The 56,243-nt window shown below is 66.9% G+C and carries 49 protein-coding genes and 2 pseudogenes (2 of these 51 only partly in view); 20 read left to right on the top strand and 31 right to left on the bottom strand.

The genetic code is table 11. The annotated features are described in order from the left end of the window. Positions 1-220 carry the end of a class I SAM-dependent methyltransferase gene (locus XnspCFBP7698_RS15295; protein ID WP_039413952.1) on the top strand. The gene continues 635 nt to the left of window position 1, outside the view, so the window shows 220 of its 855 coding nt (coding positions 636-855); its start codon lies off the left edge, out of view; its stop codon occupies positions 218-220. 316 nt (positions 221-536) lie between these two features. After that, on the top strand, positions 537-1,109 hold the full coding sequence (locus tag XnspCFBP7698_RS15290) for a pseudouridine synthase (RefSeq protein ID WP_104580189.1): 573 nt from the start codon (positions 537-539) through the stop codon (positions 1,107-1,109). Positions 1,110-1,343: 234 nt separating this feature from the next. On the opposite strand, the gene XnspCFBP7698_RS15285 is transcribed toward XnspCFBP7698_RS15290, so the two are convergent. Together XnspCFBP7698_RS15285 and hrpB are read right to left on the bottom strand one after the other, a co-directional pair. Next, complete coding sequence (locus tag XnspCFBP7698_RS15285; protein WP_039413958.1) at positions 1,344-1,775, bottom strand: hypothetical protein; 432 nt, start codon at positions 1,773-1,775, stop codon at positions 1,344-1,346. Positions 1,776-2,099: 324 nt separating this feature from the next. Then, complete coding sequence (gene hrpB / locus XnspCFBP7698_RS15280) at positions 2,100-4,601, bottom strand: ATP-dependent helicase HrpB (protein WP_123137565.1); 2,502 nt, start codon at positions 4,599-4,601, stop codon at positions 2,100-2,102. 181 nt (positions 4,602-4,782) lie between these two features. Between hrpB and XnspCFBP7698_RS15275 the strand changes: the two genes are divergently transcribed. Then, positions 4,783-6,897: a methyl-accepting chemotaxis protein gene (locus XnspCFBP7698_RS15275; RefSeq protein WP_184368826.1), complete on the top strand. Its 2,115-nt coding sequence runs from the start codon at positions 4,783-4,785 to the stop codon at positions 6,895-6,897. A 399-nt stretch (positions 6,898-7,296) separates the two neighbouring features. Here XnspCFBP7698_RS15275 and XnspCFBP7698_RS15270 read toward each other — a convergent pair whose 3' ends face one another. The 9 genes from XnspCFBP7698_RS15270 to XnspCFBP7698_RS15230 form a co-directional block, all read right to left on the bottom strand. Continuing rightward, positions 7,297-7,770 (bottom strand): DUF1456 family protein, encoded by a 474-nt coding sequence (locus XnspCFBP7698_RS15270; RefSeq protein ID WP_104580187.1) that lies wholly within the window; start codon positions 7,768-7,770, stop codon positions 7,297-7,299. Between the two features lie 326 nt (positions 7,771-8,096). Beyond that, on the bottom strand, positions 8,097-8,456 hold the full coding sequence (uraH, locus tag XnspCFBP7698_RS15265; RefSeq protein WP_104580186.1) for a hydroxyisourate hydrolase: 360 nt from the start codon (positions 8,454-8,456) through the stop codon (positions 8,097-8,099). Further along, positions 8,426-9,847: an FAD-dependent urate hydroxylase HpyO gene (gene hpyO / locus XnspCFBP7698_RS15260; protein ID WP_104580185.1), complete on the bottom strand. Its 1,422-nt coding sequence runs from the start codon at positions 9,845-9,847 to the stop codon at positions 8,426-8,428. Before hpyO ends, uraH begins: the two co-directional genes overlap by 31 nt. Continuing rightward, on the bottom strand, positions 9,844-10,335 hold the full coding sequence (gene uraD, locus XnspCFBP7698_RS15255) for a 2-oxo-4-hydroxy-4-carboxy-5-ureidoimidazoline decarboxylase (protein ID WP_104580184.1): 492 nt from the start codon (positions 10,333-10,335) through the stop codon (positions 9,844-9,846). Before uraD ends, hpyO begins: the two co-directional genes overlap by 4 nt. After that, the gene (gene hpxZ, locus XnspCFBP7698_RS15250; protein ID WP_047694469.1) at positions 10,332-10,727 is read right to left on the bottom strand and encodes an oxalurate catabolism protein HpxZ; all 396 of its coding nucleotides are present in this window, start codon (positions 10,725-10,727) and stop codon (positions 10,332-10,334) included. Before hpxZ ends, uraD begins: the two co-directional genes overlap by 4 nt. Next, on the bottom strand, positions 10,724-11,614 hold the full coding sequence (puuE, locus tag XnspCFBP7698_RS15245; RefSeq protein ID WP_104580183.1) for an allantoinase PuuE: 891 nt from the start codon (positions 11,612-11,614) through the stop codon (positions 10,724-10,726). Before puuE ends, hpxZ begins: the two co-directional genes overlap by 4 nt. Next, entirely contained in the window at positions 11,611-12,867 is a 1,257-nt protein-coding gene (locus XnspCFBP7698_RS15240) for an alanine--glyoxylate aminotransferase family protein (RefSeq protein ID WP_047694471.1), read from the bottom strand. Before XnspCFBP7698_RS15240 ends, puuE begins: the two co-directional genes overlap by 4 nt. Next, positions 12,857-14,143, bottom strand: coding sequence for an allantoate amidohydrolase (locus tag XnspCFBP7698_RS15235; protein WP_104580182.1), 1,287 nt, complete (start codon positions 14,141-14,143; stop codon positions 12,857-12,859). The genes XnspCFBP7698_RS15240 and XnspCFBP7698_RS15235 overlap by 11 nt, the downstream gene beginning before the upstream one ends. Positions 14,144-14,761: 618 nt before the next feature. Beyond that, positions 14,762-16,795, bottom strand: a complete 2,034-nt coding sequence (locus XnspCFBP7698_RS15230) for a TonB-dependent receptor (RefSeq protein WP_104580181.1) — start codon at positions 16,793-16,795, stop codon at positions 14,762-14,764. Between the two features lie 681 nt (positions 16,796-17,476). On the opposite strand from XnspCFBP7698_RS15230, the gene XnspCFBP7698_RS21575 reads away from it, so the two are divergent. Next, positions 17,477-17,629 (top strand): hypothetical protein, encoded by a 153-nt coding sequence (locus XnspCFBP7698_RS21575; protein WP_158591104.1) that lies wholly within the window; start codon positions 17,477-17,479, stop codon positions 17,627-17,629. Positions 17,630-17,683: 54 nt separating this feature from the next. Continuing rightward, positions 17,684-17,963, top strand: a pseudogene (locus tag XnspCFBP7698_RS21895) (MFS transporter); the annotation flags it as partial. Positions 17,964-18,119: 156 nt separating this feature from the next. Here the strand turns inward: XnspCFBP7698_RS21895 and XnspCFBP7698_RS15215 are convergent. After that, positions 18,120-18,968, bottom strand: a complete 849-nt coding sequence (locus XnspCFBP7698_RS15215; RefSeq protein WP_233548990.1) for an oxidoreductase — start codon at positions 18,966-18,968, stop codon at positions 18,120-18,122. A gap of 88 nt (positions 18,969-19,056) precedes the next feature. On the opposite strand from XnspCFBP7698_RS15215, the gene XnspCFBP7698_RS21385 reads away from it, so the two are divergent. Continuing rightward, a complete protein-coding gene (locus XnspCFBP7698_RS21385; protein ID WP_146093147.1) occupies positions 19,057-19,398 on the top strand; it encodes a hypothetical protein in 342 nt (113 codons plus the stop codon). Positions 19,399-19,785: 387 nt separating this feature from the next. Here the strand turns inward: XnspCFBP7698_RS21385 and XnspCFBP7698_RS15205 are convergent, their stop codons facing one another. Then, the gene (locus XnspCFBP7698_RS15205; RefSeq protein ID WP_123137578.1) at positions 19,786-20,682 is read right to left on the bottom strand and encodes a LysR family transcriptional regulator; all 897 of its coding nucleotides are present in this window, start codon (positions 20,680-20,682) and stop codon (positions 19,786-19,788) included. A gap of 383 nt (positions 20,683-21,065) precedes the next feature. Between XnspCFBP7698_RS15205 and XnspCFBP7698_RS15195 the strand changes: the two genes are divergently transcribed. Continuing rightward, positions 21,066-21,953 (top strand): alpha/beta hydrolase, encoded by an 888-nt coding sequence (locus tag XnspCFBP7698_RS15195; protein WP_123137577.1) that lies wholly within the window; start codon positions 21,066-21,068, stop codon positions 21,951-21,953. Positions 21,954-22,161: 208 nt separating this feature from the next. On the opposite strand, the gene XnspCFBP7698_RS15190 is transcribed toward XnspCFBP7698_RS15195, so the two are convergent. The 11 genes from XnspCFBP7698_RS15190 to XnspCFBP7698_RS15145 form a co-directional block, all read right to left on the bottom strand. Continuing rightward, positions 22,162-23,751 carry a hypothetical protein gene (locus XnspCFBP7698_RS15190; protein WP_147423600.1) on the bottom strand — a complete coding sequence of 530 codons (1,590 nt, stop codon included), beginning with the start codon at positions 23,749-23,751 and terminating at the stop codon, positions 22,162-22,164. A 367-nt stretch (positions 23,752-24,118) separates the two neighbouring features. After that, entirely contained in the window at positions 24,119-24,577 is a 459-nt protein-coding gene (gene gvpU / locus XnspCFBP7698_RS15185) for a gas vesicle accessory protein GvpU (RefSeq protein WP_039411978.1), read from the bottom strand. Positions 24,578-24,894: 317 nt separating this feature from the next. Beyond that, positions 24,895-25,260, bottom strand: coding sequence for a hypothetical protein (locus tag XnspCFBP7698_RS21380; RefSeq protein WP_147423599.1), 366 nt, complete (start codon positions 25,258-25,260; stop codon positions 24,895-24,897). A gap of 43 nt (positions 25,261-25,303) precedes the next feature. Next, positions 25,304-25,723, bottom strand: a complete 420-nt coding sequence (locus tag XnspCFBP7698_RS15180) for a hypothetical protein (protein WP_123137562.1) — start codon at positions 25,721-25,723, stop codon at positions 25,304-25,306. Between the two features lie 277 nt (positions 25,724-26,000). Then, entirely contained in the window at positions 26,001-27,581 is a 1,581-nt protein-coding gene (ggt, locus tag XnspCFBP7698_RS15175) for a gamma-glutamyltransferase (protein ID WP_123137561.1), read from the bottom strand. After that, complete coding sequence (locus XnspCFBP7698_RS15170; RefSeq protein ID WP_123137560.1) at positions 27,581-29,041, bottom strand: AtzE family amidohydrolase; 1,461 nt, start codon at positions 29,039-29,041, stop codon at positions 27,581-27,583. The genes ggt and XnspCFBP7698_RS15170 overlap by 1 nt, the downstream gene beginning before the upstream one ends. A gap of 210 nt (positions 29,042-29,251) precedes the next feature. After that, positions 29,252-30,409 carry a nucleoside hydrolase gene (locus XnspCFBP7698_RS15165; protein ID WP_123137559.1) on the bottom strand — a complete coding sequence of 386 codons (1,158 nt, stop codon included), beginning with the start codon at positions 30,407-30,409 and terminating at the stop codon, positions 29,252-29,254. A gap of 130 nt (positions 30,410-30,539) precedes the next feature. Continuing rightward, positions 30,540-32,093: an adenosine deaminase gene (locus XnspCFBP7698_RS15160; RefSeq protein WP_123137558.1), complete on the bottom strand. Its 1,554-nt coding sequence runs from the start codon at positions 32,091-32,093 to the stop codon at positions 30,540-30,542. A gap of 112 nt (positions 32,094-32,205) precedes the next feature. Beyond that, the gene (locus tag XnspCFBP7698_RS15155) at positions 32,206-33,519 is read right to left on the bottom strand and encodes an NCS2 family permease (RefSeq protein ID WP_104579394.1); all 1,314 of its coding nucleotides are present in this window, start codon (positions 33,517-33,519) and stop codon (positions 32,206-32,208) included. Positions 33,520-33,775: 256 nt separating this feature from the next. Beyond that, on the bottom strand, positions 33,776-34,735 hold the full coding sequence (locus XnspCFBP7698_RS15150) for a PDR/VanB family oxidoreductase (RefSeq protein ID WP_184368873.1): 960 nt from the start codon (positions 34,733-34,735) through the stop codon (positions 33,776-33,778). 17 nt (positions 34,736-34,752) lie between these two features. Further along, positions 34,753-35,805, bottom strand: coding sequence for an aromatic ring-hydroxylating dioxygenase subunit alpha (locus XnspCFBP7698_RS15145; protein WP_104579392.1), 1,053 nt, complete (start codon positions 35,803-35,805; stop codon positions 34,753-34,755). Positions 35,806-35,931: 126 nt separating this feature from the next. Between XnspCFBP7698_RS15145 and XnspCFBP7698_RS15140 the strand changes: the two genes are divergently transcribed. Further along, positions 35,932-36,849, top strand: a complete 918-nt coding sequence (locus XnspCFBP7698_RS15140) for a LysR family transcriptional regulator (RefSeq protein WP_104579391.1) — start codon at positions 35,932-35,934, stop codon at positions 36,847-36,849. Positions 36,850-37,697: 848 nt separating this feature from the next. After that, entirely contained in the window at positions 37,698-38,504 is an 807-nt protein-coding gene (locus tag XnspCFBP7698_RS15135; protein WP_047694503.1) for a TatD family hydrolase, read from the top strand. 18 nt (positions 38,505-38,522) lie between these two features. Here XnspCFBP7698_RS15135 and XnspCFBP7698_RS15130 read toward each other — a convergent pair whose 3' ends face one another. Beyond that, the gene (locus XnspCFBP7698_RS15130; protein WP_199680188.1) at positions 38,523-39,191 is read right to left on the bottom strand and encodes a hypothetical protein; all 669 of its coding nucleotides are present in this window, start codon (positions 39,189-39,191) and stop codon (positions 38,523-38,525) included. Between the two features lie 156 nt (positions 39,192-39,347). Next, positions 39,348-40,235 carry a LysR family transcriptional regulator gene (locus XnspCFBP7698_RS15125; RefSeq protein ID WP_039566088.1) on the bottom strand — a complete coding sequence of 296 codons (888 nt, stop codon included), beginning with the start codon at positions 40,233-40,235 and terminating at the stop codon, positions 39,348-39,350. A 98-nt stretch (positions 40,236-40,333) separates the two neighbouring features. On the opposite strand from XnspCFBP7698_RS15125, the gene XnspCFBP7698_RS15120 reads away from it, so the two are divergent. Further along, entirely contained in the window at positions 40,334-41,605 is a 1,272-nt protein-coding gene (locus XnspCFBP7698_RS15120; protein ID WP_199680186.1) for an MFS transporter, read from the top strand. After that, positions 41,605-41,712: pseudogene (locus XnspCFBP7698_RS15115) on the top strand (VOC family protein); the annotation flags it as partial. The gene XnspCFBP7698_RS15120 and the pseudogene XnspCFBP7698_RS15115, both read left to right, overlap by 1 nt. A gap of 30 nt (positions 41,713-41,742) precedes the next feature. On the opposite strand, the gene XnspCFBP7698_RS15110 reads toward XnspCFBP7698_RS15115, so the two are convergent. After that, positions 41,743-42,165, bottom strand: coding sequence for a MerR family transcriptional regulator (locus XnspCFBP7698_RS15110; protein ID WP_199680184.1), 423 nt, complete (start codon positions 42,163-42,165; stop codon positions 41,743-41,745). Between the two features lie 89 nt (positions 42,166-42,254). Here XnspCFBP7698_RS15110 and XnspCFBP7698_RS15105 point away from each other — a divergent pair, with 89 nt between their 5' ends. The 6 genes from XnspCFBP7698_RS15105 (at position 42,255) to purU (ending at position 48,451) form a co-directional block, all read left to right on the top strand. Further along, the gene (locus XnspCFBP7698_RS15105) at positions 42,255-43,190 is read left to right on the top strand and encodes an alpha/beta hydrolase (protein ID WP_104579388.1); all 936 of its coding nucleotides are present in this window, start codon (positions 42,255-42,257) and stop codon (positions 43,188-43,190) included. A gap of 399 nt (positions 43,191-43,589) precedes the next feature. Continuing rightward, positions 43,590-44,471 (top strand): NAD-dependent protein deacetylase, encoded by an 882-nt coding sequence (locus XnspCFBP7698_RS15100; protein WP_104579387.1) that lies wholly within the window; start codon positions 43,590-43,592, stop codon positions 44,469-44,471. A 48-nt stretch (positions 44,472-44,519) separates the two neighbouring features. Beyond that, a complete protein-coding gene (locus tag XnspCFBP7698_RS15095) occupies positions 44,520-45,650 on the top strand; it encodes an NADH:flavin oxidoreductase/NADH oxidase (RefSeq protein ID WP_199680183.1) in 1,131 nt (376 codons plus the stop codon). Positions 45,651-45,687: 37 nt separating this feature from the next. Beyond that, a complete protein-coding gene (locus XnspCFBP7698_RS15090; RefSeq protein WP_039411023.1) occupies positions 45,688-46,563 on the top strand; it encodes an NAD(P)-dependent oxidoreductase in 876 nt (291 codons plus the stop codon). 425 nt (positions 46,564-46,988) lie between these two features. Then, positions 46,989-47,381: an XVIPCD domain-containing protein gene (locus XnspCFBP7698_RS15085; protein ID WP_039411022.1), complete on the top strand. Its 393-nt coding sequence runs from the start codon at positions 46,989-46,991 to the stop codon at positions 47,379-47,381. Between the two features lie 218 nt (positions 47,382-47,599). Continuing rightward, a complete protein-coding gene (gene purU, locus XnspCFBP7698_RS15080; protein WP_166743801.1) occupies positions 47,600-48,451 on the top strand; it encodes a formyltetrahydrofolate deformylase in 852 nt (283 codons plus the stop codon). A gap of 90 nt (positions 48,452-48,541) precedes the next feature. On the opposite strand, the gene XnspCFBP7698_RS15075 is transcribed toward purU, so the two are convergent. Next, positions 48,542-49,456: an AraC family transcriptional regulator gene (locus XnspCFBP7698_RS15075; protein ID WP_104579386.1), complete on the bottom strand. Its 915-nt coding sequence runs from the start codon at positions 49,454-49,456 to the stop codon at positions 48,542-48,544. 98 nt (positions 49,457-49,554) lie between these two features. Between XnspCFBP7698_RS15075 and XnspCFBP7698_RS15070 the strand changes: the two genes are divergently transcribed. Beyond that, the gene (locus XnspCFBP7698_RS15070) at positions 49,555-50,316 is read left to right on the top strand and encodes an SDR family oxidoreductase (protein ID WP_104579385.1); all 762 of its coding nucleotides are present in this window, start codon (positions 49,555-49,557) and stop codon (positions 50,314-50,316) included. A gap of 322 nt (positions 50,317-50,638) precedes the next feature. Here XnspCFBP7698_RS15070 and XnspCFBP7698_RS15065 read toward each other — a convergent pair whose 3' ends face one another. The 3 genes from XnspCFBP7698_RS15065 to XnspCFBP7698_RS15055 all read right to left on the bottom strand — a co-directional run bounded on the left by XnspCFBP7698_RS15065 (position 50,639) and on the right by XnspCFBP7698_RS15055 (position 54,881). Further along, positions 50,639-52,597, bottom strand: coding sequence for a choice-of-anchor X domain-containing protein (locus tag XnspCFBP7698_RS15065; protein WP_146093145.1), 1,959 nt, complete (start codon positions 52,595-52,597; stop codon positions 50,639-50,641). A 304-nt stretch (positions 52,598-52,901) separates the two neighbouring features. After that, complete coding sequence (locus XnspCFBP7698_RS15060) at positions 52,902-53,792, bottom strand: methylenetetrahydrofolate reductase (RefSeq protein ID WP_184374575.1); 891 nt, start codon at positions 53,790-53,792, stop codon at positions 52,902-52,904. Positions 53,793-53,966: 174 nt separating this feature from the next. Then, positions 53,967-54,881: a LysR family transcriptional regulator gene (locus XnspCFBP7698_RS15055; RefSeq protein WP_104579383.1), complete on the bottom strand. Its 915-nt coding sequence runs from the start codon at positions 54,879-54,881 to the stop codon at positions 53,967-53,969. A 179-nt stretch (positions 54,882-55,060) separates the two neighbouring features. Between XnspCFBP7698_RS15055 and msuE the strand changes: the two genes are divergently transcribed. Continuing rightward, a complete protein-coding gene (msuE, locus tag XnspCFBP7698_RS15050) occupies positions 55,061-55,654 on the top strand; it encodes an FMN reductase (protein WP_104579382.1) in 594 nt (197 codons plus the stop codon). Between the two features lie 145 nt (positions 55,655-55,799). Then, positions 55,800-56,243 carry the 5' portion of a DUF1852 domain-containing protein gene (locus XnspCFBP7698_RS15045; RefSeq protein WP_047694527.1) on the top strand. Its footprint extends 540 nt past the window's final position, so 444 of the gene's 984 nt are visible here — the first part of the coding sequence; its start codon is at positions 55,800-55,802; its stop codon lies beyond the right edge, outside the window.

Genomic DNA, 56,243 nt, shown 5'->3' with positions numbered 1-56,243 from the left:
CGGCTACGTAGGGCAGGCGCAGGTGATCGCGATGGCCGAAGCGGCCGGCTTCAAGCTGGCCGGCAAGAGCGAGCTCAACGCCAATCCGCGCGACACCAAGGATTATCCGGGCGGCGTGTGGACGCTGCCGCCAAGCAACAACCACGACGCGGCCGATGACGCCAAGTACAAGGCGATCGGCGAGAGCGACCGCATGACGCTGAAGTTCGTCAAGCAGTAGCGCGTGTCTGCATGCCGGCGCCAGGTGCGGCCGGCATGCAGCGTTTGCCGCGTCTGCCGCGGTGACGTGCCTTGCGTTTCGGTGTGCATGTCGTCTTCTGCACGCAGGCAATGCCTCTGACGCCAGCGTTCAAGACCGGCGGCGAGCGCTGGCCAAGCGACGCCGCCGACCGTTGCATGCGCGTTACGCTCGATGGAATTTCCCGCTTTTTGTGCTGCAGTCCAGCGATCGCGATGGCGGCGCCCAGCCTGATCACGCACCATGGCCGTGCCCGGCGATGGCCGTGTGCAGCGTTCCTTCCGCAACAGGTCTGTCCATGTTGGTGTTGTTGAATAAACCCTATGACGTGTTGTCGCAATTCAGCGACCGCTCCCAGCCACCCAAACGCACGCTGGCCGAGTTCGGATTGCCGGCAGACGTGTATGCGGCAGGTCGACTGGATCACGACAGCGAAGGACTGTTGCTGCTCACCGACGATGGCGCGCTGGCGCATCGGCTCACCGACCCGCGCCACAAACAGCCCAAGACCTATTGGGTGCAGGTGGAAGGCGAGCCGCAGCAGGCGCAGTTGCAGGCACTGCGCGAAGGGGTGCTGCTCAACGATGGCCCGACCCGGCCAGCGCAGGTTCGCCGGCTCGACCCCGCACCTGTCCTTTGGCCGCGCGATCCGCCGGTACGCGTGCGCAAGACGGTGCCCGATGCATGGTTGGAGCTGCAGATCAGCGAAGGCCGCAACCGTCAGGTGCGCCGCATGACCGCAGCGGTCGGGTTGCCGACCCTGCGTCTGGTGCGGGTGGCGATCGGGCAGTGGACCCTGGACACGCTGGCGCCCGGGCAATGGCGGGTGGAAGACACGTCACCGGCACGGCCGCGTCGCAACGCGCGTTGATGGCACTGTGTTGGGTCAGACAAGGGCACGGCCGTGACGGCAGGCATCGGTCCCATCAGTCGCGGCGCTTGCCATCGCGATCGTGAAGCGCATCGATGCGGTGGATGAGGCAGCTGGAACGCCCGGATCCCGTAGCGGGCCAGCGCGAGAACGCGCCACAAATGACGACGCCACGGCAACAAGCCGTGGCGTCGGGCACTGCATGGGTCATCGCCGGATCGGCGAAACGATGGCTTATTCGATGCCGTCGCTCGGGGTCACGGCAGCGCGGCGCTGGTAGGCAGCGCGGCGTGCATTGGCGTTGCTCGCATGTTCGCGATCGAGGCGGTGCACATTGCCGCCCAGCACCTGCTGGTCGCGCTGACGCTTGCGGTAGACCGCATAGCCGATCAGGCCCAGGCCGGCGACGGCAGCCGCGACGGTGACAGCGGGGTTGCGCTTGACCAGCTTGGTGGCGACCTTGCCACCGGTGCGCACGGCGCCCAGTGCCGCGCCGGTCTTCAGCCATTCGCTGGCGCCCGGGCCGAAATGACGCAGGCTGCTGCCAGCATGGCGCGCCTGGTCGCCGGCATTGGAGGCGGCGTGACGCAGGTGGTCGCCCGCGTTGCCTGCCAGTTCCAGGGCACGCTCCAGGGCGCGTTCGGTGATCACGGTCAGCTTGCTCATTGGAGGCGTTTCCTTTCTGAGTACGTGGCCGCAGTGTGTGGGCTGGTCCGTATAGACAGCGTTAGCGGGACCAGGCGCTGTTTGGCTTGCGGTTAGGAAGGACGCCACGCGCCGCCGCGACTGATGCTTATCCCGGAAGCGACGGAGGTCTGAACTTGAGCGGTGTCGACGATGAAAGTCCCCCCTCGGGACACTGTCTTCCTTGATGGGGAGAAGGTGCCTCGAAAGGGCGGATGAGGGTACGGGCGAAGCCTGGGGGTTTGGATGAGTGAGAGACGTCGCCCCGTACCCTCACCCCAACCCCTTTCCCGACGGGAGAGGGGCTCAGGTGCCACGTGGTTTTGCTCTGTGCGTTGCAGCGGCGGTCCAGGGGTCGTCCGGCCATGGATGCCGCGGATACCGCCCTTTCATCTCTTTTTTGACGTCCGGGTAGGTGTTGGCCCAGAAGCTCTTCAGGTCCTGGGTCACCTGCAGTGGGCGGCCGCCGGGCGAGAGCAGGTGCAGGGTCAGCGGGATACGGCCGTCGGCGATGCGCGGGGTTTCGGCCAAGCCGAACAGTTCCTGCAGCTTGACCGCCAGCACCGGCGGCAACGGCTGCTGGGCATGGTCGAGGGTGTAGCTGATCTGCCGCTCCATGCCCGATGGCACGCTGATGCGGGTAGGGGCGTGACGGTCGATGGCCTGGCGGCGTTCCCACGGCAGTGCGGCCTTGAGCGCCTCGCCCAGACTGGCTTCGTCCAGCGCGTCGAGCCTGGTTTTCCCGACAAACGCCGGGCGTAGCCAGGTGTCCAGCGTGTCCAGCAACGTGGTGTCAGAGAGATCGGGCAATGCGAGCTCCGGCATCCATACGCGCAGCGACTGCACGCGTGCGCGCCACTGCTGCAGGTTGTCAGTCCATGGCAATGCGTCCAGACCGAGTTGACGTACCGCGTCGGTGAGCGCGCCGGCCGCCTGCGCCGGGTCGACGCGGCCGGCCGGGCGGCTGTCGAGCACGATGCGGTCGAAGCTGGATTGGCGGCGCGCGACCAAGGCGCGTTTGTCGGCGTCCCACTGCACCACGTCCTGCTGCACGAAGCGCTCGGGCAGGCTGCGGCGCAGATAGCCTTCGTCCACTGGCGCCGCACGCAGCAACAGGGCGTCCTTGGCTTCGTAGCGCAGCTCGCTGGCGACCAGCCACGGTTCGCCGCGCAGATCGCTGTGGTCGAACAGGCGCGCGCTGCGGCCGTTGGTCAGCAGGTAGCGCAGCGGGTCGGCGGGGTGGCGTGCGGCGATACGGTCCGGGAAGGCATGGGAGAGCAGATCACCCAGTGCATGTGCCTCCACGCTGGTGGGTGGGGCGCTGTCGCAGCGCAGCCGGCGTCGCCATTGTTTGGCAGCGCTGTCGATGGCAGCCAGGCCACCGCGATTGGCGTCGGACCCGGTACGGCCCTGACGAAACGCGGCCAGGGCGCGCCAGCGCGCTGCCAATCCATCGCCGCCCTGACGCAGCGGGTCGCGCGCCTCCAGCAGCGCGGCCAGATCGCAGGCCAGGGCCAGGCGGGGCGCATCATCGGCCTGCGCCAGCATCGCGGCCAGCCGCGGATGCGTGCCCAACGCGAGCATGCGACGGCCCAGGGCGGTCAGGCCGCCGGAGTCGCCGAGCGCGCCCAGCCGTTGCAGCAGTTCGCGCGCGGCGGCCAGCGCGCCGGTGGGCGGCGCATCGACAAAGCGCAGCGCATCGCTGCCCCAGGCGGCCAGCTCCAGCGCCAGGCCGGCCAGCTCCACCTGGGTGATCTCGGCGCGGCGCTGCGGTTCCAGCCGCTGCGACTGCGGCCACAGCCGGTAGGCCCAGCCGCTGGCCACGCGTCCGGCGCGTCCGGCGCGCTGGTCGGCCGAGGCCTGCGAAATGGTGGCCACGTCCAGCCGCGAGAACCCGCTGTTGGGGTCGTAGTGCGGCTCACGCGCCTGGCCGCTGTCGATCACCACGCGCACGCCCGGCAGCGTCACCGATGACTCGGCCACGTTGGTGGCCAGCACCACGCGCCGGCGCCCCTGCGGATCGGGTTGCAGGACCTGCGTCTGCGCCTCCACCGACAATTCGCCGTGCAACGGCAGCACCTGCACGGCCGGGTCCAGCGCTTCCTGCAAGGCGCCGTGCACACGCGTGATTTCGCGCTGGCCGGGCAGGAATACCAGCACATCGCCGGGATGGGTGGCCAGTACATGCTCCACCGCGCGCCGGGTCTGCGGTTCCAGCGCTTCGTCGCGTCGCGCAGGGAAATGCGCGATGTCCACCGGGAAACTGCGCCCGGCGCTGCTCAGCCGCGGGGCCTCCAGAAAGCCGGCCAGGCGCTCGCCATCCAGCGTGGCCGACATCGCCACGATGCGCAGGTCGTCGCGCAGCTGCGCCTGGACATCCAGCGCCAGCGCCAGACCCAGGTCGCCGGCCAGATGGCGCTCGTGGAACTCGTCGAACAGCAGTGCGCCCACGCGTTCCAACATGGGGTCGTCCTGGATCATCCGGGTCAGGATACCCTCGGTGACGACCTCGATACGGGTACCCGCGGACGTCTTGTTCTCGAAGCGGATGCGGTAGCCCACGGTCTCGCCGACCGGCTCGCCGAGCTGGCGCGCCATGAACGTCGCTGCGCTGCGGGCGGCCACACGGCGCGGTTCGAGCATCACGATCTTGCGGCCGGCCAGCCACTGCGCGTCCAGCAGCGCCAGCGGTACCTGGGTGGTCTTGCCGGCACCGGGCGGCGCTTCCAGGACCAGCCGTGGATGGGCGGCGAGGCTGTCGCGAATCTGCGGCAACAATGGAGAGATCGGAAAAGCGGGCGCATTCATGCGCGGGAGGATACGGCCTGCGTGCGGCCAGCACGATGGTCGGGCATGCGGGTGAAGACTGTCGGGGAATGCCGCAGGGCGCATTCTCGATCGGCAGTTGCGGAGCCTGTTTGCATTGGCCGCCGCTTCAGAGCCAGGCACGGGCGGTCGATAACCGGATATCCCCGTTGCTGGATTCACCATGTCTGCCACTCCGAAATTTGTCAGCCTGCAAAGCAAACTGCTTGGCGCGCTCGCGCTGGGGCTGTCGGTCATCCTGCTGTGCGCACTGGGCGGCCTGGGCACGGCCTGGCTCAGTCTGTCCGGCAAGGTGCCGTCGGAGGTGGCGCAGGCCTCCAGCAGCGAAGAGATCACCCGTGATTTCCGTCTGCAGGTGCAGGAATGGAAAAACGTGCTCATCCGCGGGCGCGACCCGGGGCAATTGAACAAACATCTGACTGCCTTCCGCGAGCAAGGCAAGCGCGTGCAGGCCAGCACCGAGGCGCTGGCCCAGACAACGCAGGACGCACAGGCGCGTGCCTTGGCGCAGGAGTTCGCCAAGGCGCATCTGGCGCTGCAGGCCAACTACGAAGCCGCACTGGGCAAGTTTGCCGAGGCCGGCCATGACACCCAGGTGGGCGACCAGTTGGTCAAGGGCCAGGACCGCGCGCCCAGCCAGACGCTCGAAGCGCTGGTCAAGCGCAGCAAGATCCTGGCCGACGCTGCGGTGCTGGCCAGCTCGCAATCGGCACAGCACAAACTGGTCTATTCGGCAGTCGCCACGGTGGGCGCCGCGCTGTGTCTGGTGGCGGTACTGGGCTGGTGGATACGGCGCTCGATCGTTCGCCCGATCGAAACGGTTGCACACGCGGCACGCCTGGTGGCGGCCGGCGACCTGTCGGCACGCGCGGCGGTCGGCAATCGTGACGAGATCGGGTTGCTGGGACAGGCAATGGGGCAGGTGGTCACCACGCTCACCGATGTCTCAAGCGCACAGGCGGACATGGCCCAGCGTCATGAAGCCGGGCAGATGAGTTACCGCATGGACGCGCAGGCATTTCCTGGCGCGTATGGCCGCATGGTGGACGACACCAACGGACTGATCGGCGCGCAGGTGGGGTTGATCGGCACCATGCTGCAGGTGATGCAGCATTACGCGGTGGGTGACATGTCGGTGGACATGCCGCGCCTGCCGGGCGAAAAGGCGCAGATCACCGAGGCGATGGACACCACCAAACGCAACCTGGCCGCGATCAACGGCGAAATCCGTGGCCTGGTCAATGCGGCCGCGGCCGGCGACTTTGCCACCCGAGGTAACACCGACGCCTATCAATTCGAGTTCCGCGGCATGGTCGAGGGCCTCAATGGCCTGATGCACAACGTGGACCAGAATCTGGCCGAGCTGTCGCAGCTGCTCAAGGCAATTGCCGATGGCGATCTGACTGCGCGCATGCACGGTAACCAGCAAGGCGTCTTCGCGCGCATGCGTGACGATGCCAATGCCACCGTGCAGCGCCTGACCGATATCGTCGGGGATATCACGCTGGCCGCACAGACCATTCGCACCGCGTCCGCCGAAATCGCCGCCGGCAACAACGATTTGGCGCAGCGTACCGAACAGCAGGCGGCCAATCTGGAAGAAACCGCTGCATCGATGGAAGAGCTCACCTCCACCGTGCGGCAGAATGCCGACACTGCGCAGCAGGCTAGCCGCGGTGCACAGGCGGCTGCCGAGATTGCCAGCCGCGGCGGAGACATGGTGGCCAGCGTGGTTGGCACCATGGGCGAAATCGAAGGGTCGTCCAGGAAGATTGCCGACATCATCAGTGTCATCGACGGCATCGCCTTCCAGACCAATATTCTGGCCTTGAACGCTGCGGTGGAAGCGGCGCGTGCCGGCGAGCAGGGGCGCGGCTTTGCGGTGGTTGCATCCGAGGTGCGCGCGCTGGCACAACGTTCAGCCGGCGCCGCCAAGGAGGTCAAGCAACTGATCGATGCATCGGTGGACAGCGTCGAGCGTGGCAGCGCACGCGTAAATCAGGCCGGGCGAACAATGCAGGACATCGTGCAATCGGTGCAGCAGGTCACCACGCTCATTGCCGAGATTTCCGCCGCATCGCGCGAACAGTCCGCCGGAATCGAGCAGGTGGCGCGCACCGTCAATGACATGGACGAAACCACCCAGCGCAATGCCGCGCTGGTGGAAGAAGCTTCGGCCGCAGCGCGGGCGATGGAAGAGCAGGCGGTGGAGCTGAGCGAAGCGGTCTCGGTGTTCCGTCTGGATGCTCACAAGCCGCGTCTGGCGGCGGCTGCATAGAAGCCGACTCGGAATCGTGGCCGTGCATGCTGGCCGGCTCGCACGGGTGCTTGTTGCGCCGGGGGTGCCTGGCGCATCTGCACCTGCCGGCCTGGCGCCTGCTGAAGCACGTGTGCGGCGGTTGATCGCGCTCGCGTCGCGTGCAGGCATCTCCAGGGCACCTGTCTCGAGCGCGCCACCCTATCTGCTTCGAACCGAAGGCACGGGCTGACCTCGCCAAGCAGGCCCAGCACAGATTCCCCAAGTGCCGGACAGGCCGATGTGGTGTCTGCGCAGTCGGCGGACACCGGCGGGTCATTGCCATCGTGAGCGCACGCCTGCGCAATGGAACGTTTCAGCGGATGCCTCGCGCGCGAGTGCACTCCTACGAAGAGTGGCGCTTTGGGACGGTGGTGACGTTCAACCGGCTTCGCGGACCCGGGCGGTCAGGCCCTTGAGGAAGGCGCGCAGCAGCTGGTCGCCGCAGGGACGGAAGTTCTTGTGGCCGGGCTGGCGGAACAGTGCGGAGAGTTCCGGCTTGGACAGCGGGAAGCCGGCGCTGGCGAAGATGGCGTGCATGTCGACGTCCTTCAGTTCGAAGGCCACGCGCAGCTTCTTCAACACCAGGTTGTTGCCGACGCGGGTTTCCAGCGGGCGTGCCGGCTGGGTCTCTTCGCGACCGCGGAAGCGCAGCACCAGGCCGTCGAGAAAACGCGCCAGCATCGCATCGGTGCAGGGCTCGAAACCGGGCTCGTCTTCCTTCTTCAGCCAGGCCTGCACCTGCGGCTTGTCGAGCGCGAACCCGGGGTCGGCCAGGTGGGTGATCTCCACCACCTTGTCGTCGCTGAGGTCGAGCATGTAGCGGATGCTGCGCAGTACATCGTTGTGGATCATGACCGTTCCGGTGCCCCGGCCTGTCGCCGGAAAGGCGTCATTCTACGGGGCCGTGGCGGAACGCGGCGTGTGTCGCGCCGAACGGTTGCGACGCCATTGCCGCATAGGCTGCCAAGATGTTGCAAGCAGATGTCAGGTGGATGCACAGATCGCAGTGGCGCCAGTCGAATGCTCTGCCGTGATCCACGGTGCCTGAGGCAGCGTGCGCGTACCAGACAGACCGCGGCGCGGGGCGGTCTGTCGTTCTGCGCCGGGATGAGGCCGTCGCCGGGACCGGTGAGCCTGGTTCGCTGTGGCAGTCGCCCCAGCTCTCGCGCCAGCGGCTTTCAGCTGCCGCGATAAGTGGAATATCCGTACGGCGAGAGCAGCAGCGGCACGTGGTAGTGGCCGTCGTTGGCAATGCCGAAGGCGATGGGCACCTGCTCCAGGAACGGCGGGTCGGTCAGGGCGACGCCGGCCGCACGCCAATAGATGGCGACCTCGAATTCCAGCCGATAGCGGCCGGGCGGCAGCATGAGGGCGGCCAGTTCCGGGCAGCGCCCGTCCTGGTTGGTGACACCGTCGAAGTGCAACGTATCGCCTGCGAACAGGCGCAGCGGCACGCCGTAAGCGGGACGGCCGCTGGCGGTGTCCAGCACATGCGTGGACAGCGTGCTCATGCCACCGCCTGGGTGGGCTGCGGCCATTGGCCGACGAACTCGGGTTGGTCGTAGGCCAGATAGGTCTCGACGATGGCCTGGCGGTCGTCCAGAAACAGCTGGTCGGCCACCGCGCGGGCCAGCCGCGGCAGGGCGACCTTGAGCCCGGACAATGCCGCGGCCGAGGGGCCGTGGTTGATCAGCGCCGAGTAGTTGAAGGCGAACAACCCGTGCAGCAGCGCGTCGTCGTCGGGCGTGCGTGGCAGCAGTTCGAAGCCCGGCCCCAGGTAGGGGTGCGCGTCCAGCACCGGGTTGGCCTGGCCCGGCGGTGGTTGGTAGCGGTCGGCCCAGCAGGCGATGCGCCCGGACAGCGCGGCCAGCTCGGGGCGCAGCTGCGGGTCGGTGACCAGGCCGGTGGCCACCGCCAGAAAATCGAAGCGGTGCTCGCCCTGCGGCGTGCGCACGGCGATCTCGCCATCGCGCTCGGCCACCTCCAGCCACGGCGCACCCAGATGCAGTGCAAAGCCAGCGTGCGCGCAGGCGCGTTGGAAGGTGTCGTTGGTGGGCGGTTGGTTGTGCGCGAAAAAGCTGGCCATCATGCGGTACTTGTCCGCGTCGGGGAGGGTGAGAAAGCGCGGGATGATGCCGGCCTGTTCCATGTGGCGGAACGGATTGATGCGCGGCAATTCACTGCGGCGCACGAATACCTCGGCGCTGGCGACGCCGTGATCCAGCGCAAAGCACGCATTGTCGAAGGCCGAGGCACCGCCACCCAGGATGCCCACGCGCTTGCCGGCCAGCGCGGCAAAGTCGATGTGGCCGGAGGTGTGCGCGTAGCGGTGCGCGGGCAGGGCGCGGCTGATCCAGTCCGGCACCATCCACTGGCCGCCGCCCTGGATGCCGGTGGCCAGGATCAGCTTGCGCGTCAGCAGTGGCGCGCCCATCGCCAGATGCAGGCGATGGATGCCGGGGGCAACGTCCGGCTCGACACGCGCCAGTTGCGTGGCATTGCGCACCGGCAGGCGTAGCACCGCGCGGTACCAGCGCAGGTAGTCCATCCAGCGGCCGCGTGGAATCTTGTCCAGCGCGTCCCATGCGGCGCTGCCGTGCTGCGCGTCCCACCAGGCGCGGAAGGTGAGCGATGGCACGCCCAGGTCGATCGAGGTGATGTGCTTGGGCGTGCGCAGGGTTTGCATGCGTGCGTAGGTCACCCACGGGCCTTCCTGCCCCGACGGGTTTTCGTCGATCACCAGCACGTTGTGCACGCGCTCGCGTTGCAGCGCGAACGCCGCGCCCAGGCCGCTCTGGCCGGCGCCGACGATCACCACATCAAAGACATGCCCGGCTGGATGCACGCGCGGTGCCACCCAGGCGTCGCCGCCGTGGGCAAGACGCTGCAGGTCGCGGGCGAGCTCGCGTTCGAGTTGGGCCAGGCTCATGGCAATGCCTCCAGGCGCAGGTGCACGATCTTGCCGATCTCGGCAATGGCGGTGGCGATCTCTGTGTTGCGCGGCGCATCCAGGCGCCGCTCCAGCGCGGCCAGGATGCCGGCCTTGTCGTGCAGCCGCACGCAGATCACGAAGGGGAAACCGAAGCGGTGGCGATAGGCCTGATTGAGCGCGTGGAAGCGCTTGAACTCTTCTTCGCTGAGACGGTCCAGCCCGGCCGAGGCCTGCTCTGCGGCCGATGCGGCAGTGAGCGTGCGGTCGATCGCCGCCTTGCCGGCCAGTTCGGGGTGCGCGCAAATCAGCGCCACCTGGTCCTCCGGCGACGCATCCAGCACCACCTGCATCAGCCCGCGATACACATCGGCGAACGGGCGCCGCCGTGCGGCGCGTTCGACCACCCAGGGCGAATGCTCGAACAACTCGCGGTAGCGCGCCACGAAGGCGGCATCGTCCAGCACGCCGTCGTCCACCACGCTCATGCGTGCGTGCCTTGCAGCGAGACATGCGCGGCCACCACCTTCCAGCCATCGGCAAAGCGTACCCAGCTCTGGCTTTGCCGCCCGCGTGCACTGCTGCCCTCACGGATGAATTCTGCATGCGCGGTGGCGAAGTCGTGGCCGAAGCCGTGTACCTGCACATGCACGAGCTGGCGCTGCGGCGAGCCACCACGGCCGATGCGGAACGCGCGGATCGCCTCGATGCCGTACAACACCTCGCCCACGCCGTAGCGCACCGTGCTGGGCGCTGCATGGAACAGCGCATCCATCGCGGCGATGTCGTCGCGCATCAGGGCGTCCTCGTAGGCGTGAAAGGCCGCGGTCACTTGCGCGATTACCTCGGGCAGATCGATTTCGGACACGGCAATGCTCATGCCGGGTGCACCTGCAACCAGTGGCGCGCGATATCGATGCGGCGCGCCACCCAGGCGTCGCCACTGGCCAGCACGTGATCGACAAAGCGCGCCAGGGCTGCCGCGCGCGCCGGCTTGCCGACGATGCGGCCGTGCAGGCCGACCGAGAGCATGCGCCCGCCTTCGCTGCGCAGCTGCTCGAAGCCATCACGCAGATAGCGAAAGAACGGCTCGCCATCGGCAAAGCCGTTATAGGCGACGAATTTCATGTCGTTGGCATCCAGCGTGTACGGCACGATCAACTGCGTGCGGCCATGGCGTGCGTCGTAGTAGGGCACATCGTCCGCGTAGCTGTCGGCGTCATAGACAAAGCCACCTTCTTCGGCGATCAGGCGCGCGGTGTTGGGGCTGGTGCGGCCCTGGTACCAGCCCAGCGGGCGGCTGCCGGTCACCTGCGTGTGCAGCGCGATGGCCTGCGCGATATGCGCGCGCTCGGTGGCTTCATCGACATGCTGGTAGTCGATCCAGCGCAACCCGTGGCTGGCGATTTCCCAGTCTGCGGCCTGCATCGCGGCCACCGCCTCGGGGTTGCTGGCCAACGCGTTGGCCACGCCAAACACCGTGACCGGTACGCCGCGCGCGGTGAACAGCCGGTGCAGCCGCCAGAAGCCGGCGCGGCTGCCGTATTCGTACAGGCTTTCCATGGCCATGGCGCGTGCGCCCGGCTGCGACTGCGCGCCCACCATTTCCGACAGAAACGCCTCGGAGCCGGTATCGCCGTTGAGCACGCAGTTTTCTGCGCCCTCTTCGTAATTGATGACGAACTGCACGGCGACGCGTGCGCCACCGGGCCACTGCGCCGCCGGCGGTGTGGCGCCATAGCCGACCAGCGCACGCGCGGCGTTCACGCCGCCGGCTCCGCATGCCAGGCCGCCAATGCGGCGTCCACGGCCAGGCCGGGGGTGCAGGCGTAGCCTTCGGCGCGCAGCACCGCTTCCAATGCGGCCAGGGTGATCAGCACCTTGTGCTTCATCGCGTTGTAGCCCATCGCGCCGATGCGCCAGATCTTGCCTTGCAACGGGCCGAACGCGGTGCCGATCTCGATCTCGAAATCCTCGCGCATGCGCCGGCGCACCGCGTCGTTGTCGATGCCGGGCGGGATCACCACGCCGGTGACGTTGGTCATGCGGTGCGCATCGTCGCCGAAGACCGCAAGGCCCATCGCGCGCACGCCGGCGCTCACCGCGCGGCCGGCGGCGGCGTGGCGGGCAAAGCGTGCGGGCAGGCCTTCCTGCAGGGCCACGCGTGCGCATTCGCGTGCGCCGTAGAGCATGGTGGTGGCTTCGGTGTGGTGGTTGAGGCGCTTGTCCGACCAGTAATCCATGATCATGGCCAGGTCGAAATAATTGGAGGCGATGCGCGGGCCATTGCCGTTGACGATGTCATCGCGCGCGATGCCGCGCTCCACATGGCGGCGCGCAAAGATGGCCTCCGCGGCACGCTCGGACACGGTGATCGGCGCCGAGCCCGAGGGCCCGCCCAGGCATTTCTGCAGGCCGCCGGTGACCACGTCCACGCCCCAGCGGTCGCTGGCGATGTGCATGCCGCCGAGGGTGGCGGTGGCATCCACGTAACTCAGTGCGCCGGCCGCCCGGCACAGTGCGCCCAGCCCGTCGAGCGGCTGCGCCATGGTGGTGGAGGTGTCGCCGTGCACGGTGGCCACCAGTTTGGGTGCTACCCGCGCGATTGCCTCGGCAATGGCGTCCAGCGGCACCACCTCGCCCCAGGGCGCATCCACGCTGTGTACGTCGGCACCGAGGCGCTGCAGGATTTCGGTGAGCAGCAAACCGAAGCGGCCGAAGTTGATCACCAGCACGCGGTCGCCCGCACTGACCAGCGACACCAGCGCCGCCTCGATACCGGCACGCGCGGTGCCATCGACCAGGAAGGTCCAGCGATTCCCGGTGCCGAACAATGGCCGGTACAGCGCCATCACTTCGTTCATGTAGGTGGTCATTTCCGGATCGAACTGGCCCAGCAGATCGGCCGCCATCGCGCGCAGCACGCGCGGATGCGCGTTGACCGGGCCCGGGCCCATCAGCAGCCGCTGCGGGGGATCGAGTTCGCCGAAGGTGTGCAGGTGGCGCAGATCAGGTGACAAAGGGATCTCCCAGGTGTTCGATGAAATGGCGCATGACCGCCAGGGCGAGGTCGGCATCGGCCGGGTCGACGTGTTCGTCCGGATGATGGCTGATGCCGCCGGCGCAGCGCACGAACAGCATCGCGGTGGGGCACAGCGCGGCCATCGTCATCGCATCGTGGCCGGCGCCGGAGACCAGTTGCCGCGGTGCGATGCCCTGCGCGGCAACCGCATGTTCGAGGCGCGTGATCAGTGCCGGGGCGCATGGGCTGGCGGCCAGTGTCTGTAGCGGATCGATGGCGATGGCGATGCCGCGCTGCGTGCCGATCTGCGCGAGGGCGTGTTCGATTTCGCGCACGGCCGCGTCGCGGGTGGCATCGCTGCCGGCGCGCACGTCCAGCGTGCAGTCCACCCGGCCCGGCACCACGTTGGTGGCGCCGGGTGCGACCTGCAGTTTGCCGACGGTGGCGACCAGATCGCTGCTGCCGGCGCGCGCGATGCGCTCGATCGCCAGCAAAGCGTCGGCCGCCGCGCTCAAGGCATCGCGACGCAAGGCCATGGTGGTGGTGCCGGCATGCCCGGCGCGGCCATCGAAGCGCAGCGCGAAGCGGCGCTGCGCGGCGATGGTGGTGACGATGCCTACCGGCAGCGCTTCGGCTTCCAGCACCGGGCCTTGTTCGATGTGGGTTTCCAGATACGCCAGCACGCTGCCCGGCGTACGGGCGGCATGACGGATCTGCGCGATATCCAGGCCCCAGTCGGCCAGTGCGGCGGCCACGTCGATGCCGCTGGCATCGCTGACCGCCAGCGCGGCGGGGTCCAGCGTGCCGGCCACCGCGCGGCTGCAGAGCATGGAGGCGGGAAAGCGCGAGCCTTCTTCGTCGCCGAACGCGATCACCTCGATGGCGAACGGCAGGCGGCGCGCCTGTGCGTGGAGGGCGGCGACGCATTCGATGCCGAGCAGGATGCCCAGCGGGCCGTCGTAGCGGCCGGCATCGCGCACGCTGTCCAGATGGCTGCCGATCAGCAGGGCAGGTGCCTCGGGATGCGCGGCCTCGTAACGTCCGACCAGGTTGGCCGCCGCGTCCACGCGCACCTGCATGCCCGCTTCGCGCATCCACGTGCTGACCTGGGTGACGGCGGCGCGGTGCGCCGGGCTGAGCCAGGCACGGAACAGGCCATCGGGCGTATCGCTGTAGGGCGCACCACCCAGCTGGTCGCAACGCGCAACCGCACGCGCGCCGCCGGGGCGGGCAGGGTCGGTAGCGGGCGGGGCAGTGGGAACGGCAGCAAGCATCGACAGGACCGAGGGGGGCTGCGGGACGCGCGCGGCGATCCGGAAGCGGGCAGGGGGTGACGCTTCGACTATAGGGAGCCGTTGCTGTCGCCATCAAAGAGTTTTTTCGCTGGTTCGCGCTGCAAAAAATGCAACGCGCGGCGATGCTGTCGCCAGCAGGCGTGGGTGCGGTCGGTGGGCAGTCGGCCCCATCGCGCGAAGTGGCCGGCAGTGGCCGGCGCGGCCGCGGTGGCTCGAAAGCGGGGCCAATGCGCGCGCTGCATGACGCCATGGGCCACACGCATTGCCCGGCATCGTCCACGACGGCCGTCGACCGCGCGACGGTACCGCCGAGGACGGCGATGCGGATATGTTCCGGCACCCCCAGGAATGGGCGGCACCACCCGCGTTGCGCGTGCGGCGCCGCCCGCGCAGCGGCGAGACCCGCTGCAGGCGTGCCTGGCTGGGTGCGCGACGCTCAGGGTGATAGCACCGTCTGGGTGCACGCTTCCCTGGCAAGAAAGCCAACTACTGACGCGGCGTTTGCAGTCACCACGCCCAACGCGACGTCCTACGCGTGTGCCAAAACGGCCACTACGCCGCCCGCACCCGGCTGCGATGCCGGGTGCCTGGCCAGTGTCAGAACGTCAGGTTCCAGGCCGCATACACGCCACGCCCATCGGCCGGGGTAAAGCCGGAGATGCCGCTGTCGAAGAAGCCATACACGTACAGCTTGTCGGTGACGTTCTTGATCTGTAGCGACAGCTCGTTGCGCGGGTTGACCTGCCAGGTAGCGCTGACATTGCCGATCACATAGCCACCGTAGCGCCCCAGCGTGTTGGCGCGGTCGATGTAGTAATCGCCCTGCCCATTGCCCCACAGGCTGAACTTGAGGCGGTCGCTGGCCTGGTAGTCCACGCCGCCGGTGAGCAGCCAGTTGGGGACGTTTTCCACTTCCTTGCCACGCGTGTCCGGCGCTCTGGGGTCGGCCACCACGATCTGCGCCTTCTGCCGCGAGTAGGCCAGCCATGCGCGCCAGCGCTCGCTCGGCTGCAGGTTGAGTTGCGCGTCCCAGCCGCGGCGCAGGGTGCGGCCGACATTGCTGACCTCATCCACCGCCACCGCACCATTGACGCCGATCACGCGCGCCACCTCGCCCGACGCGCGCTGCTCCCAGTACGCCAGGCGGGCGTCGGCCCAGGACCAGGGCTGGAACTTCAGGCCGCTCTCCCAGCCGTCGTTGATCGAGGGGCGCAGGTTGCGGGCCTGGGTGCGGTAGGCGCCGTTGCCGCCACCGATCTGCCAGGTGCGGCCCCAGTTGGCGTACGCGGTGGCGCGATCGCTCAGGCGATAGGCGGCGCTGAACTTGGGCTGCAGGATGCTGCCGAAGTCGTAAGTGGAAAACCGCGTGCCGCTGAGCGCATCCAGAAAGCTGCCGCGCACCTGGTCGATGCGGTAGGCCGGCACCAGCTTCAGCCGCTCGGTCGGGCGCATCACCAACTGCAGATAGGCGCCGCGGGTATCCAGGCTGTAATCCCAATCGCGCAATGGGCGCACCCGCTCGCGCTCCACGGTGCGATAGCGTTGCGACACGTTGTCCTGCCACTGCGCGTCCACGCCGGCTTCCAGCGCAAATTCGCTGAAGCCCGCCAGCTCCGGCCGCCAGGTGGTGCCGGCAATGACGCCGTGGTGGGTCTCGTTGGTCACCCGCTCCTGCTGCGGATTGCGTTCGACAAAGCGCACGAAGCGCTCGTTCTGGTAGCGGTTGACGTAGGTCTTGGCGGTCCAGCTCCAGTCCTCGCCCAGCGTGCCGTCGGCATGCAGCACGGTCTGGATCAGCTGACGCTCGCTCTGGTCCGTATTGGAAAATGCCGGCGAGCTGCGCGGCGCCTGCCGCGCCTGCTGGAAGGTGAGAAAGCCCGCTTCCTGCGCAGTGGCGTGATAGAAGCGCGTGCTCAGGCCGGCGCGCCAGCGGGCGTCCGGGTCGGTGTACAACCATTTGGCGGCGAAGTTGCGCTTGATCGCCAGCGCATGGTCGCGATAGCCCTCCGAACTGCGCCAGCCGACAAAATAATTCTGGCTCCAGCCGCCCTGCTCGAACCCCTTGGCAGCCTGCACGTCGTAGGTGCCGAAGCTGCCGGTGGCGAGGCTGAGCGTGCCGTCGTTGCCGCCGCTGCGGGTGACCACGTTGACGTCGCCGGCGATGGCGTTGAGCCCGTAGCGCGGGTCATTGGTGCCGCGCACGATTTCGATCGCTTCGATGTCCAGCGGCGAGATCATGTCCATGTACGGCATGCCGCCGAGGTTGTCGTTGCCGGGCACGCCGTCGATCAGCAGCTTGACCGCGTTGACGCGGCCTTCGGCATTGAAGCCGCGGAACGAGAACCGCCCGGCTTCGGTGCCGACCTTGAACTGGGTGACCTGCACGCCGGGTGCGCGCGCGAACAGCTCCCAGCTGAAATCCACCTTCTGGTTTTGCAGCAGGTCGGCGCCCAGCACGTCCACCGACGAAAACACGCTGTGCGCGGCGAGCGTGCCGTTGGAGACGGCCGTGGCCTGCACCTTGCCCAGGGTGAGAACCGAATCGTCGCTAGGGGCGTCGGCGGCGGATGCGGTCTGCGCGCAGACGAGGGTGACCGCCAACGCGGCGGTGAGACGGTGAAGCGTGTGCATGACGAAACTCCGTGCGGCCTTGTGAAGGCCGCGACAACAAAAAGCGTGAGCGCGTGGCGTACTGCCGCGGCGGCCAGGGATGACCAGACGTGGTCAGTGCACGCGAAAACTGGCGCGATGGAGGTGATCGAGCGCTGATGCGAAGCGATTAGCCAACTGCCGGCAGCGGTGGTCCGCGTGGCGGATGCGCTTCGCGCTGGCTGCTGGCTGACAGGCCCGCTGGCGCTGGCCGGCCGCGCACGCTGGAGCGCGCTGCGGGCAGCAGGATGAGCACCGCCACCAGCGGCAGGAGCAGTACGCGCGCGGCGAGCTGACACGCCTCGCACGTGGACGCGGTTCCCTCACCTGCAGGCTCGGAATGTTCACTGCCGCGTCCCGTCGAGGTGTCGCCATCTGCATCAGCGCTGTGTGCGGACGGCAGGCCGGCTGCGCCGCTTGGCTGCACACGTGCAGTCACTGGTGCGTCGGTCGCAAGCTCGTGCGCTTGACTGCGCCGCTGCGAGAGCGACAGGTGACTCAACACCGGCGACAGCACCAACAGCAACGCCGCCAGGATGGCGAGGCTGCGCAGCAGGCGGGCGGAGTGGGCACGTAACATCGTTACACTATAACAAGTGTGACGCGCGTTCGCTCTGGATCGTGCTGAATGCATTGCGCTACCAAGGCCGAGCGATGTGCGACATGGCCAAGCCGATGGCGAACGCGCGTGCGGGCATCGCGCCGCATAACCACGAAGCAAATGCGCCGTTGATGAGCAGGCTTCATAAGCTCGTGCGGATCAGCCATCGTTATCGCCGCCCGCCGCCCGCCGCCCGCCGCCCGCCGCCTGCGTAAGCTGCAGCACATCCACAGCACGCGCACGTCCGAGCCGCAGCCTTGCCGGCAGTGCTGGGCGTGGTGACGCTGGGCATGCTGCTGGCCGGCCACGTGCTCTGGGCGGTGGCACTGGCGATGATCGCCTGGGGCACGCTCAACTCGGCGATTCCGGTCGCGTGGTCCACCTGGTTGTGCCGTTGCATCAAGGATGCCCCAGGAAAGTGGCGGCGGGCTGATGGTCGCAGCGATCCAGCTTTCCATCATGCTCGGCGGCGCGCTGCTGGACCACCTGTCGATCGGTGCCACCTTCTTCGGTGCCAGCGTGTTGCTGCTCGCCTCATCGTTCGTGGCAAGCAATAGCAAGCGCTCGCAACCAGGAGCGCCGGTTGCAAGCCTGTGCTTTGGTACCAGCGCAGGCTTGTATGACGTGGCACGATGGCGCCGCAGTGTCACATGCGCCCGGTCAGCGCAGTACCGGTCTGTCCGCTCTGCGCTTGCGATCGCCGCATCAGCCCATTCCGAATTGCTTATGCAGCACTTTGTCCAACACAGAACGCGGCAGGAAGCGACGCGCAAACGTGATTTGCCGCGCGGCCTTGCCTGAGGGGTAGCGCAGCTTGGGTCGCTGATCACGTGCGGCCAGCACAATGGTTTCGGCGACGCTTTCTGCGGTATCAGCTACCGCCATTGCCGTGTCGTAAGTACGTTGGTAGCTGGCACGCAGCGCATCGTAGATAGCCAACGGGCGGTCCGATGGCACGGTGCTCGCTTCGAAGCTGGTCTTGGTGGCGGCGGGCTCGATGACCGCGACGCGAATGCCGAATCCGCGGACTTCGTGATCGAGCGATTCGGAGTAGCCTTCCAGCGCGTGCTTGGTGGCCGAGTAATAGGCGCTGAAGGGCGCCGGGATGAATCCCAGTGCCGAACCGACGTTGAGAATACGTCCGCCGCCTTGCGCGCGCATGAGCGGCAGCACCGCGTTAGTCACGCGCACCACGCCGTGTACGTTGGTCTCGAAGAGCGCGCGCACCTGCTCGATGGAGCTTTCCTCGGCGGCGCCGGTGATGCCGATGCCGGCATTGTTGACCAACAGATCGATCCGTCCTTCGCGTGCATGCAGATCGGCGATGGCTGCCTGTACCGATGCGTCATCGGTGACGTCCAGTGCCAGCATCGGGAACCCGCGCTGTCCGGCATCGGCGCCGCGCCGGCTGGTGCCGTAGACGGTGTAGCCGGCGGCGGCCAGATGCGTTGCAGCTGCCAAGCCGATACCGGAAGAAGCGCCGGTTACAAGCGCCACGGGATGTTTTGATGTCATGCGATGTCCTTGATTGGGGTATGCGGAAGATGCAGGCATTGCGACAGGGGGCGATGGGACAGCCAGGTTGTGTGACGTGTGGCGATGCGCCGGCTGATTACGGTGTTACGTGCCTGCGTGGCGCCGCATGGTGCTGGTCTATCACTGCGTCACCGCTCCCCCAATACCGGGGGATATCGCCATTGGCCGGGTTCGGGTTGTGGACGTCGTTGCGCAGGCGGGACCGCGCAGTGTCCTGGCCGGCCGCCAGGATCGCCGTTACTGGCCGCACTCCTACGGCGGCGCCCTGGGCTGGTGCTACCAGCGGCCGCCCGTTGCATGCGAATTGCTCCAGAAAACGCTTACCGCATGCCCAGCCCTGGGCAGCCAGCAGACCGACGTCAGCCAAGGCACCCGTAATCAGAACGTCGGCCAGCTCGAACATCGGCAGTTAATTCCAAGCAAGATGGATTTAAGATGTCATACGTAATCTAAAAAAGCAATCATGATTTTTGTCGTCACCGAATGACGCGGCTATGGCAGTACTGGCCGGAAAGACCGGCATGTGTTTCATCAGTGCCGAGGGGGAACAGCCGCGCGGTCGATGCGGCGAGGTCACTGACCTGGAGGCGCCACTCGACCATTACCGGTTCGCGCAGTGTCGGGGTTGCTCGATTGACCCAGGTTGGTCTGGCCGCCGGCGCACATCACGCATGTCCATGCCGAACGGGGAGGTAGCGTGGACGAAGTAGGGCAAACCCAGATCGACGGGAGCGAGTGCCTCCACGCCAACCTCGCGACGGCATGGAAAGGCAGGTATCCAGCGATTGCGGTGCATGCCTGGGATGAGTGCAGATCCGCTGCCGATACAGCGTTGTTAGCGTTGGGCGGGCAATGCCTCACCAAGCTCGTGCTTTAACGCCGCCACGCAGTCGTCCACGAAGCTTCGCACCTTCGATGAGCCACGGCGTCCTTCGAGGTAGACCACATGCACCGGCTCCGGCGCGACTTCGAAGGCGTCGAGCACGCTGACCAATTGGCCGCTGCGCAGATGATCGCGGACCTGGTACGACGGCACCTGCGTGAGTCCCCAGCCCTGCACGGCGGCCTCGATGGCGCCATTGCAGCCGTTGACGCTGAGTCGCGAGTCGGCATCGACCAGGTGGGCGTGCCCGTCCACGCAAAACGGCCACGGTGCCGGGCGCTCGGCCGCGGAGATCGAGATGGTTGCATGCTGCGGCAACGCGTCCGGATGCTGAGGGATGCCATGCGCATCGAGGTACTGCGGTGATGCGCAGACCATGCGGCGTACGCCGCCGACCGGGATGGCGGTCAACGACGAATCGGGCAGCGCACCAATGCGCACCGCCACGTCGATGCCTTCGTCCAGCATCGGCACAACACGGTCGAGCAGGATGGCGCGCACGTGTATCAGCGGGTACCGGGCCAGATAGCGCGTTACCACCGGCATCACATGCATGGCACCAAACAGGTGCGGCGCCGTGATCGTGAGCAGGCCGCTGGGATGCGTGTGCAGGCCGGCAGCACGGCGCTCCACCTCATCGAGCTCGGTCAGCAGGCGCCGGCAATCGTTGGCGTATTGATGTCCGGCATCGGTGAGCCGCATGTTGCGGGTGCTGCGCACCACCAGCAGCACGCCAAGGCGCTGCTCCAGTTGCGCGATGCTACGTGTCACCGTGGCGGTGGAAATCCCCAGGCGCCGCGCGACCGCGGCAAAGCTCGCCTGCTCGGCGAGGGCTGCAAACAGCGTCATTTCCTGGATGCGATCCACCGCAGACTCGGCAATTGGCGTTCACCACAGCGTAGCAGCGTCCTGGTGCCGTAGCGGTCCACCTGCAGCACCAGGGCGCCGCGTGTTGTCATCGATGCAGCATTACGAGCGCCGCAATGGTCAATTGCGCTGCCGAGGTGTTCTGCTGCTGCGCGCCGATGCCTAGCATGGCTCTCACTTCATCCGCGTTTGATTGTGCCATCGCTCGATCAGAGCCATCAGCCGCGTCCCTTGCCGGCAACGCCCCGGCAGTGCCCGCGTCCACCGGGCTGCTGGTCGCATGGGCCGTGACCGCTGCCTCGGTGGGCGCTGGCATTCCAAACGTGGCAACGGCCAGACAACCACAGACAGTGAAAGGAGACATCATGTTTCATGACCACAGTACGCGTGTGAGCTACAAGACCCAGCAGGTCGGGGACGTCGAGGTGTTCTACCGCGAGGCGGGGCGCAAGGATGCGCCGGTGTTGCTGCTGTTGCACGGGTTTCCCAGTGCCAGCCACGTGTTCCGCGACCTGATGCCGCTGCTCGCACAGCACTATCGCTTGATCGCACCGGATTTGCCCGGCTTCGGCAATACCAAGGCGCCACCGCGCGGGCAGTTCGATTACACGTTCGAGAACCTCTACAACGTCATCGAAGGATTCACTGAAGCCTTGGCACTCGCCAGCTACAGCGTGTACGTGTTCGATTACGGCGCGCCGGTCGGCTTTCGCCTGGCTGCTGCAAACCCGCACAAGGTGAGCGCCATCATCAGCCAGAACGGCAATGCCTATGTGGAGGGCATCAGCGATCAATGGGGTGCGTGGCAGGCGTACTGGCGCGAGCCGAGCGCCGCCAATCGTCAGGCATGCCGTGCCTCCTTATCGCCGCAGGCCATTCGCGACTGGCTGTACGGCACCGGCGCCGATCCGGGCAAACTCTCTCCCGATGGCTACACGCTGGATATCGCATACATGGCACGAGAGGGTGCCGAAGAGATCCAGCTCGATCTGATCCTGGACTACCGCAGCAATGTGGCGGCCTATCCTGCCTTCCACGCGTATTTCCGTCAGCATCAGCCAGCCTTTCTGGCAGTGTGGGGCAAGCACGATCCTGCCTTCATTCCGGCCGGTGCACAGGCCTATCGCAACGACCTGCCGAACGCCGAAATCCATTTGCTGGACGCAGGCCACTTCGCGCTGGAAACGCATGCGCCGGAGATTGCGCAGTACCTCCACGATTTCCTGTCACGCACGCTCACGACATCGTCGTAACGCGGGCAGCTGAGTGGGCACTGCGGGCGTGGCGACAGCGCTGGTGCTGGCCAGCCTTGTGCGGATCTGCCGATGCAGTGCGGCATGTGCAACGGCACTGACATCAACGCGGGTGGGAGTGATCTTTGCCGGCAGATGCTGCCCGGCCCGGCGCGCTCCGGCCCCGCGTGGTGCGTGATGCGCTTGCGGCCCTATTTCCGCAAGCGCATCACGCAAACATGCCACGCACCACGTCGGCGTTGCTTTGCCCATCGGGGTTGCCCACCGTGCTGTCGGAGGCGAGGTTCCAGCAACTCAGATGCGCCAGCGCGTTGACCAGGGGATAGGACAGATGCAGCTGGGTGACCGTGCCATAGAGGGGGAAATCGTCCACGCTTTGCAGATCCAGCTCGATCTGGGTTTCATCCGGCAATTGTTTCCACCATGCACGCACCCGATCGTTGTACACCCACAGTATCTCGACCGACTGCTGCGCAGGCACGTTGAACCAGTCATTCTCCAGCACGCGCAAGCGCTGCCGCACCAGTAACGCGCCGCCGGATTTTTTGGCTGCCAGCAGGCCCTGTTTCAATGCATCGAATGCGGTGGTATCGAACACCTGGTTGTGCCGGAACATGCCGTTGGCGTCCTCGCACAATTGCTCGTTGGCATACGCCGGGTAGCTGCGGGTTTTCTCGCAGAACGGCTGCAGCCCGAACAGCGGCGGCAGGTCGTCGGCAACCACGGTTTCGCCCGATTCCGGATCGATGTTCACCCCTTGGTCCGAGTTGACGAACACCAGCAGGCGCGTGAAGCCACGTGCGAGCAGCGGCATGATGCCCAGGTTTTCCAGGTTGCCGCCGTCGGCGAAGCGGTAACTCTCCGTCGATTGATCACGACCACCGACGGGCCAGTACGGGTAACGCGGCACCAGCCCATTGATCTCGGGAAACCTCTCTTCGAAGTCTTCGGCCGGCGCCATGCTGCTGCACCCGGCGATGTCGTTGAGGCTGAAGGCACGCTGGGGCACGCGGGCGGTGACCATGCCGGCACCGTCGTCGGCGGTGTAGTCGCTGCCCATCGCAAACGACTCGATGAGACCACCACCAATGACACCGAGTTGGTCAGGCTGGTCGAAGAACCCGCGGATGCCGAGAAACCAGTTGGCTTCGAACGGCAGCAAATCCGCGCTCACGCCATCGTTGATGAAGACGGCGGTGTTGAAGATCGGTAGCGGCCGCCCATCTCGCAAGGTGTAGAAGTTGTCTGCGGTCAACTGGGGATTGCGCTGCAGCGGGCCTTGCGCCAGGTACGTCGCCGTGCCGGTGAAATAATGCGGATCGATGCCGGTGGCATCGGGCTTCCACAAACCGTAGTCCTTCAGCACCAGCTTGCCGATGACCGCTTGCCACATATCCGATGGGGCGTAGCGTTTGCTCAGCCGGTACTCGGCCAGTTCATTGAGGATCGGCAGCGTGCCAAGCCGATACGGCACCTGGCCGAGATTGTTTGGCGCCATCTGCGCCAGCACGTCCAAGCCCAGTTGCGAAGGATCCAGCACCACCGGGCCCAGGAATTCATCGTCGCTGATGGCCTTCGGCAGGTAGCTGTACAACACATTGGCCCAGGTCCCGCCGGAGACCGACGAAATCGCGCTGACCTTGTCGAGCAGCCCCAGGTAGCGCAGCCCCCGTAGCTGCCCCAGCGCACACGACAGGGCACGGCTGCCGCCACCGGACAGGCAGATGCCGACGCCACTTGCCGATGCCGGGGCCGGTGGCGTCTCCAGTACATCGATTGCCACGGTGAATGTCGCCACGGTGTCCCTTCCCCTTTGCACGTAGCCGTTGACGGCGCAGTCGCAAGCCTAGCGCTCAAGGTTCGGTTGCCACGCGACGTTGCGCACAAATTGCGGCGATTTTGCTCGCTCACAAAGATCAGCACTGCGTCAGGGGATGCGCGGGAATGGTCATCGCGCGTCGCACTTCACGCTGTCGGTCGGACTCAACCAGACGCCATGCCTGCGACGCCAGGCATGACGGCAGGCCGCAACGCCGCACCGGCCATCGTAGTGACGATGACTTCGGCGCATGGACGCATCCTGGACGGGCCGCTGCGACGGCGCAGCCCGGCGATCCTGCAAGCCCAGGGCGAGCGACGCATCATGGCATCAGCGTCAGCCAGCGCTAATCCGCAGAAAGCGATCCCAGGGTGAAGCCGGACACAGCGTTGACCTTGCCACGCCAGAGCACGCCACGGTTGCTCGGCAGCGGCTGGCCGGCGGGTGAAAAGCAGCGCGCATCGATCAGGTGGATGAACTGCGGCGGTGCGCTGCTTTGCTGCGCATCGTCCTCGCTGTCGTAGATGCTGGCGTGGCTGGCAAACGCGCGGCGGATCTCCTCCCTTTCTTCGGCATCGCCGGGGTATGCGGCAGAAAACTCCTGCGCAAATGCCTCGAAATATTGCTTCCCGCTGACCAACTGGCCGGACACGATGATGCCATCGACAAACAGCGTAATGCCGAACTGCGCATCCGAGGAGTTGGCAATACCGACCAGCTTCTGCAGATACCAGTCCACGCTCTGGCCGTCGAACGCCAGCTTGACGTCTTCCAGGCTGGGTTGATGTTGCTCTTGGTCTGTCATACAACTCTCCTTGGTAAAAGATGTAACCGGTGTGTACACATTAAGTGCGGCGAAGAGCCTGCTCATCGCTGCGCATGCCCAAGAAAGCCAGTGCGTCCTGTCCAGTGATGGGCGTGGTTGAGTCCGCCACCGTCGCCTTGGCGAGCATGCGCAGAGTCTATGACAAGTTCACCTGGACGGGCTGCCTTGGCACTTACTATTGTTCCAGGGCGCTAGCTTGTACTGCTGGGTAAGTTCTCTCTTGCGCGCGCAAGCGGCATGCGCATTGCAATTTCAGAAGCAGCAGGTCGTCTTTGATTATTCCGAAGCAATCTTGATCAGTGGTCGCAACTGAATTCGCCAGTGATGGTCTTGCCTGCGGTCCACATGGAAGTCTTTTTGCCAACTCCCTTGAGAGTAAAGGATGGCAGCAGCTGTGGATTACCGGGGTTGCGATAACTTAGGTTGATTGTCCTGGTCTTTTCCTCGAACTCAATGACGTGGTAGGAGCCGCTCGGCAAGCTTTTCGCGCCATCCGATCCGGGTAGGTGAACCAGAATTTGCTGGATTTTTCCGTAGCCAAGAAACTCAAGGTCATTGGCTGGATTTCCGCTTTGGCTAGTGAACGTGCACATGGTGCTGCTGGCAGTAGCAGGCGCCGCGATCAAAACGAACAGGGTTGAAATTGCACAGGTAGCTCTCATGAGTCTTGTGTCTTGATCAGTTAGCCGAATGAAGTGTTGTGGGTTAGATGAGGTCGATATCGTCTCGAGAGCCGGTGCAATGCTTTACGGAAAGCGCGCTCATACTCTCGAGTAGGACGGCATAAAGACGCCTAAAATCGAAGTCTTTGGGTTTTCGTTTGGCAAGCGCGATGCGTGAGACAGCATCCAGGAGTGTCTGTTTGAAAAGTTCCAATTGCAACGCGGCGGTCAGATGTTTGAAGTCATTCCAGTCCAGTTGGCCGACAGTGATGAATGACTTGCGCTTGGGTCTGTAACTCATGTAACCCTTGGTTGCTTCAAAATTTAATCCTTCCGCAACATCCGTTAGCTCAAAGCCAAAATAGAACGTATCGACAGACAAGCCAAAACTCTCTTCTGCCAGAGAATCTTTGATGTGGGATTCAATATTGTCGAGTTGCAGCCACCAAGCGCCCTTGGACATATCGAAAGTCCATCTAGAATCATCGGCACACTTGACCGTCCAGCTTGTCGAAATGAGCAGGCTGAATTTCACAGCAGCCTGGAAGCCGCGTCGCAATAGGCCACAATGTGATGGGTGGCCATCCCCTTTGTGTACAGGGGTCTCTGCTGTTTAGTGTCTATGCCCAATGGTGCGTCCGTCGGCGAAACGTGGGTCTCATGGTGTAGCGCTTCCCTGACTAACTAGCGTGACGCTAGCATGAAGTTGCTGCAGGAAGTTTATTCAAAGTACCCAACTATCACCAGCCAGCCACCGCACCATCCGAGCGCGGATCACTTGCCCCACTGAGTACGCCATCGACCTCGCGCACCAGCGCGCCGGCATGTCCCATGACCGAGGTATAGGCGGGCAACAGCTCCACCGCATGCCCGGCGTCGCGGAGTGCTTGCACCACTGCCGGATCGAAGCGGTCTTCCAGCTTCAGCGAAGTGCTGGCTTCGCCCCAGGTGCGGCCGAGCAGCCAGCGCGGTGCGGTGATGGCCTGTTGCAGCGGCATGCCGTAGCGGGCGTAGCGCGAGAACACGGCGGCCTGTGTTTGTGGCTGGCCTTCGCCGCCCATGGTGCCGTAGGCCATGATGCGGCCATCGTCGAAAGTGGCCAACGCCGGATTGAGGGTGTGGAAGGGTTTGCGGCCGGGGGCCAGGGCGTTCCAGCCGTCCGGTGCCAGACGGAAGCTGCAGCCGCGGTTTTGCCAGGTGATGCCGGTGCGCGGCAGCACCAGGCCGGAGCCGAATTCGAAATAGGTGGACTGGATGCAGCTGACCGCGCGGCCGTCTGCGTCGATGGCGCCGAACCACACGGTGTCGCCGGCTTGCGAGAGGTGCGGCCAGGGCAATGCAGTGGTCATGTCGATGCGCGCGGCGAGCGCATCGAGGGCGGCGGTATCGTCCAGCAGCGCCTGTGGGTCGAGCGACATCCAGGCGGGGTCGCCGACATGCGCGTCGCGGATCAGGAAGGCCTGTTTGCTGGCTTCGATCAGGCCGTGCAGGTGCGCGTAGCTGTCGGGGTGTTCGACATGCAGGCGGTCGAACAAGGCAAGGATCAGCAGCGAGGCCAGGCCTTGCGTGGGCGGTGCGTGGTTGTAGAGGCGCGCGCCGTGGATGGCGACCGAGAGCGGCACGCTGGCGTCGGCCTGATGCTGTGCCAGGTCGTGCGCGCGTAGCGGGCTGCCGAGCGCCTGCAGGTCGGCAGCGATGTCGTCGGCGAGTGCGCCGCGATAGAAACTCTCCAGGCCGTGGTCGGCCAACCGCTGCAGGGTGTGTGCGAGCTGCGGTTGCTGCAGCAGCGCGCCTTCGCGCAGGGGCGCGCCGTGCGGTTCGAAGATGCTGGCGTAGGCACCGGGTTGCACACGCAGTTCGGCGCTCTTGCCGGCAGCGATCTGGGCACCGCCCAAGGTCACCGGTACGCCGTCGCTGGCGTGGTGGATGGCCTCCTGCAACAGGCGTTGCAGCGGCAAGCTGCCGCCCGCGTGGTGCAGGGCCAGCGCCCAGCCGGAGACGGTGCCGGCCACGGTATTGGCTGCGCCGGGGCCGCGCCACGGGATGCTGCTGTGGCCCCGATAGAAATCCAGCGTGGCCGCCTGTGCCGCGCGGCCGCAGGCGTCGATGGCGTGCACGCGGCCATCGGGTTCGTGGATGAGCCAGAAGCCATCGCCGCCGATGCCGGTCATGTGTGGGTACACCACCGCCAGACAGGCGGCGGTGGCCACGGCGGCTTCGATGGCATTGCCGCCGTCGCGCAACACATCGCGCCCGGCCTGCGCCGCGAGGTGGTGCGGGGCCACCACCATGCCGCGGCGCGCGCGCAGGGTATGCAGCATCAGCGTGTCTCCGGCGGCGGACTGAAGGCGAGCAGGCCATCGCGTTCAAGCTGCGCGGCGAGCGCGAACAGGCGGTCTTCGCGGCCGGGCGCGGCAATCAGCTGCACGCCCAGCGGCAGCCGCCCGGGCCGCGGCAACGGTGCGGCCAGCACCGGGCAGGCGGCCAGCCCCAGCGGTTGGGTGAAGATGCCCAGATTGGCGCGTGCCGATACCGGCAGGCCGTCGATCTGGATGGTGTCCTGGTCGATACGCGGTGCCACGCACGGCGTAGTCGGCGCGATGAGCACATCCACATCGTCCCATAGCGCATGCATGGCGCCGGCAAACCAGCGGGCGAAGCGGTGCGCGTCGGCCACGGCGCTGGCGGGCAGCTGCAGGCCGGCCAGCAGGCGATCGCGCGTGGCGGGGTCGAACTGCGCGGCGTGCGTGGCCAGTGCGTTGCGGTGCCGGTGTCCGCCTTCGGCAGCGGTGAGGACGAAGGCGGCTGCGCGTGCGCGCTCGGCCTCCGGCAGTTCGATCGAGGCACTGCTGTTGCAGGCGGCCAGCACTGCCGCCAGCGCGGAATCGAGGTCTGGATCCAGATTGCGCTGAAACCAGCCGCCCAGGCGTGCGATGCGCAGCTTGCCGGTAGTGGCCGCGGGCAGCGCATGCCCGCGCATCACCTCATAAACAAGACGCAGATCGGCCACCGAGGTTGCGAACGGGCCGACCACATCCAATGCATCCACAAACGGAAACACGCCATCCAGCGGCAGCGCGCCATGCGTCGGGCGCAGGCCGTAGACACCGCAGAGCGCGGCGGGCACGCGGATGGAGCCATTGGTGTCCGAGCCGAGCGCGAACGGCACCAGCCCGGCGGCCACTGCCGCGGCCGAGCCGCCCGACGAGCCGCCGGCCAGATGCTGGTGGTCATGCGGGTTGGCAGTGGTGCCGTAGTGCGCGTTGACGGTGGCAAAGCCGTAAGCGAATTCGTCCATGTTGGCCGTACCGATCAGCACCGCGCCGGCATCGCTGAGCCGCTGCACCACGGCCGCATCGCGGGCAGCGGGCGGGTAGTGCGCGCGAACCGCAGCACCGGCGGTGGTGACCTGCCCGGCGACATCGAACAGATCCTTGACCACGAACGGCACGCCAGCCAATGCGCCGCCGTCGCTGCCCCCGGCCAGTGCGGCCTGCACGCGCGTGGCATCGGCGGCGGCGCGCGCCGGCAGCAGGCGGGTGATCGCGCACAGGCTGTCGTTGACCTGGTTGATGCGCGTCAGCGTCTGCGTTGCCAGCCGCGCGGCCAGCGTGGGCTGGCTGCGTGCGCTGCTGACGATGGAGGCGATCTGGCCGCGTGGGCCGCTGCCGTCATGCGCCGCAGTAGTGGGCGCGTTGAAGGTGGCCAGCAGCTGCGCATGGCCGCGCAGCACTTCGGTATTGCGATCGACGCCGGCCTGCCACTGCGCTGGGAGTTGCATGGGTCACCTTGGGTTGCTGGAGTGGTGCAGGTGCTGGTCTGGCCGCTCTCCCGCCGGGGCGAGAAGGCACGACCTGCGCGCCACTGGCGCGCGTGCATTGGAGCGCCCGCGTCGCAAACGCGGGCTGGGGCGCGGAGCGGGGGTTGCGGTGAGGGTGCCCCGGGAGGTGGAGGTGTGTCGGCTGCTCATTGAGCTGGCTCGTTTTCGTACTCAAGTGGCCTCCCATTTACCGGCTGGCGTACCCTCATCCGCCCTTCGGGCAGCTTCTCCCGGTGGGAGAAGGGGTAATGGCAACCCGACTGCTGGCGGCTGCGGCGCAGTGAGGCGGTCGATCAACAACTGCTCGAATGCCTGCACATCCACCGCATGCACCACGCGTTGCGCCTGCTCGCCCAGGCCCGGCTGGTAGCCCGGTGCCCACGACAGGATGTCGCCATATCCGGCATCGAAGGCGGTATTGGCGTCGACATAGAGCGTCTCCACCTGCGTGGCCAACGCCGGCTGCAACCACACTGCCGTGGCCAGTTCATCCCACATCGGAAAGCCAGGCTCGCGCCGGCGCAACGCATGCCCAATGGTGGTGTCGGCCGCGCTCATGCGCGCCAGCAACTCAGGCGTCAGTTCGGTGGCGGTGGAGGGGTCGACCGGCACCATGGTGATCTGGCGCCACGGTGCGCGCATGACGATGCTGGCGGCCTCCGGGTCCCAGCGGATATTGAATTCACGGCGGGGCGAGTTGACGAATTCGCGCGCGAACTGCCGTGCACTGACGCTGTTGCGCTGCTGCCGCGGATTGAGGCTGCCGCCCATGTACACCAGCTCGCGCGCGAGCGTGGCAAACGCCGGGTCCAGCGATTGGGCAAGGGCCAGATTGGTCAACGGGCCGGTGGCAATGATGCTCACTTCGCCCGGGTACTGGCGCACCATGCGCAGCATGAACAACGCGGCCGGCTCGTCGCTGGGGCGCACCACGCCGGGATTGCCCAGCGGCAGATCCGGCACCACGTCGTGCGCGTGATAGCGCGGTGCACTTTGCACGGTGTCGTCCTCCACCCAGTGCTTGGTCCACGCACCTTTCCACACCAACTTGCCGTACAGCGCTTCCCAGCGTTCGGTGGCCAGCTCGCTGTTGAGCAGCGGATGCACCGGGCCGGGCAGCACCGGAATCTGCGGATGGCCGGCCAGTTCCAGCAGCCGGCAGGTGTGGGCCAGCACTTCATCGCGCCAGATATTGCCGCTTACGGCGCTGATGCCCAGCACCTCGACCTCGGGCGATTGCAGCAACAGCAGCTGCGCAGGCGTGAAGCCGTCGATATCGTCTTCGAGAATGACGCGGCGTTTGGATGGGGCGGTGTGTGGGGAAGTCATTGCGCGTTGGTCGTGTGGGTTGAGTGCATTGCAGCGGAGAGGGAGCGGGACGTTGCCTGTGTAGGAGTGCGCTTGCGCGCGGATGGCGTTGCCGGTAACGCTTCATCGCGCACGAGCGCGCTCCTACCTGTCATGCGCCAGCGTGCTGTTGCCGCAATAGCGTGCGCTCGTACTGTGCCAGGTCGGCGTCCAGCTGCCATTGCAGCCGTGCCTTCTCGCTGCCCTGGCGAAATGCCTGGCACGCGGCGTCGTCGGTTTCGCTCTGCAAGGCAGAGGCGCAGGCCGGCGCAGCTGCACCATCTGCATTCCACAGGCTGGCGCCGGGCAGGAAGCTGTAGGTCAGGCCATTGCGTGCCAGCTGCTTGAGCGTTGGGTAGTCGATGCCTTGCTCCTGCATGGCGCGTTGATATTCATGGGTCATGTCTGCGCGCGAGACGCCGGCATCGTCGGTGGACAGCACCACCGGGACGCCGGCGTGCAGATACATCGACAACGGGTGCGCGGCGCCCTTGATGCCAAGAATCACATCGTTGCTGGTGAGGTTGATCTCCACCGCCACCTGCTTGCTGTGCATCTGTTGCAGCAGCGCCTGGGCATCGTCTTCGTAGGGCAGGTCCACGCCGTGCCCGATCCGGCGCGCGCCAACATCCACCGCCTGGCGGATGTGCGTGCGCAAGTGCGCAGGCGGCACCAGCCCCAGCGTCAGCTCGCCGGCATGCAGGGACAGCGGCACGCCCGGATAGTGCGCGGCAAAGAAGCGGAACATCGCCATATGCCGGGTGTAATCGGCCACTGCCACCGGGTTGTCTTCGGGGGCGACGATGTTCACTGCAACCGCGCGACTGCCACCGGCGGCGATCAGCGCGTGGGCCAGTGCCATCTGCCCGAACACCATCGGCTGCGGCAGCACGCGCAACACATACGGCACGTAGCGATAGGAAACCCTGCAGCCGGGACGGGCATCGGCCTGGTCGCAGCGCAGCACGCGGCGGACCTGCGTGTCGGTGGCGGCCAGCTCGCGTTGCGCGGCCTGCACCAGTGCCGGCAAAGCATCCTGCAGGGCGCGTAGGTTCGCAGCATCGTCATCGCCATTCCAGGGCAGCGCCTGCATGCGCTTGGCGGCCTGGTCCATCTGCGGCGGGTTGGCGATGATCTCCACGTACGGCACACGGTCGCGGGCGGCGTGGTCGAGTACCGCGGCCACGGTGTCGGCCACGTGCGCGCGTACCACCGCGTCGAACTTGCCAAAGGTGCCGAAGAACTGGCCATGCCCGGTGGGTTGCGCGGGGCTGGGGACGAACTTGCGCATCGACAGCGCATCGACCACCCGCCCGTACAACGCAGCATCGCGTGTGGCCAGGCCGCTGGCCGGCTGCTGCCCCTTGCCGCACGGCGGGGCCCGCAGGCTCAGGTCGTCCAGCTGCACGCAGGCACCATCATCACTGGCCCATTGCAGATAGTCCTCGGCATACACCGAGCCGGACAAGTGATTGTGCAGGTCGCCGCCCTTGGGCATGGCCTGCAACAACGCGCGCAGCTGCGCTGGTTGCGAGGCAGCGGCCTGGAACAGCTGCGCCACCTGCGTCTGGCGTTGTTGCGCCGGTGTTTGCGCAGGGCGTGCGAGCGCTACGTTCGGCAGCACCGCGCACACGGACAGGAGTAGATAACGATGAAGACGGGGCATGCGGTGGGCTCTGAGAAAAAGGGGGCGGCGCCGTGGCGCTGCAGTGCGTGATGCAACGTGCCGCGTCTCGCGTGGCCAGAAAAATGGCGGTATACGCGGTGCGGCAGCGGCCTCATTCCAGCGCATGGCGCAGTACGAACAGGCCGGCGATGGCCCAGGTGGCCGGATGCACGGCGCGCCAGCGGCCGCTGCCGAGCTTGAGCACCGCATAGGTGATGAACCCAAGGGCCAGGCCGGTGGCGATGGAGTAGGTGAGCGGCATGGCGAGCATGCAGATGGCCGCCGGCAAGGCTTCGCTGATATCGTCCCACGGGATCTGCGTGCATTCGCGCAGCATCACCGAAGCCAGATAGATCAGTGCCGGTGCGGTGGCGTAGGCCGGCACCATGGCGGCCAGCGGCGAGAACAGCAACGCGAGCAGAAACAATGCCGCGACCACCAGTGCGGTCAGGCCGGTGCGCCCGCCCACCTGCACGCCGGCCGCGCTTTCCACGTAGGCGGTGGTGCTGGAGGTGCCGAGGAGAGAGCCGGCCAGGATGGCAGTGCTGTCGGCCAGCAGGGCGCGGTCGAACTGGCGGCGTTGGGCCTCGGTACGCAGCAGGCCGGCGCGCTGCGCCACGCCCATCAAGGTGCCGGTGGCATCGAACATTTCCACCAGCACGAACACCAGCACCACATGCAGCACGGCGGTGAGCGCGCCGCTGCCACCATGGCCGTGCAGCGCACCGGCGATATCCAGCTGCAGCAAGGTCGGCGCCAGGCTGGGCGGCAGCGACAGCAGGCCCTGGTAGTGCACCAGGCCAAGCGCCAGTGCCGCGGCGGTGACCGCCAGGATGCCGAGCAGCATCGCACCCCGCACGCGACGGACGTCCAGCACCCCGATCAGCAGCAACCCTGCCAGCGCCAGCAGCGGCTCGGGCCGGTGCAGGTCGCCCAGGGTCACCAGCGTCTGCGGATGCGCCACCACCAGCCCGGCCTTCTGCAGGCCGATCAATGCCAGAAACAGGCCGATGCCGGCAGCGATCGCGCTGCGCAAGGTCGGCGGGATGCCATCCACCAGCCAGCGCCGCGCGCCAGTGACGGTGAGCAGCAGGAACACGCAGCCTGAGACAAACACCAGCCCCAGCGTCTGTTGCCAGCTGTAGCCCAGCGTGCCCACCACGGTGAAGGCGAAAAACGCATTCAAGCCCATGCCCGGCGCCATGCCGATGGGGTAATTGGCCAGCACGCCCATCAGCAGCGAGCCCAGTGCGGCGGCCAGGCAGGTCGCCACGAACACCGCGCCGTGGTCCATGCCGGTGGTGGCCAGGATGTCGGGGTTGACGAAGACGATGTAGGCCATCGTCAGGAACGTGGTGGCACCGGCCAGCACTTCCGTGCGCGGGGTGCTGGCATTGGCAGCAAGGGCGAATCCGGGCCAGCGCATCAGCGTGCGCCCTCGGCAGGCCACAGGGTGACGAACGAACAGGCAACCATCAGCAGACTCTCTTCGATGCAGGGACAACCCGCGCAGGCACACCGCGCGGGCCGCTCATCTTGCACTGCGCGTGCCGGTTTGCCACCTTGCGTGGTCGGCAGCGTAGCCGGGCCTGCCCATGCCGCCAGACATCTGCGGCAGCCACTCGCGCCTGCGCTGCCGGTCGACCTGCAGGGTGGCCCTGGCCCGCAGGCCGGTCACGCACTCACAGATCCAGCACCAGGCGCGGCGAGCGGCTGCGCGAGCAGCACAGGGTGATCTGCGCATTGCTGGCGCGTTCGCTGTCGCTGAGCACGCTGTCGCGGTGATCCGGTGTGCCGGCGACCACGCCGGTCAGGCAGGCGCCGCACATGCCCTGCTCGCACGACAACGGCACCTCGATGCCGGCATTCAGCAGCGCGCTGGCAATGCTGCAATCGGCCGGCACCTGTACCACACGGCCGCTGGCAGCCAGCTCCACTTCGAAGGCGTGATCGGCATCGTGTGCAAGCCCCGGGTCGGCGGCGGCAAAGTGCTCGCGGTGCACCTGCGCCGCGCGCCAGCCATGGGTCTTGGCAAGCTGCGTGAAGTGGTCCATGAACGCCGCCGGCCCGCACAGATACAGTTGGTCGTGCGCGCGCGCCTGTCCGAGTTCCTCGGGCACATGCACGCGCGGGCTTTGCCCGCCATCGCTCAGGTGCATCTGCACCTGGCCGTGCAGAAAGCCTTGCTGCAGGCGCTGCGAAAACGCCACATCGGTATGCCGGCGCACGTAGTAATGCAGCACGAAGGGCTCGCCGCGCGCTTCCAGCGCTTCGGCCATCGACAGCAGCGGGGTGATGCCGATGCCGGCGGCCAGCAGCACGTGCCGTTCGCCCGCATGCAACGGAAACAGGTTGCGCGGGCTGGAAATCTGCAGGCGGTCGCCGGTGCTGAGCTGCTCGCACAGGTGCCGTGACCCGCCGCGCGAGGCGTCGGCCAACTTGACGCACAACAGGTAGTGATCGCGCACATGCGGTGCGCTGGCGATCGAATACTGGCGGATCATGCCGTCCGGCAGATGCAGGTCTACATGCGCGCCGGCCTCGAAGGCGGGCAGTTCGGCATCGATCGGCTCCAATCGGATCGCGCGCTGGCGATGGCCCTGGTCGATGACCGCGGCAACGCGCACTTCATGCAGGCTCATGGCGTGATCCTTGGCGGTCAACGCAGGAAGAAGTCGCTGTAGCCCTGGCCGCGCAGGCCACGGCGATAGGCGATGGAACTGCGGTCGGCCGGGATGTGCACTTCCAGCAGCGGGTCCAGCGGCAGGTATTCCGGCCGCTGCGCTTCCACCATGGCGCGGTCTTCTTCGAATACGCGCAGGTTGAACGCATGCACGTCTTCCACCGGCAGATGGGTGTCGAAATTGCGCGCGATCGGCACCAGCAGGCGGGTCTTGTGCTTGGACACCGGGCTGGCCGCGTTCATGATCACCAGCCGCTTGCCCGGCACCGGAAAATGGATGGTGAGCGTGGCGGTAAACGGCAGATGCACTTCGAAATGGCGTAGCCACTGGAAGTCGGGGTCCACGTCCGGCAGCGGCATGTCCACCGAATAATTGGCCACATTGCTGAGGTAATCGGCGTTGAAGCCGGTCGGCGTTTCGGTCGTGGTGTAGGCCGGCACTTCGCGCTTGTCCGGCTGGGCGAAGGTGGCGGTGTGCACGAAGGCGAAATGCGCCACGTCGATGAAGCCTTCGAGCTGGCGTGCGGCGCTGCCGCCGATGTCGAAGGCCGGGCACACGATCTGCTGGAAGCCCTCTTCGTCCCAGCCCGGCATCGGCGGGATCTGCACCTCGGCCTCGCTCACCCCGGCCGGTCTGGACAGGCACACCCAGATCAGCCCGTAGCGCTCGGCCACCGCGTAGGTGTGCAGGCGCATCTTGGCCGGGATGTTCTGGCTGGGGCTGGCCGGAATGTGGTTGCAGCGCCCACCGCTGCCGAAGCGCAGCCCGTGGTAGGCGCACACCACGCCGCCGCCATCGGCCGTGCCCATGCTCAGCGGCACGCCGCGGTGCGGGCAGACATCGCGCGCGGCCACCAATTCCTCGCCCAGCCGGTACAGCACCAGCGGCTCGTCCAGCAGGGTGGCCTTGAACGGCGCTTCGCTCACCTCGCTGCTCAGCGCCACCGCATGCCAGTGCTGGGCCAGGCGCTGCCAGTCGGCGGCCTCGAAGGTGCAATGCAGCGGCAGGGCGGGGACGGCGACATCCATGGGGCGGTCTCTGGCATGAGGCGGGAGCGGTGCCGGATTGACTCTAGGAAGCCGGGGGTGTGTGATCAAACATCGTTTTTCCGCCAAGCCATTGCAAAAAATGCAACGCCAACCGAGCCATGCCGCATGCTGACCTTCTCCCGCTTCACCCGGTACTTCATCGAAGTGGCCCGCTGCGGCAGCATCCGCAAGGCCTCCGAGGTGCTGCACGTGTCGGCCTCGGCGATCGACCGGCAGATCCTCAAGGCCGAGGAAGAGCTGGGCGCGCAGTTGTTCGAGCGCCTGCCGGGCCGGCTGCGGCTCACGGCTGCCGGCGAGCTGTTGCTGGTGGACGTGCGCGGCTGGGAGAAGGCCTACGCCCGTACCCTGGAGCGCTTCGACGAGCTCAAGGGGCTGCGCCGCGGGCATGTGGAGATCGCCATGATCGATGCGCTCAGCGAAGGCGTGGTGCCGGCGGCAGTGGCCGCGCTGGTGCAGGAGTACCCCGGCATCACCTTCAACCTGTCCACCGCGCGTAACCAGCGGGTGATGGAAATGGTGACCTCGGCCGATGTGGATATCGGACTGCTGCTGGACCCGGTGAGCAGCGTGGACCTGGAAGTGCGCGCGTTTGCCGATATCCCGTTAGGGATTGCGATGCCGGTGGGCCACCCGTTGAGCACCCGCAGCGAGTTGCAGCTCAGCGAGACGCTCGAGCACCGCCTGCTGCTGCCGGCCGCCCCGCTGATTGTCGGCGAGCATGCCAAGGTGCTGTACCAGCGCCAGCATATCGACGTGAAGCGGCTCACCCACTGCAACGACGTGCGCACCCTGCGCGGCCTGGTGCGCGCCGGTGCCGGCGTGGGCCTGATGTCGTGGCTGGATGCCGCCCCGGATGTGGCCGACGGACGCCTGGCCTTCGTGCCGTTCCGCCAGCACCTGACCAAACCGATGACGCTGGCGCTGTGCGTGGCCCCGCAACGGCAGCTCTCGCGCTCGGCGCAGCTGGCGATCCAGGCACTGGCTGCGAAGATCGATGCGATGGCAGTGCCGGCGGTGGGGTGAGTGTGTTGCGCAAGCGGCCCTCACCCCTGCCCCTCTCCCGCAGGCGGGCGAGGGGAAAGGCGTGCGTTCGTGCGGCCTAGGCGGTGCCTGTGATGGGGTGAGTGTGTTGCGCAAGCGGCCCTCACCCCTGCCCCTCTCCCGCAGGCGGGAGAGGGGAAAGGCGTGCGTTCGTGCGGCGAGGCGGTGGCTGTGGCGGGTGAGTGCGTTGCGCAAGCGGCCCTCACCCCTGCCCCTCTCCCGCAGGCGGGAGAGGGGAAAGGCGTGCGTTCGTGCGGCCTAGGCGGTGCCTGTGATGGGGTGAGTGTGTTGCGCACGCGGCTCTCACTCCTGCCCCTCTCCCGCAGGCGGGAGAGGGAAAGGCCGTGCGTTCGTGCGGCCGAGGCGGTGCCTGTGATGGGGTGAGTGTGTTGCGCAAGCGGCTCTCATCCCTGGCCCTCTCCCGCAGGCGGGAGAGGGGAGAGGCGTGCGTTCGTGCGGCCGGGGCGGCGCCGGTGGTGGGGTGAGTGTGTTGCGCACGCGGCCCTCACCCCTGCCCCTCTCCCGCAGGCGGGAGAGGGGAACGGCCGTGCGTTGGTGCAGCCGGGGCGGCGCCGGTGGTGGGGTGAGTGCGTTGCGCACGCGGCTCTCACTCCTGCCCCTCTCCCGCAGGCGGGAGAGGGGAAAGGCCGTGCGTTCGTGCAGGCCGATGGCATGCAGGTACCGCTGGCCGCATGCCGATCCCGTTGCAGATCTCCCTTCTCCCGCCTGCGGGAGAAGGTGCCCGCAGGGCGGATGAGGGCAACGTGCACCCAGTGAGGGCAACGTCCACCCAGTACAATCACACCTGCTCTTTCAGGCGACACCGCAGCATGCAGTTGATCGATATCGGCGCCAACCTCACCCACGACTCCTTCGACCGCGACCGCGATGCCGTACTGCAACGCGCACGCGATGCCGGTGTGACGCAGTTGGTGATCACCGGTGCCAGCCGCGAGCATTCGCCATTAGCCCTGCAACTGGCGCAACAACACCCCGGATTCCTCTACGCCACCGCGGGCGTGCACCCGCATCACGCAGTGGAATTCACCGCCGAATGCGAAGTGGAAATGCGCACCCTGCAGGCACATCCGCAGGTGGTGGCGGTGGGCGAGTGCGGGCTGGATTACTTCCGCGATTTCGCACCGCGCCCGGCCCAGCACAAGGCCTTCGAACGCCAGCTGCAACTGGCCGCCGACAACGGCAAGCCGCTGTTCCTGCATCAGCGCGATGCGCATGACGACTTCCTGTCGATCATGCGCAGCTTCGACGGCAAGCTGGGTGCGGCGGTGGTGCATTGCTTCACCGGCACGCGCGAGGAACTGTTTGCCTATCTGGACCGCGACTACTACATCGGCATCACCGGTTGGCTATGCGATGAGCGCCGTGGCGCGCACTTGCGCGAGCTGGTGCGCAACATCCCGGCCAACCGGTTGATGATCGAAACCGACGCGCCCTACCTGCTGCCGCGCACGCTCAAGCCCCTGCCCAAGGACCGTCGCAACGAGCCGATGTATCTGGCGCATATCGTGGAAGAACTGGCGCGCGACCGCGGCGAAGCAGTGGCCGTGACCGCCGCCAACAGCACTGCGGCGGCACGCGCGTTTTTCCGGTTGCCGGCGCCGGCCAGCGCTGCATGAGCGGGGCAGCGCGGCGGCTCACGCCGCCAGCAATTCCCACCCTTGCGCATCGCGCAGGCGCAGGCCCGGTTGCGGCGTGTCCACGCTGATGCGCAGACCGTCGGCCCAGGGCAGCTGCCGTTGTTGCGGAAACCACCGCCGGCGCTGGTCGACCACGATCAACAAGCCGTGGTCATCGCCCAATGCGGCAAAGCCCTCCACGGGTTGAGCGAATGGCTGCAGGCCAAAGTGATGCGCAACGCTGCGTGTCACCACCTCGACATTGTCGCTGGGTAACCCGATTTCGCTCAGGCACAGCAGCTCTTCGCCGTGGAACTGGCCGGTGCCGGCCGGCGCATCCTGCAAGGCATCGCGTGCGATCAACTCCAGCACCGCACCATCGGGGCCGGCGAAATACACCGACTGCGATTGCCACGGGCCGTCCAGAGCGAAATGCCGGCGACCTTGCGAATCGCCCAGCAGGCTGGCGCGCGCGCCGATCCAGTGCGCGGCTGCCTCGAAGCGCGATGGGGCCACGTTGAAGGCCAGGTGCACGCTGCCCACCGGTTGCTGGGCCTGCACGCATTCCAGCGTGCTCCACCCGATACGCACGGTAGTGCCGTGCGACGGTTGCTGCAGCACATCGCGGTAAAACCGCAGGGTGAGGTCGGGATCCAGGCAGGGCAGCACAAGGTGACGAAGATGCATGGCACTCAAGATCGGTGAGGGGCCTGCATTGGACAACCTCAATCGCAGTTGAGGTCAAGCCATGCTGCGCTGGTCGGCAGCCAGGTGCGGCACCGCTGCGCTCGTCCAGCGCGACGCATGCGTCCGATGCGCTGCATCGCCAGAGCCGACGACGCCTCAGATCAGCTCCGCCAGCGCCCATAAATGGCGCACCAGTGGCGCGCTGTCCAACGCGCCGGGTGCCACCGCCAACGCCAGCCGCGCCAGCGGCATGCGGCCTTCGATATCCAGGTAGCGCACGCCGGGACGCTGCAGCTGTGCGGTGGAGGCGGGCACCACCGACACGCCCAGTTCGGCGGCGACCAGATTGATGATCGACGACATCTGCGGCGCTTCCTGGGTGATGCGCAAGGTCACGCCCGATTCGCGGCAGGCGGCCAGGATTTCGTCGTACAGGCTGGACCCGAAGCTGCGCGGAAACAGGATGAACGGCTCGCCGGCCAGCGCCGCCAACGGGGCGCTGGCACGCGCGGCCAACGGATGCGCCGCCGGCACCGCGATCTTCATCGGCTCGTCGGCAAAGCGCAGCAGTTGCAGGTCGGGCGGGGTGCTCAGCCCGTAGCGCACGAAGGCCGCATCCAGGCGGCCATCGGCCAGGCCCACCAGCAGGCTGGCGGTGTTGGTTTCTTCCAGCAGCAGCTCGACCTGCGGCCATTGCCGGCGGAAATCGCGGATCAGCCGCGGCACCACCGGGCTGAACGCGGCCGAGGCGGTAAACCCCATGCGCAGCCGGCCTGACTCTCCGCGCGCCACGCGCCGGGCGGTGTCGGCGGCGCGCTCCACGTCGGCCAGCACGCGGCGCACTTCGCCCAGGAAGGCCTCGCCGGCCGGGGTCAGCTCTGCGCCGCTGTGGGTGCGGCGGAACAGCGGCGTGCCCAGCTCACGTTCCAGCGTCTGGATCTGCTGGCTCAGCGGCGGCTGGCCGATGCCTACCCGCGCCGCAGCGCGGGTGAAGTTGCCTTCCTCGGCAACCGCCAGGAAATAACGCAGGTGACGCAGTTCCATGGGCATCTTTTTTATATATGGAAGCTGCCAGCATCATATATTGGACAGGGGGTTGGCGCAGGCGAATACTCGCCGTCCCTGGTCTCCAGTGCGCTCCCGTGTCTTGCTCCGAACGCAATTCCGGCAATTCCGGCCCATCCCCCGGCGCCGACGCCGGCCCGCCCGCCACGCTGCGCATCCGTCTGGCGCTGTTCCTGGCCGGCTTTGCCACCTTCTCGCTGCTCTACAGCGTGCAGCCGGTGTTGCCCGAGTTCGCACGCGCCTTCGGCGTGGATGCGGCGGTGGCCTCGCTGCCGCTGTCGCTGGCCACCGGCGGGCTGGCGGTGGCGATCTTCTGCGCTGGCGCGGTGTCGGAAAACCTGGGCCGGCGCGGGCTGATGTTCGCCTCCATTGCGCTGGCAGCCGTGCTCAACCTGGTGGCCGCGTTCCTGCCGCACTGGGGCGCGCTGGTGGTGGTGCGCACCTTGTCGGGTATTGCGTTGGGCGGTGTGCCAGCGGTGGCAATGGTGTACCTGGGCGAAGAACTTCCGGCCAACAAGCTGGGGGCGGCCACCGGCCTGTATGTGGCCGGCAATGCCTTCGGTGGCATGACCGGGCGCATCGCAATGAGCGTGCTGACCGACCACACCGATTGGCGCACCGCATTGGCGCTGCTGAGCGTGGTCGACCTGCTGTGCGCTGTCGCGTTCGTGTGGCTGCTGCCGCCCTCCCGCCACTTCGTGCGCCGGCATGGCGTCAACCTGCAGTTTCATCTGCGCGCCTGGGCCGGGCATCTGCGCGACCGCAACCTGCCGTGGCTGTTTGCGTTGCCGTTCCTGCTGATGGGCGTCTTTGTCAGCCTCTACAACTACGCCGGCTTTCGCCTTGGCGGGCCGGAATTCGGCCTGAGCCAGAGCCAGATCGGCATGATCTTCAGTGCGTACGTGTTCGGCATCGTCAGTTCGTCGGTGGCCGGTGCGGCCTCGGACCGGTTCGGGCGTGGCCCGGTGGTCAGCGCCGGCATCGTGCTGTGCGTGCTGGGCGTGGCGCTGACCCTGGCGCACGTGCTGGCGCTGGTGGTGGCCGGCATCGTGTTGTTGACCATCGGCTTTTTCATCGCGCATTCGGCGGCCAGCGCGTGGGTGAGCCGGCTGGGTGGCGCGCATCGCAGCCATGCTGCGTCCCTGTATCTGCTGGCGTATTACGCCGGCTCCAGCGTGGTCGGCGCGCTGGGCGGCTGGTTCTGGCAGCACGGCGGCTGGTCTGGCCTGGTCGGCATGTGCCTGACGCTGCTCGCACTGGCCTTTGCCGCCGCACACGTCCTGCGCCAACGCGCGGACGACGCGCGACCCTACGGGCGCTTTGCGCCGCATCCTGCGCGAGGTGAGTGATGCAGATCGAGCGACTCGATCATCTGCTATTGACCATGGCCGACGTGGACGCCACCTGCGCGCTCTACGCACGCGTGCTCGGCATGCAGGTGATCAGCGTCGGCGAGACGGCGTGCACCAGGGCCGGCCAACGCACATCATCCCGACGGCGGAGTGCGCTTGCGTTGCGTGCGTTGCGGCGTGGCCAGCGCTGACGGATCTTGCGACAGGGTGGCCAGCAGGCGCGCGCGTCGGCGTTCCAGGTCGGCCAGCTGGCGTTCGATCAGCTGCAGCCGTTGCCGATGCGCCGGCAGGGTTTCCGGGCACAGCGGCGCGCCTTCCACCAGCCGCATGCAATCGGGAAACCGGCGGATGTCGTGCAGGCTGAAGCCGGTGCCGATCAGGCGTTGAATCTGGCGTACCTGCGTCACGCAGCCGGCCGCAAACAGCCGATAGCCATTGGCGCTGCGCGACGACGTCAGCAGGCCCTGGGCATCGTAGTGGCGGAGCGAGCGCACGCTGACGCCGGTGCGCTGCGCCAGCGCGCCGATGCGCATGTCAGCGGTGGAAGAGGTGCCCATCTGCCAAGCATACGTGGCACGCAGCGCTTGACCCTCACATTGGTGTGAGGCCCGACGATGCCGTCTTCCCTGTTCTGCAAGGCATCTCCATGTCCATTCGACCCGCTTCACCTGCCGGTGCCCGCTGGTGGCAGCGCACGCTGGCCAGCCTGCTGCTGTGTGTCTGCGCGATCGCGTCAGCAAGCCCATCTGCAACCGCCGCCTCGCGCAGCTACCAGGTCACTGCTCCAGATGGCGTGGCCCTGGCCGTGCAGGAGCATGGCGCCGCCGACGGCCAGGCGATCGTGTTCGTGCACGGCCTGCTGGGCAGCCGCATCAACTGGGATGCACAGCTGGCCGACCCGCAACTGCAGGGCTACCGGCTGATCAGCTACGACCTGCGCGGCCACGGGCTGTCCGGCAAACCGACCGCGGCATCGGCGTATCGGGACGGCGCGCGCTGGGCCGACGATCTGGCAGCGGTGCTCGAGGCCACGGATGCCCGCAATGCGGTGCTGGTGGGGTGGTCGCTGGGTGGCGCGGTGATCAGCAACTATCTGAGCCGCTACGGCGATCGCGGCCTGGCGGGCGTGGTGTACGTCGATGGCGTGATCGAGCTACGCGCGCAGCAGCTGGGGGCGCATCCGGCAATCTATCGCGACCTGGTCTCCGACGACCTGCGCACGCATCTGCAGGCGGTCCAGGACTTCCTGCGGCTGTGCTTCGCCACCCAACCGCCTGCGCCGGTGTTCGACACCCTGCTGGCCAATGCAGCGCTGGCCTCGTGGGACATGCAGCGTGCGGTGCAGGGCATGTCCATCGACGTCGCCGGCCTGCAGCGCACCCGCTTGCCGGTGCTGCTGCTGTACGGTGCCCGCGATGCGCTGGTGCTCAGCGAACCGACACTGGCACGTGCGCGCCAGTTGCAGCCGCGCGCACAGATCCACCTGTATCCGGACGCCGGCCACGCCCCGTTTCTGGAAGACAGCCCGCGCTTCAACCGGGATCTGCTGCAGTTCGTGCAGCAGGCGGGCGTTGCGCACTGAGTGTTGCGCCCACCCGCGCCGGGAGCGTGCGGACGAAAGGATGCATGGTCAAGAAGGCTGTCCCAGCTGTCAGTGGCCGGCAGGGCGCTGCCTGACCACCGACACCGCCCGCCGCGCCGGTCCCGCCTGCACGCCTTCTCATGATGGCGCAGCATGCGCTGCGCGCTTGCTTGGAATCGACCAGTGCAGCCCCAGATCTATGAGCGCGGGCACGCACCAGGCGTGGCGTCGGCGTGCATCCGCCGCCGTCGGTGTTGCGTAGTACGTGCTGGGCCGCGCCGGGTGGCAACGCGCCGTGCCACCGCATCTTTGCTGCGCCATCGAGCAGTGGGGCGGGGGCGGTCCGGTAGCGCCTGCAGGGCGGTCGTAACGTGATCCCATGGCTATTGGAGGTGTTCGATGACCGCTGTTCCCGCCCACGACAACGACGCGCTGCAGGCGTTCATCGAGCGCCACCAGCGCCTGTTCGTGCTCAGTGGTGCCGGCTGCAGCACCGATTCGGGCATCCCGGATTATCGCGATCTGCAAGGCGGCTGGAAGCGTCCGCAACCGGTGACTTTTCAGGCCTTCATGGGCGAGCTCTCCACGCGCCAGCGCTACTGGGCGCGCAGCCTGATCGGCTGGCCGCGCTTCGGGCAGGCCAGACCCAACGCTACCCATCACGCGCTGGCCGCACTGGAGGCGCGCGGGCAGCTGGAACTGTTGCTGACCCAGAACGTGGACCGCCTGCATCAGGCTGCCGGCAGTCAGGCGGTGATCGACCTGCACGGCCGTCTGGACGTGGTGCGTTGCATGGGCTGCGAACGCCGCATGCCGCGGACCGACCTCCAGGTCCTGCTGGAGCAGGCCAACCCCGGCTGGGCCACGCTGGAGGCCGCACAGGCACCCGATGGCGACGCGGATCTGGACGATGTGGCCTTCGACACTTTCGTGGTGCCGCCGTGCCCGGTGTGCGGCGGCGTGCTCAAGCCGGACGTGGTGTTCTTTGGCGAGAACGTGCCGCGTGAGCGGGTGGAGCGCGCGTTTGCGCATCTGCAGGCCGCCGATGCGGTGCTGGTGGTGGGCTCGTCGCTGATGGTGTATTCGGGCTTTCGCTTCGTGCAGGCCGCCGCGCGCAGCGGCCTGCCGATCGCCGCGCTAAATTTCGGGCGCACCCGCGCCGACGATCTGCTCACCTTGAAAGTGGAGCAGTCGTGCGCGCAGGCGCTGGCCTTCCTGCATCAGCCGCCGGACCCGCTGCGCAGCGCGCAGGCCAGGTACGACAGTGCGCGCTCTGCATGACGCTGTGATCCATTGCAGCGGTTGTGTCGCAGCGCCGGGCGCAGTGCAATGGGCGCCCCCACGCTGCGTCTGGATGCTGCCTTGAGCCAGTTGTTCACCCCCATCGCCTTCGGCCCGCTCGCGCTCGCCAACCGCATCGTCATCGCGCCGATGTGCCAGTACTCCGCACAGGACGGCCGTGCCGGCGATTGGCATCGCATCCATCTGGGCACCTTGTCGCAATCCGGTGCCGGCCTGCTGATTCTGGAAGCGGCCGCGGTGCTGCCGGAAGGGCGGATCAGTTACGCCGATCTGGGCCTGTACGACGACGCCACCGAGCAGGCGCTGGACGCGGTGCTGCAGTCGGTGCGCCGCTGGTCGCCGATGCCGGTCGGCATCCAGCTGGCACATGCCGGCCGCAAGGCGTCCACCGATCTGCCCTGGAAGGGCGGCGAGGCCATCGCCCCCGATCACGCGCATGGCTGGCAGACGGTGTCTGCCTCGGCCGTGCCGTTCAAGGCCGGCCAACCGGCGCCGCAGGCATTGGACGAGGCCGGCATCGACGCGGTGGTTGCCGCCTTCGTGGACGCGGCCACACGCGCCGAACGCCTGGGCCTGGACCTGATCGAGTTGCATGCCGCACATGGCTACCTGATGCATCAGTTCCTCTCGCCGCTGAGCAACCAGCGCAGCGATACCTATGGCGGATCGCTGGAAAACCGCATGCGGTTGACGCTGCGCATCTTCGACGCCGTGCGCGCGGCGGTGTCCGCGCGCATTGCTGTCGGTGTGCGCATTTCGGCCACCGATTGGGTGGACGGTGGCTGGGATCTGAAACAAAGCATCGCCTTGTCCAAGGCGCTGGATGCACGCGGTGCGCACTACATCCATGTCTCCAGCGGCGGGCTGGACCCGCGTCAGCAGATTCCGGTGCAGGCCGGCTATCAGATTCCGTTCGCGGAGCAGATCAAGGCGCAGGTCGCCACGCCGGTGATCGGCGTAGGCCTGATCACCGAACCGGCGCAGGCCGAAGCGATTGTGCGCGACGGCCAGGCCGATGCCATCGCGCTGGCGCGTGGCATCCTGTACGACCCGCGCTGGCCGTGGCATGCCGCCGCCGCGCTGGGTGCCTCGGTCACGCCTGCGCCGCAATACCTGCGCTGCGAACCGCGCGATGCGCGTGGCGTGTTCGCCAATTGATCCGCACCATCAACGCCATTCCGAACAAGGACAACGCATGCCGATAGGGTTTCTGGGGCTGGGCACGATGGGCCTGCCGATGGCGCACAACCTGCTGCGCGGCGGCTTTGCGTTGAGTGTGTGGAACCGCTCGCCGGAACGCGCGCAGTCGCTGCGCGAGGCCGGTGCCACCGTCGTGGACGCGCCGCTGGCTGCGGCGCATGGCCCGCTGCTGTTTTCGATGCTGGCCGACGATCATGCGGTGCGCCAGACCGTGCTGGACGGTGGCGTGCTGGATGCGCTGCCGGCCGGCAGCGTGCACGTCAACATGGCCACCATCTCGGTGGCGCTGGCACACGAGTTGACCGCCCTGCACGCCGAGCGCGGAGTGGCTTATGTGGCCGCGCCGGTACTCGGCCGTGTCGATGTCGCTGCAGCAGGCAAGCTCAACATCCTGGCTGCCGGCGATGATGCTGCGCTGGCCCGCGTGCAGCCGATGTTCGATGTGCTGGGGCAACAGACCTGGCACATCGGCAGCGCGCCCGAGCAGGCCAATGCCGTCAAACTGGCCGCCAACTTCTGCCTGGCCAGCGCCATCGGCGCCATGGCCGAAGCCAGTGCACTCGCACGCGGCCACGGCGTGGATGCCACCCAGTTCCTGGGCATGCTCACCAGCACCTTGTTCGCCGCGCCCGCGTATCAGGGCTACGGCAAGTTGATCATGCAACGCCAGTACACGCCGGCCGGCTTCACCGCCACGCTGGGTCGCAAGGATGTGGATCTGGCCATCCAGGCCGGTGCCGACAGGCAGGTGCCGATGCCGCTGGGCGAACTGCTGCGCGCCAACCTGGACGAGGCCATCGCCCATGGCGACGGCAACGCCGATTGGGCAGTGCTGGCGGAAGTTGCCGCACGTCGGGCGGGGCAGGCGTAGCGCGGGCGACAACGCACTGGCGGCAGTGCGCGTACTGCCTGCGAGGTGGGTTGGTGCAAGAAACGTAGGGCGCTGCTGCAGTCGCACCTTCAATGCAACGAACATCATGGCCGGGCGCAATGACGCGTCTGCATCTGCACAGCATTGCGGCCAAGCAGCGGGCGCGGCAGACGCCAACGCCGCTGCACCGCACGTCAGAGCACCCCCACACCGTCATGCCGCGCTCCCGGTGTTGGCTGGCTTGAGGCAATCTGCGCAAGCGGCTAAGGTGCCTGCTCGATTCGGCCAGGCACTGCGCTGCGCGATGCGCAACGCGGTCCGGCCACCACCAGCGCCTTCACGGAGAATGCGATGCGATACCTGCACAACAGGCCCGGTTCCACCGCGTGCCCTTCGCGCGCAGCAGCCTGTGCCGGTGACGCGCAATGACCACCCCGCCGGTCGTCAGCCAGGGCCAGGTCGGCCCGGACCATCCCGAGCATCCGGACCATTATCTGTTCGCGCAGATTCGTGAGGCGGTAGGTGTGCTCGATGCCGAATTGAACAAGCCAACCGACGCGGCCAGCGAGCGTATGGCCGCGCGCTTGTTGCCGCTGGCAAAACAGCATGGCTTCGACCAGGTGGACCACGTGGTGCTCAGCCGTCATCTGGGCGAGGTCGGCGAAAACGTGTTCCTGGTGCGCGGTGATCTGGGCGACCCGGCGCATCTGCGCGCGCACATCACCACCCAGGACGCGATGGACACCTCGGTGGAAGACTCGCTCGCGCAGCTGGATGAAATCAATCGTCGCCTGATGCTGCGCCTGCCGCCGCGCTGAGCGGCGCGCGTCATCTCCAGCCCGGGCCGGGGTGATGGTGTGACCGCCACCTTGCCAATCGATAGGCTGCTGCTCGGGTCACGCCAGCGGCACCGCGGCGACCAGCACCGTCGTTCGCGTTGCAGCGTCACCGGTGCTATCGCCACGCCCGCACCATGCAACAGTTACCGACGCAAGCACTGCGCCAGCGGCGTCATGCATTGGCTATCATTGCGCCGATGCGCTCCGACTACATCCTTACCCTGTCCTGCCCCGATCGCACCGGTATCGTGTACCGCGTCACCGGGCTGCTGTTCGATCTGGCCTGCAATATTCTCGACGCCCAGCAATTTGGCGATGACGAGAGCGGCCGCTTCTTCCTGCGCGTGCATTTCGACAAGCCGCCGGGCACGGATATCGCCAGCCTGGAGCAACGATTTGCCGTGTTGGCCAACGCATTTCAGATGACGTGGCAGTTGCACGATGCGCGTCGGCGCGCGCGGCTGCTGGTGCTGGTGAGCAAGCAGGGCCATTGCCTCAACGATCTGCTGTTCCGCATGCACAGCCGGCAATTACCGGTAGACATCGCCGCGGTCGTCTCCAACCACACCGACTTCGCAGCGTTGGCAGCGTCCTACGGCATCGCCTTTCATCATCTGCCGGTCAGCGCCGACACGCGTGCCGCACAGGAAGCGCAACTGCTCGCGTTGGTGGATGATCTGCACATCGATCTGGTGGTGCTGGCGCGCTACATGCAGATCCTCTCGCCCGGCCTGTGCCGCGCGCTGGCCGGGCGCGCCATCAACATCCATCACAGCTTCCTGCCCAGCTTCAAGGGCGCCCAGCCGTATCACCAGGCACACGCGCGCGGGGTCAAGATCATCGGCGCCACTGCGCACTACGTCACCGAAGACCTGGACGAAGGCCCGATCATCGAACAGGACGTCGCGCGCGTCGACCATGCCATGACGCCACGCGACCTGGTGCGCCTGGGCAGCGATACCGAATCGCTGGTGCTCGCCCGCGCGGTGCGCCGCCATGTCGAACACCGTATCGTGCTCAACGGACATCGCACGGTGGTGTTTCGCTAGCGGCCAGGCCGCATCCCCGTCACCACGGGCTGGTTGCATCGACGCAATCGGTTCGCATCATGCGCGCTTGTGCGCATGCCGGCTGTGGCGTCACAGCGCTTCTGCCGCCGCACTATGCGCGCGCGCATAGTGCGAGGGTGCACTGCCGGTGTGACGAGTGAAGGCCACGCTGAAGCTGCTGGCCGAGCCGTAACCCACCCGCTGCGCCGCCTGCGCAACGCCAAGCCCGTGTTCTGACAGCAGTGTCTTTGCCAGCGCCATGCGCCATGCCAGCAGATATTCCATCGGCGCCATGCCCATCGCACGATTGAAGCGCGTGAAGAACGAGGATCGCGACAGCGCCGCTTCCCTGGCGAGCGCCTCGACCGTCCACGCATGCGCCGGTGCAGCGTGCAGTGCGCGCATCGCCGCTGCCAGGCGCACATCGGAGAGTGCGCGCACCAGCCCTGGCGTTGTGTCGCTCGCCGTCAGCGAGCGCAAGGCTTCGATCAACAGCACTTCCAGTAGCCGCGCAAGCACCTCCGCGCGTGCGGGTCGGGTTGCGCGTGCCTCTTCGCCCACCAGATTCACCAACGTGGCAAGGCGTGGCTCACCACGCACATGCACCAGCCGCGGCAGCAGCGACACCAGTAGCGCGGCATCGGGCGAGCCGAAGCTGCAATGGCCAATCACGACACGAAGATCTACCGAGCCGTCCTGCGCACCGATACGGAAACTGCCATCGCCCATATCGGTCGGCACCGTGTGGGCCTGCCCGGCCGACGCCAGCACGCTGGAGAGCGTGATGGCGAGCATGGCGGGTGCCAAAACGAAGTCGCCCGCTTCAAGAACCCGCACCTCGCCATCCTCAAGCGCCAGCCGGCACGATCCGTCGATCACCGCGCAGTAAAACGGGCCTGGCGCATCGGAGCGGCATACCGACCACGCACCAGCACCAACCACAAGCTTGGAAAACCGTGCCGCCGGCCGGAGCAGCAGTACAACCTCGGCAAGCGGGTCGAGCATCGTTGGACTCTTGCAAATGGATCAAATACTTTCAGATATCGAAAGTATGGTTCCTGAAGCCTAACGTATATCTCTCGTCACGTCACCGAGGGTGCTTCATGCAAACCGTACTCATCACTGGCTGCTCGTCGGGCTTTGGCCTGGCGACCGCCAACTATTTCCTGGAGCGCGACTGGCGCGTGGTCGCCAGCATGCGCACGCCACGCGATGACCTGTTTCCGGCGTCGCCCCGGTTGAAGGTATTGCAGCTCGATGTCACCGATACCGACAGCATCCACGCCGCGGTTGCTGCGGCAGGCACGATCGACGTCCTCGTCAATAACGCAGGCTTCGGTGCGCCCATGCCGCTGGAACTTGCAAGTCTGCAGTCGGTACGCGAGCTGTTCGAAACCAACACCTTCGGTACGCTTGCAGTGACGCAGGCACTCTTGCCCCAGATGCGTGCGCGCCGTGCCGGGGTCATCGTCAATGTGTCGTCGAGCGCAACGCTCAAGCCGCTTCCGCTGATCGGTGCCTACCGTGCAGCCAAGGCCGCGGTGAACGCGCTGAGCGAATCGCTGGCCACCGAGGTGGAGGACTTCGGCATTCGCGTGCGGGTCGTCTCGCCAGGCTCGTGCGGAGAGACGGCATTCCGTGCTACCGCTCGCACCGGTGTGCGTGGTCTCGACAGCGCGGTCTATGGACCGATTATGCAGCAGACAATGGCACGCATGAGCGCGTCCACTGGCCCGGGAACCCAGTCGATCGATGTTGCCGAAGCGATCTGGCGCGCAGCCACCGACCTGGACGCGCCGATGTTCATCCCTGCGGGTGCAGATGCAGAACTGTGGGCATCCGAAGCGGCTCGGATCGGCCAATAAGACCGCTCGAACGCTGCGCCGCACGCTGGCGGCTAAGTGTGTCGAACATGCGGCGCCCTCACCGATGGTGAGGCACACCGTGAATCCGTCCGTGGAGTTGCGTTGGCGGCATCCGTGCCGCCAACGGTTCCGCAATGGTCAGCACATCGCAGCAGGCCGTTTGCTGGTGTCTTTATCGAGAGGCATGCATGCCGGCCATCTCGATTTCAGGCGGCAATTGTTCGTGGCCCGCTCTGATTGCAGCATCGCAACGGTGCTCCCACGCATGCCGCAATGGCCGACACGCGTGCCGGCCATCTTCGTGCGTACCGCGAACACTGCACTACCTGGCCGCATTCGCATTCATCACCGCATTGCGGTTGGCATCCAGGTACTGCGCCGGGTCGCGCATGCCGGTGGTGTGGCATTGGCCGGTGGTGTGGCCACGGTTGACGCCGCCGGGCAGCTGCGCATTGACCTGCTCCACGGTGCCGTCTTCCGGGTCGTTCAACACCAGGTCCGAGGCCGCATTGCAGTAGTCGTTGGTATACCAGTTGGTCTTGGCAAACGAGGTGGTGTAGTAGTTGACCTTGGCACGCGCATCGGCGGGAATGCCGGCCAGCCAGGCCTTGGCGCCGTCGTAGGTCATGTCCGCATTGGTGCCGCAGCCCACACCGAACCACGACCCCACCGCGGCCAGGACGCCGGACAGATTGGTGCCCTGGTACGGCGTGCCCACCGACTGCATCACGCGGCCGCCGCTGGCGTTATCCAGCCCGCTCCAGTAGTAGGTGTACAGGTGCAGCGCGGCCATGCCGCCCTGGCTGTGCGCCACCGTGGAAAACGACGACCACTGGCTGGCGAACTGCGCAATGCGCTGTGCGAACTGGTCGTTGCTGCGGTTCTGCTTGGCGTCCAGGAACGTGGACGCATTGGTGAACTGCGCCTGTGGCCACACGCCGTTGGAGCAGTAGCCGTGCACCAGCACCAGCTGCGAGCCGGCCGCCTGCGGCTGCGCCATCGCGGCGGCACTGGCCAGCGCAGTCGGGCGCGGGCCCATGCGCATGCTTTCGTCGATGCCGCCGGTGGCCCGCGCGATGCTGGCGCGCCGCAATGCGGGCAGCTGCAACGGCAAAGTGCCGGCCTGCACCAACGGGATGTAATGGTCCGGGTCTTCGATGCGCAGCCCACGCAGCGAGAACGGTGCGCGCGCGCCCGCACGTGCGATCCAGCGCTCGTCCAGGCTCAGCGGCAGCTGCCCCTGCTGCGGCGTGAGCATGCCGCCGATCCACGCCACCGGCACGTCCTTGCCCTTGGCATCGGTGCCCCAGACCTGGCCGAACACGCGATAGTGCGACGGTGCATTGCCGCGTGCCGCCACCGGCAATGCCAGTGTCAGCCGGGTACCGTCGGTCGCGCGTGCGCTGAGCGCATTGCCCAGCAAGCGCAGCGAGGTATCCAGCACCGGCATCACGTGCTCGCTGGTCCGCACGAACGGCTGCCCGGCCTGATCGTGGCCGCGCACGATGACCTGCGCAATCCAGGTGCCCTCGCGGCCTGGCTGGAAGCTCCCGCCATACACGCCGTCGCCGGCAGCGCCATCGTTGTGCGCGCCGTCGTCGGCCATCGGCAGGACCCGGACCGCGCCTTGCGGATCGATCACCCGCAGGCTGGCATCATCGATCTGCCCCGCCTGGCCGGCAAGCAAGGTGGTGCCACGTGCATCGCTGCCGCTGAGCATCGCATTGAGCGTCAGCGACTTGCCCACCAGCTGCTGGCGGTCACGCGGGTACGAGGCCAGCTGCGTGCGTGCATCGCCTTCCATCAGCACATACCCGCGCTGCGCCACCGGCGATGCCGATTGCAGGGTCAGCGACCAGGCGCCGTTCTGTGCAGATTCCACCGCGTAGCGCATGCCGCTGGCGCCGCTCTCGGCGGTGCCCAGCAATGTGCGCTGTGCCTGCAGTTGCGGTGCGACGGCGGCGGCACGTGCGCCAGCAATGCGCGGTGCAGCCACTGCCGCATCCCAGGCCTGGTCGCCGGCCAGCACCATGAAACGCAGGTGGTCGTTTTCCACCGGCAGCGTGCCCTGCCAGCGTGCGGCGTTACCGGCCGGCGCCAGCTCCACCGGCAACAGGGCGCTCTTGGACAGGATCGCCGACTCGGCCGGATCGGGCGTGCGCATCTGCGCGAATTCCTCCGGTGGGCCGGCAAGCAGTTTGGGTTGCAGCTCGGCCGCCGCCAGCGGCAGCGAGACCAGCGACAGGGTGCACATCACGGACAACAACGAGGGCTTGGGCATGGCGACATCTCTCCTTGGACGTTGCGGATGCAATGCCATCGCGCGCAGCAACGGCATCGGATGCAGCGCCCCCTCGCCGCGATTCGCCGATGGTTATACCCCGCGCGTATGACAAGCCTGCTGTGCGCTGCAACACCTCACGCGTGCAGCAGAAAAACACCAGAATCAAATAGTACGTTCTGTGATTCCGGTCGCGGACACGCCCACGATCGCCTTGTTTTTGCCGATCGATCTGCCGCCCAGGGCGGCTGCTGAGCGCCGAGCCGGCGTGCGTGCGCGGCACCGGTGGGCGGGCACCCTCTGTTTAGGTCGTCGGCAGATCGGTGGCAGCTGCAAGCGCCGTGCGGGAGCGGTAGTGCTCGGCCCACGCGAGCGACCGTGCGATGCCGCCGAACGGAAACATGTGCAGGCGCACATCGCCGTGCGCTGGCGTCAGACCTGCCGCGAGGCGATCGACGAAGTGGTCCGGCCCTGCGGTCCCCAGCAGCTTGCCGAGCGAGATGCCGTACTTGGACAGCATCGCTGCGCTCGCGCCCACGCCGCAGCGTGCGGCATAGCGCGCAAGCACCGCGACGCCGGCAGGACCAGGCACGCCCACGCGTACCGGAGCTTCGATGCCATGCGCGCGCAGCGCGTTCAACCAGGTCAGCACCAGATCGGCATCGAACGCGAACTGGCTGACGATCAGGGGCGCCATGCCGCGCTCGGCGATGCTGCGACACTTGCGTTGCAGCACCGCCCATCGATCGTCTGCATGCATGGCCGGATGTCCTTCCGGATGTCCCGCCACGGCAATGGTCTTGATGCCTGCGCGCTCGAATACGCCTGTCGCGATCAGCGCCAGGCTGTCCGGATACGGCCCAAGCGGTAACGACGGATCGCCTGCAACCACCAGGCAGTGCGCAACGCCGGCGTCATCGACGGCGCGCCCGACAAAGGCCTGCAGCGCGTCCAGCGAGGCGATGCGACGCGCGGACAGGTGGGGCATGGGCGCAAAGCCAAGCCCGCGCACCCGCTGTGCGGCAGCCAGCCGCGTCGCGTCGTCCTGGCCGGGCAGCGACGGGATGGCAATGAGGGTGCCAGGCACGATCCGCGGTGCCACCGCAGACAACGCGGCAATGTCGTGTGCGCCCACCTCCAGCGAATAGGCATCGGTGAGTGTGCTGGCGGGCCTGGGCGTGGCTGGATGCATCAACAGGCGTTCCGTTCTTTGATGGAGTGGCGCAGGCATGTCCGCACGGATGACCGAAGGCCGGGTATCGGCATGGCCTTCATCAACGCACCAGAGTGCGGCGCGCTGCAGCAATGCACCACATCGCGGCGTAGCCGCCCGGTGACTCAGGTGGCGCGCACAGGCCAGTGGCGCGCATCAGGTGGCCGCCGGTGCGTCAGCGGTGGCATTGGCAGGCTGGCGCGCCAGTTCGATAAAGGCGCGCAGATAGTCGACGGCGATATCGGCCTCGCGTGCGCCCAGGTAGATCTGCTTGGGGATGCCGCGCGCACCCAGCCGCACCGGCACCACCTCCATCCTGGCCGCGTATTCCTCCACCAGCCAGCGCGGCATGGCGGCCACGCCGCGGCCGCTGGCCACCATCTGCATCATGATGTCGGTGGTTTCGATGGCCTTGTGGCGCCGTGGCGTGACACCGGCCGGCAGCAGGAACTGGCTGTAGATGTCCAGCCGCTCCAGGTCCACCGGGTAGCTGATGAGCACCTCGCGGGTCAGCTGCTGTGGCTTGACGTAGGCCGCCGATGCCAGCGCATGACCCTTGGCCACGACCAGCACCTGCTCGTAGTCGAACACCGGCTCGAACCGCAGGCCCGGCTTGAACAACGGGTCCGGCGTGACCAGCAGATCGATCTCGTAGCCGAACAGCGCGCCGATGCCGCCGAACTGGAACTTCTGCTTCACATCCACATCCACATCCGGCCAGGTGGCCAGATACGGCGCCACCAGCTTGAGCAGCCACTGGTAGCACGGATGGCACTCCATGCCGATACGCAGCGCACCGCGTTCGCCCTGCGCAAACTGCCCCAGGCGCTCTTCGGCCAGATCCAGCTGCGGCAGCACCCGGTTCGCCACCGCCAGCAGGTACTGGCCGGCCTGGGTCAGGCGCAGGCTGCGCCCTTCGCGCAGCCAGATGTCGGTGCCCAACTGCTGCTCCAGCTTTTTCATGCTGTGGCTCAGCGCCGACTGGGTCAGGTTCAACACGCCCGCTGCAGCGGTCAACGACCCTTGCTGCTCGACCTGCTGGACGATAGTGAGATGGATGCGCTCAAGCATTCAGATGATCCGAATTCATGGATTGTTGAAATAACACCATTTTACTTCATTGAATGCGACCCCTAGCATCGGGATCGTCGTCGCTCGCCCGCTTCGGAACACACCTGCAACCAGATGTCGGCACGGGCGGCCCCACTTCCGACGGCGCCACGCGCCTCCCACTGCTCAGGTCACCCCACATGACTGCACGTCCGCCACATCCGCTCCGCGTCGTTGCCGTCTCCGGTGGCCTGCAACGCCCCTCCAAGGCCGCTGCCCTGGCGCAACACCTGATGGCCCTGATCGGCGAAGCAGTGCCGTGCGAGCAGCATCTGGTCGAACTCGGCGCCCTGGCACCGCACTTTGCCGGCGCGCTGTGGCGCTCGCAGTTGCATGACACGGTAGAGCAGGAACTTGCCGCCGTGGAGCAGGCCGACGTGCTGGTGGTGGCCACACCGGTGTATCGCGGTTCGTTTACCGGGCTGTTCAAGCATTTCTTCGATTTCATCCATCAGGATGCCCTGGTCGACACCCCGGTGCTGCTGGCGGCCACCGGCGGCAGCGAACGCCACGCGCTGGTGATCGACCACCAACTGCGGCCGCTTTTCAGTTTCTTCCAGGCACGCACGTTGCCGCTGGGCGTCTACGCCACCGACCGCGATTTCCTGGATTACCGCGTGCACAACGAGGCGCTGGCCGAGCGCGCCAGCCTGGCGGTGCAGCGCGCACTGCCACTGATCGCACTGACGCGGCCGGCAAGCCCCGGCGCCGCAACCACGGTGGCCGCCGCCTGAGCGGCATCCGCTCCACGGCGGTCATCTGCGGTAGGAGCCATTGGCGCCCGCCCGCTGATCCACAGGCCGGGCACGCATCCATCCGACACCCACCGCTGCGCCGCAGAGCGCGCGTCTCATCCAACGAATCAAGGCGTCAGTTGCAATGACTCAGCAATTCACCTTCACCATCAAGAGCCTCCGCTTCGACGAGGACTATCAACCCGCGGCCAACACGCGCAACACCACCAACTTCGCCAACCTGGCCAGGGGCGAGCGTCGTCGGGAGAACCTGCGCAACACATTGGCGATGATCAACAACCGCTTCAACGACCTGGCGCACTGGGACAACGCCACGCGTGACCGCTATGGTGTCGCGCTGGAGATCATCTCTGCCGAGATGCACATCGACAGCAACGCAGGGGGCGATGCGTTTCCGTTGATCGAAATCCTGAAGCCCACCATCGTCGACCAACACACCGGCGCGCATATCGACGGCATTGCGGGCAACAATTTCTCGTCCTACGTACGCGACTACGATTTCAGCATCCTGCTGCCCGCACACAATCAGGACGCCACCGGCTTCGCCATCCCGGAGGACTTCGGCAGT

It is taken from the genome of Xanthomonas sp. CFBP 7698 (assembly GCF_003600855.1).
Lineage (GTDB): Bacteria > Pseudomonadota > Gammaproteobacteria > Xanthomonadales > Xanthomonadaceae > Xanthomonas > Xanthomonas cannabis.
This window is presented reverse-complemented; position numbering and strand designations above follow the sequence as displayed.

What these genes read in the sequence shown, in the direction of transcription:
- XnspCFBP7698_RS15235 (WP_104580182.1), bottom strand. Translation starts at nt 14,143, where the DNA reads ATGCTTGCTGCCGTTCCCACTGCCCCGCCCGCTACCGACCCTGCCCGC.
- XnspCFBP7698_RS15095 (WP_199680183.1), top strand. Translation starts at nt 44,520, where the DNA reads ATGGGCGCCCCCACGCTGCGTCTGGATGCTGCCTTGAGCCAGTTGTTC.
- XnspCFBP7698_RS15270 (WP_104580187.1), bottom strand. Translation starts at nt 7,770, where the DNA reads ATGATCCACAACGATGTACTGCGCAGCATCCGCTACATGCTCGACCTC.
- XnspCFBP7698_RS15125 (WP_039566088.1), bottom strand. Translation starts at nt 40,235, where the DNA reads ATGGAACTGCGTCACCTGCGTTATTTCCTGGCGGTTGCCGAGGAAGGC.
- XnspCFBP7698_RS15075 (WP_104579386.1), bottom strand. Translation starts at nt 49,456, where the DNA reads ATGCTCGACCCGCTTGCCGAGGTTGTACTGCTGCTCCGGCCGGCGGCA.
- XnspCFBP7698_RS15205 (WP_123137578.1), bottom strand. Translation starts at nt 20,682, where the DNA reads ATGACGCTGTTTGCAGCCCTCGCCGAGCAGGCGAGCTTTGCCGCGGTC.
- XnspCFBP7698_RS15055 (WP_104579383.1), bottom strand. Translation starts at nt 54,881, where the DNA reads ATGCTTGAGCGCATCCATCTCACTATCGTCCAGCAGGTCGAGCAGCAA.
- ggt (WP_123137561.1), bottom strand. Translation starts at nt 27,581, where the DNA reads ATGCTGCATACCCTGCGCGCGCGCCGCGGCATGGTGGTGGCCCCGCAC.
- XnspCFBP7698_RS15150 (WP_184368873.1), bottom strand. Translation starts at nt 34,735, where the DNA reads ATGAGCCTGCATGAAGTGCGCGTTGCCGCGGTCATCGACCAGGGCCAT.
- XnspCFBP7698_RS15160 (WP_123137558.1), bottom strand. Translation starts at nt 32,093, where the DNA reads ATGCCCCGTCTTCATCGTTATCTACTCCTGTCCGTGTGCGCGGTGCTG.
- XnspCFBP7698_RS15290 (WP_104580189.1), top strand. Translation starts at nt 537, where the DNA reads ATGTTGGTGTTGTTGAATAAACCCTATGACGTGTTGTCGCAATTCAGC.
- purU (WP_166743801.1), top strand. Translation starts at nt 47,600, where the DNA reads ATGCGCTCCGACTACATCCTTACCCTGTCCTGCCCCGATCGCACCGGT.
- XnspCFBP7698_RS15165 (WP_123137559.1), bottom strand. Translation starts at nt 30,409, where the DNA reads ATGACTTCCCCACACACCGCCCCATCCAAACGCCGCGTCATTCTCGAA.
- XnspCFBP7698_RS15275 (WP_184368826.1), top strand. Translation starts at nt 4,783, where the DNA reads ATGTCTGCCACTCCGAAATTTGTCAGCCTGCAAAGCAAACTGCTTGGC.
- XnspCFBP7698_RS15230 (WP_104580181.1), bottom strand. Translation starts at nt 16,795, where the DNA reads ATGCACACGCTTCACCGTCTCACCGCCGCGTTGGCGGTCACCCTCGTC.
- XnspCFBP7698_RS15085 (WP_039411022.1), top strand. Translation starts at nt 46,989, where the DNA reads ATGACCACCCCGCCGGTCGTCAGCCAGGGCCAGGTCGGCCCGGACCAT.
- XnspCFBP7698_RS21380 (WP_147423599.1), bottom strand. Translation starts at nt 25,260, where the DNA reads ATGAGAGCTACCTGTGCAATTTCAACCCTGTTCGTTTTGATCGCGGCG.
- uraD (WP_104580184.1), bottom strand. Translation starts at nt 10,335, where the DNA reads ATGAGCGTGGTGGACGACGGCGTGCTGGACGATGCCGCCTTCGTGGCG.
- XnspCFBP7698_RS15135 (WP_047694503.1), top strand. Translation starts at nt 37,698, where the DNA reads ATGCAGTTGATCGATATCGGCGCCAACCTCACCCACGACTCCTTCGAC.
- XnspCFBP7698_RS15195 (WP_123137577.1), top strand. Translation starts at nt 21,066, where the DNA reads ATGTTTCATGACCACAGTACGCGTGTGAGCTACAAGACCCAGCAGGTC.
- XnspCFBP7698_RS21385 (WP_146093147.1), top strand. Translation starts at nt 19,057, where the DNA reads ATGGTGCTGGTCTATCACTGCGTCACCGCTCCCCCAATACCGGGGGAT.
- gvpU (WP_039411978.1), bottom strand. Translation starts at nt 24,577, where the DNA reads ATGACAGACCAAGAGCAACATCAACCCAGCCTGGAAGACGTCAAGCTG.
- XnspCFBP7698_RS15140 (WP_104579391.1), top strand. Translation starts at nt 35,932, where the DNA reads ATGCTGACCTTCTCCCGCTTCACCCGGTACTTCATCGAAGTGGCCCGC.
- XnspCFBP7698_RS15145 (WP_104579392.1), bottom strand. Translation starts at nt 35,805, where the DNA reads ATGGATGTCGCCGTCCCCGCCCTGCCGCTGCATTGCACCTTCGAGGCC.
- XnspCFBP7698_RS15180 (WP_123137562.1), bottom strand. Translation starts at nt 25,723, where the DNA reads ATGTCCAAGGGCGCTTGGTGGCTGCAACTCGACAATATTGAATCCCAC.
- XnspCFBP7698_RS15090 (WP_039411023.1), top strand. Translation starts at nt 45,688, where the DNA reads ATGCCGATAGGGTTTCTGGGGCTGGGCACGATGGGCCTGCCGATGGCG.
- hrpB (WP_123137565.1), bottom strand. Translation starts at nt 4,601, where the DNA reads ATGAATGCGCCCGCTTTTCCGATCTCTCCATTGTTGCCGCAGATTCGC.
- hpyO (WP_104580185.1), bottom strand. Translation starts at nt 9,847, where the DNA reads ATGAGCCTGGCCCAACTCGAACGCGAGCTCGCCCGCGACCTGCAGCGT.
- XnspCFBP7698_RS15285 (WP_039413958.1), bottom strand. Translation starts at nt 1,775, where the DNA reads ATGAGCAAGCTGACCGTGATCACCGAACGCGCCCTGGAGCGTGCCCTG.
- uraH (WP_104580186.1), bottom strand. Translation starts at nt 8,456, where the DNA reads ATGGCCGCAGCCCACCCAGGCGGTGGCATGAGCACGCTGTCCACGCAT.
- XnspCFBP7698_RS15105 (WP_104579388.1), top strand. Translation starts at nt 42,255, where the DNA reads ATGTCCATTCGACCCGCTTCACCTGCCGGTGCCCGCTGGTGGCAGCGC.
- XnspCFBP7698_RS15065 (WP_146093145.1), bottom strand. Translation starts at nt 52,597, where the DNA reads ATGCCCAAGCCCTCGTTGTTGTCCGTGATGTGCACCCTGTCGCTGGTC.
- XnspCFBP7698_RS15155 (WP_104579394.1), bottom strand. Translation starts at nt 33,519, where the DNA reads ATGCGCTGGCCCGGATTCGCCCTTGCTGCCAATGCCAGCACCCCGCGC.
- XnspCFBP7698_RS15100 (WP_104579387.1), top strand. Translation starts at nt 43,590, where the DNA reads ATGACCGCTGTTCCCGCCCACGACAACGACGCGCTGCAGGCGTTCATC.
- XnspCFBP7698_RS15110 (WP_199680184.1), bottom strand. Translation starts at nt 42,165, where the DNA reads ATGGGCACCTCTTCCACCGCTGACATGCGCATCGGCGCGCTGGCGCAG.
- hpxZ (WP_047694469.1), bottom strand. Translation starts at nt 10,727, where the DNA reads ATGAGCATTGCCGTGTCCGAAATCGATCTGCCCGAGGTAATCGCGCAA.
- XnspCFBP7698_RS21575 (WP_158591104.1), top strand. Translation starts at nt 17,477, where the DNA reads ATGGCCAAGCCGATGGCGAACGCGCGTGCGGGCATCGCGCCGCATAAC.
- msuE (WP_104579382.1), top strand. Translation starts at nt 55,061, where the DNA reads ATGACTGCACGTCCGCCACATCCGCTCCGCGTCGTTGCCGTCTCCGGT.
- XnspCFBP7698_RS15130 (WP_199680188.1), bottom strand. Translation starts at nt 39,191, where the DNA reads ATGCATCTTCGTCACCTTGTGCTGCCCTGCCTGGATCCCGACCTCACC.
- XnspCFBP7698_RS15170 (WP_123137560.1), bottom strand. Translation starts at nt 29,041, where the DNA reads ATGCAACTCCCAGCGCAGTGGCAGGCCGGCGTCGATCGCAATACCGAA.
- XnspCFBP7698_RS15215 (WP_233548990.1), bottom strand. Translation starts at nt 18,968, where the DNA reads ATGCCTGCATCTTCCGCATACCCCAATCAAGGACATCGCATGACATCA.
- XnspCFBP7698_RS15070 (WP_104579385.1), top strand. Translation starts at nt 49,555, where the DNA reads ATGCAAACCGTACTCATCACTGGCTGCTCGTCGGGCTTTGGCCTGGCG.